The organism is Methylobacterium oryzihabitans (assembly GCF_004004555.2).
GTDB lineage: Bacteria > Pseudomonadota > Alphaproteobacteria > Rhizobiales > Beijerinckiaceae > Methylobacterium > Methylobacterium oryzihabitans.
Map to the genome: position 1 here is coordinate 112,183 of NZ_SACP01000016.1, position 47,276 is coordinate 159,458.

A 47,276-nucleotide genomic window follows, 5' to 3' on the forward strand; every position below is an offset into this window, starting at 1 on the left:
AACTGGTGCTCGCCCGGGGATGGCTCGCCGATCTCGTAGCGGATGCCGACGGCTGACGCCGCCGGCGCGGACTCAGCGGATCCGCCCGGGCCGGGTCGGCTCGAACACGATCTTGCGGTGGAAGGCGCACCAGCTCTTGCCGTCCGGAACCGGAGCGCCGCAGCAGACGGCGCGGTCGTTCGGCTCGCCGATGATGAACTTGCAGACGAAGGCCCCCGACTGCGCGAAGGGCACGCGAAGCTCCGGCGAGGGCTCCTCGACGGAATCGGCGGAGACGAGATGCGACATGCGCACGAGCTGGTTCATCAGGGGCTGACTCGTTGACCCGCGCGGAGGGCAGGCCGGTTCGGGGTTCCGACAAGGCCGCCGTCCTTGGAACCCAAGCCCGCGACGGCGGGTCCGCATGGGTCGCAGGGACGGCGTATCCGCTGCTATGTGGGGAGAGTAGGCCAAAACACAAGGGCCCGGAGCTTGATAGCCCCGTCCTTCACCCTGCACAATAGCCTGCTTCACCTTGAAGCGAGGTAAACGATCGTCGATCCGGGAGGGGTGGACCATCGTTCCCTTCGGGGGACGCCGCCTCCGTCGTCCGCTGCCCGGGATCGTCGAACGGGCCGCCGGCGGAGACGACCCGATTGTGCGTGATTCGCGCGCGGCTGCAAAGTCGATGACGCAGGGTTGTCCGGATTGCTTCGCAATGCGGGAACCGGTTTCGCTCAAGTGCCGCGCGAGCTGGTGATACGATTTTCGGAACTGATCGTCCGACTATCGTATCAGTCCGTGGTCGGATCGTAGGGCGGGCGCGGAATCGCCCGGTGGGCCGCCCGCAGGGCCGCCGACCAGCGCTCGCGCAGGTCGTGGAAATACGGTTCGCCGGCCTCGATCCGGTGCAGCACCTCGGTGCGGCAGGTGTTGCGCCGGATCACCGTGAGATCGATCGGCAGCCCGACGCCGAGGTTCGACCGCATGGTCGAATCCATCGAGATCAGCCCGACCTTCAGGGCGTCGTAGACGTCGGTCTTGAACGTCACGGCGCGGTCGAGGATCGGCTTGCCGTACTTGTGCTCGCCGATCTGCAGGAACGGCGCGTCCTGGCTGCAGGCGATGAAGTTGCCGGCCGAGTAGATCATGTAGAGCCGCATCGGCCCGTCGCCGATCTGGCCGCCGAACAGGAACGACACCTCGAAGCGCAGTTGCGCCGCCTCGAAGCCCTCGCGCTCGATCGCCCGCACGGTGCGGATCGCCCGGCCGATCAGTTGCGCGGCGCGGAACATCGTCGGCGCGTCGTAGATCGTCTCGGGCTTGCCAGTCTCCGGGTTCTCCACGCCCTCGGCGAGGAGGCTCAGCACCGACTGGGTCACCGAGAGGTTGCCGGCCGAGGCGAGCGCCAGCACGCGCTCGCCGGGCTTGGTGAACATATGCAACTTGCGATAGGTCGAGATGTCGTCGAGACCCGCATTGGTGCGGGTGTCGGCGATCATGACGAGGCCTTCCTCGACCAGGATCCCGACGCAATAGGTCATCGCTCGCCCCCTCGACTCCCGGCCGTGCCTGCCCCCGGGACAGGCGGCACCCTTGCGCAGACGCCGCCGGGGGTCCAGCCGAAACAGCGGGCACAGACGAGGGTGCCGGGGAAGCGTGGCGGGTAATCCACGCTTGCGCGGCGAATCAGGACTGGGATTGCGCCTGGGCCTGCCCGCGGGCGTCGTCCACCCGCACCCGCACGGTGAGCGTCTCGGTGCCGCCGCCGGTGCGGCTGCCGCGCACCGGGCCGGCATCGAGGTAGTCGAGGCCGACCGCGACCCGCAGATGCGCGCTGGTGGTCGAGATGCCGAAGCTCGGGTCGAACCCGACCCAGCCGAGATCCGGGACCAGCGCCTCGGCCCAGGCGTGGCCGGCGGCCTGATCGACGCCGTCGGGGCGGTAATGGTAGCCCGAGACGTAGCGGGCCGGGATCTCGAGGTGGCGAGCGGCGGCGACGAAGATATGGGCGAGGTCCTGCCCGACGCCCTCGCGCAGGGCGAAGGCTTCCGCCGCGGTGCTGCCGGAATCGGTCGGGCCGGGGGCGAAGCGGACTTCCTGGTGGACCGCGCCGACGAGGCGGTGCAGCAGGGCGAGCCGGTCGCCGCCGGCCACCGCCACGCCGTCGGCGAAGCCTCCGATCGCCGGGTCGGCGGAGGCGAAGCGCGATTCGCGCAGGTAGAACGGATCGGGCAGCCGCTCGACCGTGCCGCGGACGATTCCCGCGGTGTCGGCGGTCTCGACCTCGCCGGTGACGCGCACCGTCAGGGCATCCGAGGGTCCGTCGGCGCTGAAGACGTGGACGACGTTGCCGTAGCCGTCCTCTCGGCGGCTGAGCCGGCCGTCCACCGACGGCTCGATGCGCCAGGACCGGACGTGCTGCCCGTCATGGTCGCGCGGGGTGAGCCGCAGGATCTGGATCAGACCGCGGGCGAGGGATTCGTACTGGTAGACGGTCTCGTGGACGACGCGGATGCGCATGGTCGGACAACGCCCGGGGCCGTTCTGGAGAAGCGGCACAGTATGACGGAGACGGGGCGGTTCCGGGAAGGGCCGATGGGCCGCTCCCGGAGGAAAAGTCTGGATGGAGGTCATCGCCGGAAGATGGGGGCTGCCGATGCCCTGCCAATCCGGGGTGCGACCCCGCTACCCAGGAGGAACCCGCGCGGTCAGCAGAGATACTGCTCGATGATCGCGGCCCCGAGGCGGTTATTCTCGGCGATGAAGCCCTGGATGAACTCGTGCAGGCCGGTGGAGAAGATCTCCTCGATCGACTGCCCGTCGAGCTGGGCCAGCAGGTTGCTCGCCACCCGCTGGCTCGGGCCGCGCCGGCCGTAGGCGTCGGCGATGAGGTCGAGGTGGCGCACCAGCATCTCGTAGCAGTTGGCGAGCGAGCGCGGCATCTCGCGGTTCAGGATCAGCAGGTCGGCCACCAGCCAGGGCTTGACGCTCTCCCGGTAGACCCAGTGATAGGCGGTCAGCGCCGAGACCTCGCGCAGGATCGTGGTCCACTGGAAGTAGTCGAGGCTGCCGCCGACCCGCTCGGTCTCGGGCAGCAGGACGTGGTACTTCACGTCGAGGATGCGGGCGGTGTTGTCGGCGCGCTCGATCGCGACGCCGAGGCGGGTGAACCAGTAGGCGTCGTTGCGCAGCATCGTCCGGTAGGCCGAGCCGTCGAAGGCGAGCGACACCCCCTTCACCCAGTCGAGGAAGCGGGCGAATTCCTCGCGGCTGAGGTCGCGCCCCTCGTAGGAGCGCAGGTGCAGCCACGCCTCGTTGATCGCTTCCCACATCTCGACCGTGAGCGCGGTGCGGACGCTGCGCGCGTTCTCGCGGGCGGTCTGGATGCACGAGCGGATCGAGGACGGATTGTGCGGGCTGAACGCGAGGAAGTCGCGGACGGTGTGTTCGTTGACGCTGTCGTAGTGCTGGCGGAAGACCTCGCCGTCGGCGGCCGAGGCGAGGGCGGAGGCCCACTCGCTGGCCTCGCCGCCGGCGTAGTTCGCCGGGAGGGCCGAGAGCCGCAGGGCGGCGTCGAGAAGCCGGGCGACGAAGTCGGCGCGCTCGGTATAGCGCGAGAGCCAGTACAGGTTGTCGGCGGTGCGGGAGAGCATGGGAACTCGCGGCAGGTCGTCTCGGGGGCGGCCGGGGCTGTTGCATGGCTCCGGCGGGCGGGGCGTCGGCGTCAGCCGTCGAGCACCCAGGTGTCCTTGGTGCCGCCGCCCTGGCTGGAATTGACCACCAGGGAGCCTTCCTTCAGCGCCACCCGGGTCAGGCCGCCGGGGATGATGCGGATGTCGTCGGCGCCGGCGAGCACGAACGGGCGCAGGTCGACGTGGCGCGGCGCGACGCCCGAGGCGACGAAGGTCGGGCAGGTCGAGAGCGACAGGGTCGGCTGGGCGATGAAGCCGTCCGGCGCGTGGCGCAGCTTGCGGGCGAAATCCTCGATCTCGCGCTTGGTCGCGTGCGGGCCGACCAGCATGCCGTAGCCGCCCGAGCCGTTGACCTCCTTGACCACGAGGTCGCCGAGATTGGCCAGAACGTAGGCAAGCGCATCCTTCTCGCGGCAGCGCCAGGTCGGCACGTTGTGCAGGATCGGGTCCTCGCCGGTGAAGAACTTCACGATCTCCGGCATGTAGCTGTAGACCGCCTTGTCGTCGGCGATGCCGGTGCCGACCGCGTTGGCCAGGGTGACGCTGCCGCTCTGATAGGCGCTGATGAGGCCCGGCACGCCGAGCACCGAATCGGGCCGGAACACCAGCGGGTCGAGGAAGTCGTCGTCGATGCGCCGGTAGATCACGTCGACCCGCCGCGGCCCTTCCGTCGTCCGCATGTAGACGACGTCGTCCTTGGTGAAGAGGTCGGACGCCTCGACGAGCTCGACCCCGAGCTTGTCGGCGAGGAACGAGTGCTCGTAGAACGCGGAGTTGAAGCGGCCGGGGGTGAGCAGCACCACGGTCGGGTCCTGCGCCGCGGTCTTGGGCGCGAGGCTGCGCAGGGTGGCCAGCAGCGCGTCCGGGTAGGCCTCGACCGGCGAGACCCGGTGGCGCGAGAACAGCTCGGGGAACAGCCGCAGCATCACCTCTCGGTTCTCCAGCATGTAGGAGACGCCCGACGGGGTGCGGGCGTTGTCCTCCAGCACGAAGAACTCGTCCTCGCCGGTGCGGACGATGTCGATGCCGGCGATGTGGACGTACTTGTCGTGCGGGACCTGGAAGTCCCGCATCTCCAGCCGGTAATGCGGGTTGCGGTAGACGAGGTCGCCCGGGATGACTCCGGCCTTGATGCATTCCTGCGGTCCGTAGATGTCGGCCAGGAAGGCGTTGAGCGCGGTCACCCGCTGCTTGAGCCCGCGCTCCAGGAAGCCCCATTCCGGCTTGGTCAGCACCCGCGGGATGATGTCGAACGGGATCAGCCGCTCGGTCGACTCGCTGTCGCCGTAGACCGCGAAGGTGATTCCGATCCGCCGGAAGAAGAGTTCCGCCTGGCTGCGCCGGGTGTCGAAATGTTCCGGCGGCGTGGTGTCGAGCCAGTTCTTCAGTGCGGCGTAAGCCTCGCGCACCGCGGCCGCCTCGGTTCCGCTCCCCTTGAGTCCGTCCATCTCGTCGAACGCGCTGAGCGGCATGTGCGTCCCTCTCTATTTGCGCCGAAGCTAGACGCAAGACGGGGGCCAAGGCAAAGGAAATGCGGCGCCCGGCGGCGGCGTTCCACGGTCCATGCGTCAGATCAGCTTCAGGCCGCGCAGGCTGGCATGGCCGTCGCGCCCGACGATGATGTGGTCGTGCACGACGATGCCGAGGGGCGCGGCCGCGGCGACGATCTCGCGGGTGAGCTTGATGTCGGCCTGGGACGGCGCCGGGTCGCCGGACGGATGGTTGTGGACGAGGATCAGGGCGGTCGCCGAGAGTTCGAGCGCCCGCCGCAGCACCTCGCGGGTGTAAACCGGGGTGTGGTCGACGGTGCCGCGGCCCTGGACCTCGTCGGCGATGAGGCGGTTGCGCTTGTCGAGGAACAGCAGCCGGAACTCCTCGCGCGGGGCGAAGGCCATGGCGGCGCGGCAATACTCGATCACCGCGGACCAGGACGACAGCAGGGTCCGCTCGGCGACCGCGCCGCGGGCGAGGCGCTGGCCGGCGGCCTCGACGATCTTGAGGTCGGCCACCACCGCCGGGCCGATCCCCTCGACCTCGGCCAACCGCTCGGGCGCGGCGCCGAGCACCTCGGCGAAGCTGCCGAAGCGGCGCAGCAGCGCCTTGGCGAGGGGCTTCACGTCCCGCCGCGGGATCGAGCGGAACAGGATCAGTTCGAGGAACTCGTAGTCCGGCAGCGCCTCGCCGCGGGCGAAGCGGGCCCGCAGGCGGTCGCGGTGGCCGTGGTAGTGCGGCGCCTCGATCTCTCCGGCGAGGTCCGCCGCCTCGGCGAGGCCGCGCGGCGACCGGGGCGGAGCGCCGGCCATCGCGGTCAGGCGACGGAGAGCGGCTTGTGCAGGCCCTTGGGCGAGAGCGTGAAGATCTCGACCCCGGTCTCGGTGACCCCGATCGTGTGCTCGAACTGCGCCGAGAGCGAGCGGTCGCGGGTGACGGCGGTCCAGCCGTCGGCGAGCACCTTCACGTGCGGGCGGCCGAGGTTGATCATCGGCTCGACGGTGAAGAGCTGGCCGGGGCGCAGCGGCACGTCGTAGCTCGGCTCGACGTAGTGCAGGACGGTCGGAGCGTCGTGGTAGGTCCGGCCGAGGCCGTGGCCGCAGAAGTCGCGCACCACCGAGCAGCGCTCGGCCTCGGCGAAGGTCTGGATCGCCGCGCCGATGTCGTTGGTGCTGCCGCCGGGCCGGATCGCCGCGATGCCGCGCATCAGCGCCTCGTAGGTGATGTCGCACAGGCGCGCCGCCTTGCGCGACACCTCGCCGACATAGGCCATGCGGCTCGAATCGCCGTGCCAGCCGTCGACGATGAGGCAGATGTCGAGGTTGACGATGTCGCCCTCGCGCAGGGGCTTGTCGTTGGGGATGCCGTGGCACACGACATGGTTGATCGAGGTGCAGATCGACTTCGGGTAGCCGCGGTAGTGCAGCGAGGCCGGGTAGGCGCCGTGATCCATCGCGAAGGCGTAGGCGAGGCGGTCGAGCGCCTCGGTCGTCACGCCCGGGACGGTCGCCTCCATCAGCAGGTCGAGGGCCTCGGCCGTGAGGCGGCCGGCCCTCCGCATGGCCTCGAACGCCTCCGGTCCGTGGATCGGCGGTTCCTGCCGGCGGTCCTGGCCCGCCTTCTGCTCGTCACGACTCATTCACACCGGGTCCGCAAAGCCCGCCACGCCGCCGGGGATCCTCTGATGCACCGGATGTAGGCCGTTACCGGGATGAAGCCAAGGACGGATGGCAGGGATCCCAGGGCAATCGGATGAACCCGATTGCCCCGGCATGGCTCCCGCGCCCGCGCCTCCTCTAGGCTTCCGCCGGGCGAGCGGTTAGAGGAAGCCGCACGGCCCGAAAGCAGGATCACGCGATGGCAGACAAGGCGGTACCGCACTTCCACAACCAGGACGGGCTCCGGGTCATCCATGTCGGCTCGAAGGAGTTCATGTGCATCGGGGCGCTGCCCCCGTTCGATCACCCGCACGTGTTCCTCGACATGGGCGCCGACGACGAGATCATCTGCCAGTACTGCTCGACGCTCTACCGCTACCGCGGCGACCTGAAGGCCGGGACCGCGGATCCCGCCTCGTGCGTCTGGGACGACCGCGCCCGCCTCGCCGCCGAGTGAGCGCGCCCCCGGCCGGGCGGCGGGTGCCGGACCGGCCCGGCCTGCGGATCGTCGTCGTCGGCGCCGGCATCGGCGGGCTCACCGCCGCCCTGACCCTCGCCGCCGGCGGCCACGACGTCACCCTCGTCGAGCGCGCCACCGGCTTCAGCGCGCTCGGCGCCGGGCTCCAGCTCTCGCCGAACGCCAGCCGGATTCTGATCGATCTCGGCCTCGGCGCCTCCCTGCGCCGGGCGGCCGGCGAGCCAGAGCGGGTGCGCATCCGCAGCCTCGGCGGCCGCGAGATCGGCGGCGTCGCCCTCGGCGCGACCATGCGCGAGCGGTTCGGCGCGCCGTACTGGGTCATCCACCGCGCCGACCTGCAGACCGTCCTGCTCGACGCCGTGCGCGGCCGACCCGGCATCCGGCTGCTGGTGGGGCGCAACGCCACCGCGCTCGCCCAGACGGCGGAGGAGGCCAGCGTCACGGTCGAGACCGCGGGAGGGCGGGCCGAGGTGCTGACCGCCGACCTCGTCGTCTGCGCCGACGGGGTGCGCTCGGCCCTGCGCCCGCGCCTGGACCGGCGGCCGCTCAAGCCCCTCGGCGCCGCCGCGTGGCGGGCGACCCTGCCCCGCGCGCAGGCGCCGGACGGCTTCTCGGCCAACGAGACCGGGCTGTGGCTCGGCCGCGACCGGCACGTCGTGCACTACCCGATCCGCGGCGGCGAGCGGATCAACCTCGTGGCGGTGATGCCCCAGGCTCCCGGCGAGACCGACTGGTCGGCGCCCGGCGACCCGGAGCGGATCCGGGCGGCCTTCGCCGATGCGGCGGCACCGCTCCGCGCCCTGCTCGCCGCGCCGGAGGACTGGCTCGCCTGGACGCTCGCCGACCGCGCCGCCGCCCGCCCGATGGCGCGCGGCCGGATCGCGCTCCTCGGCGACGCCGCCCATCCGGTGCTGCCGTTCCTGGCGCAAGGGGCGGCCCTGGCGATCGAGGACGCCGCCGACCTCGCCGCCCGCCTCGCCGCCGATCCGATTCCGAAAGCGCTGGCGCGCTACGCCGCCGCCCGGGCCGCCCGGGCCGGCCGGGTCCAGTCGCACGCCCGCCGCAACGGCCGCCTCTACCATTCCGGCCCGCTGGTCGCCGCCGCCCGCGACGCGGTGATGGCCCGCCTCGGCCCCGAGGGCATGACCGCGCGCTACACCTGGCTCTACGGCTGGCGCCCCGAATCCCATTCTTGATTTCGCCGGTCCGTGCGGGCACACCCGGGACCGCACTCGACGCCGAGACGGGGCCGCTTGCCGAAATCGGTAGACGGAAGGCACTTAAAATGCCTCGGGCTTCGCCCGTGTGGGTTCGAGTCCCACAGCGGCCACCATCCCCGGACGTCGCGTGGCGAAACCGACTGACGGCGTGCCGGGGCTTTGCTAGACAGCGCCGGCTTTCCCCTCGTCAGGATTCCGTCATGTCGCACGCAGAACTCGCCCGGACCCTCGAAGCCGCCTGGGAGGAGCGCGCGACCATCGACGCCTCGACGCAGGGCGCGGTCCGCGAAGCGGTGGACACCGCGCTGGGCCTGCTCGATTCCGGCGAGGCCCGCGTCGCCGAGAAGGCCGGGTCCGAGTGGCAGGTCAACCAGTGGCTCAAGAAGGCGGTGCTGCTGTCGTTCCGCCTCAACGACATGGCGGCGATCCCCGGCGGGCCCGGCGGCGCGGCGTGGTGGGACAAGGTGCCGTCGAAGTTCGAGGGCTGGGACGCCGCGCGCTTCCGCGCCGCCGGCTTCCGCGCCGTGCCCGGCGCCATCGTGCGCCGCGGCGCCTACATCGCCCCCGGCGCGGTGCTGATGCCGTCCTTCGTCAATCTCGGCGCCTCGGTCGGCGAGGGCACGATGGTCGACACCTGGGCGACGATCGGGTCCTGCGCCCAGGTCGGCCGCCACTGCCACATCTCGGGCGGGGCCGGCATCGCCGGCGTGCTGGAGCCGCTCCAGGCCAACCCGGTCATCATCGAGGACAACTGCTTCGTCGGCGCCCGCGCCGAGGTCGCCGAGGGCGTGATCGTCGGCGAGGGCAGCGTGCTGTCGATGGGCGTCTACATCGGCGCCTCGACCAAGATCATCGACCGCGCCACCGGCGAGGTGAGCTACGGCCGGGTGCCGCCCTACTCGGTGGTGGTCTCGGGCACGCAACCCGGCAAGCCGCTGCCGGACGGCACCCCCGGCCCGTCGCTGTACTGCGCCGTGATCGTCAAGCGGGTCGATGCCGGCACCCGCGCCAAGACCGCCATCAACGACCTGCTGCGCGACTGAAGCCGGGGTTGGCGGGCGCCTTCCGGCGCCCGTCAGGTCGCCTCGTTGCCGGTCTCCAGCAGGGTGAACGGCTCGCGCTCGTTGACCCGCTGGCCGCGGGTGACCGCGTTGACGGTGAGGTGCTGAGGATTGCCGAGCACGTCCTCGTACCGGATGCGGCCGCGCAGATACAGGGCGAGCTCGCCGCCGACGATCCGCTCGGCGATGTTCGGGTGCGCGCTGAGGTCGAGGGCGTAGACGAGGCTGCGGCCCTGGCCGGCCGCGAGGGTGCCGGGGAAGATCTCGGCCGGCTCGGCGCGGCCGTCGTCGCTCGAGACATCCGGGAAGGTCCGCACCAGGATCTGCAGGTCGGGCACGAGGGCGCGGGCCGGCGTCGCGCCGTAGTTGCGGATCTCGACCTGCACGGCGATGCGCTTGCCGGGGGCGAATTGCTGGAAGGTGATGCCGGCGATGCCGAGATAGGCGCGGACGCGCTGGGCCTCGGCCTGCTTCGCGGACGCGGTCTCGGCGATCAGCGCCGACAGGAGCCGGTTGTTGGCCTCGACATGCCGGGCGACCAGCCGCCCGACCCGGCGGCCCGACGCGGCCGTCAGGAGGCTCACCAGCACGAAGGCCGCGAGGACCGCCAGCAGCACGACCTCCTGCGACCCGAGGGAGAACCGGCCGGGATCGAGGCTGCTGAGGGTCGACAACGACCGGTCCCTCAGTTCGAGGCCGAAGAGCTGCGCCTGCGACCACGCTTCGGCGAAGCCGGGATTGGTCGTGAGGTAGTAGAGCGAGATCGCGATGTAGCCGAGCGCCACCAGAACCAGGACGGATTTCAGGGCTCGCATGATCGGGCTTCCATCCGGGATCGAGGGGTGGACCGGCGATGCCGGTTCCGGCCGGCTTCGCTCCGTCCCCGGTTCGGATGGACGCGACGGCCGGCCGCGAGGGCGGCGGTTTCCGCCCGGCGGTGGTCGGGTCAATTCCTCCGGCGGTCCTGTCTTCCCCCGTCCGGGCCCGGCGTTCAACCGGATGGTCTTCGGGTTCTCGCCGCGATCCACTGTTTCGTCGCAGACGAGCCCGTGTCGAACTACCGAGAAACGCGGTTCACGCCGGGACGTTGTCGATCAGCCGCGTCGCGCCGAGATAGGCGGCGGCGAGCACCCGGGCCGGGCCGTCGACCCGGTCCAGCGGCGCGAGGGTCTCGGCGTCGTTCACCGACAGGTACTGGATCGGGCCGAACCCCGCCTGCTCCAGCCGCTCGCGCCCGGCGGCGAGGGCGGGGGCAGCCTCGGCGCCGCCCCGCACCGCGGCGGCGACCTCCCGGAGCACGGCGTGCATCACCGCAGCCTGCCGGCGCTCGGCATCGGACAGGTAGCGGTTGCGCGACGACATCGCGAGGCCGTCGGATTCGCGCACGGTCGGAACGCCCTCGATGGCGACCGGGATGTCGAGGTCGCGCACCATCCGGCGGATGACCTGGAGCTGCTGGAAATCCTTCTCGCCGAACAGGGCGAGGTCCGGCAGGGCCTGGAGCAGCAGCTTCGACACCACCGTCGCGACGCCGTCGAAGTGCCCCGGACGGATCGGCCCGCACAGCACCTCGGTGAGGCCCGCGACGTGGACCGTGGTGGCGAAGCCCGGGGCGTACATCGCGGCCACGTCGGGCAGGTAGGCGGCGTCGGCCCCGGCCTGGGCCAGGAGCGCGAGGTCGCGCTCGGCGTCGCGGGGATAGCGCGAAAAATCCTCGGCGGGGCCGAACTGGGTCGGGTTGACGAAGATGCTCACCACCACCCGGCGGCAGGCGGCGAGGCCGCGCTCGACCAGGGCGAGATGCCCGGCATGGAGTGCCCCCATGGTCGGCACGAGGGCGACCGTGTCGCCGGCGGCGCGCCACTCCCGCACCTGCGCCCGCAGGGCGGGCACGTCGGGCAGGCGGGTCACGGAGGGGGCGGGCATGGCGGGCTCCCGTTTGGTCGAGGGCCGGGCCCGGCGCGCGGGCGCAGTCGGGCCGGCGGGGCTGAAGGGGTTCAGGCGGCCGTGGCGCGGAAGCGGGCGTAGCCGGCGGCCCGCAGGGCGCAGGCCGGGCAGGCGCCGCAGCCATGGCCCCAGGGATGGGGCGCGCCGCGCTCGCCGAGGTAGCAGGTGTGGCTGTCCTCGACGATGAGGTCGACCAGCGCCTCGCCGCCGAGGGAACGGGCGAGCCGCCACGTCTCGGCCTTGTCGATCCACATCAGCGGCGTGTGCAGAACGAAGCGCCGCTCCATGCCGAGGTTGAGCGCGACCTGGAGCGCCTTGATGGTGTCGTCGCGGCAGTCCGGATAGCCGGAGAAGTCGGTCTCGCACATCCCGCCGACGATGTGGCGAAGGCCGCGCCGGTAGGCGAGGGAGGCCGCGAAGGTCAGGAAGACGAGGTTGCGCCCGGGCACGAAGGTGTTGGGCAGGCCGCCCGACTCGAACGAGATCTCGGTGTCGCGGGTCAGCGCGGTGTCGGAGACCTGCCCGAGCGCGTCGAGCGACAGGGTGTGGTCGTCGCCGAGCCGCTCGGCCCAGGCGGGGTTCAGCCCGGCGAGGCCCGTCCGCAGCCGGTCGCGGCAGTCGAGTTCGACGCGGTGGCGCTGGCCGTAATCGAAGCCGAGCGTCTCGACGCGGGCGAAGCGGTCGAGCGCCCAGGCGAGGCAGGTGGTCGAATCCTGTCCGCCCGAGAACAGCACCAGCGCCCCGTCGTTGCCGTGCATCACCGCGTCCATTCCGATTCGATCCCCGGCCCCCGGATCCCCGCTCGCCGCCCGCGACGGTGGGAGTGCCGGCTTGCCCCAGAGAGAACCGGCAGGCAAGCGCCCGGGCCCTGGGTTTGTTGCTTGGCCTCAAGCGCCGGCAGTCACATCCGTGACTTTGGCTTTCGCTCCGCTCTGCGTCCGAGAGGACATTCGTCCTCCCGGACCCGCTGCGCGGGGCGCTCTTCGCGCCCGCCGGACCGACAATCGGGTTTCACCCGATTGCCCTGCCCTGGTCAGTCGCCGAGATATTCCGCCCACGACATCGGCGTCTCGAACACCTTCACCGACGACAGGGCCGGCAGCGCCGGGCGGATCGCGTTCCAGATCCAGATCGCGATGTGCTCGGCGGTGGGGTTCTCGAGGCCCGGCACTTCGTTGAGGCAGTAATGGTCGAGCCGCGCCAGCACCGGCGCGAAGGCGCTCTCGACATCGAAGAAGTCCACCACCCAGCCGGTCGCCGGATCGACCGGGCCGTCGAGCTGCAACTCGACCCGGTAGGAATGCCCGTGCATGCGGTGGCAGCGATGGGTCGCGGGCACGTTCGGCAGCCGGTGGGCGGCCTCGAAGGTGAAGGCTTGGGTGATCTTCATAGCAAACGATTTCTGAGCGCAGGCCCGCGACCTACCACCGATCGCCGGGCGGGCGAAGCGGCGGTCATGGTATGCCGATGAGCTTGTGGGTCTGGAGGCTGAGCCGCCAGCGGGCGTCGCGCAGGCAATAGGCCACGGCGGCATCGGTGTTCGCGCGGCGGTCGGGCCCGTCCATCGGCTGGAGCCAGAAATGGCGGAAGGCGAGGCCGGCGAAGTCGGCCGGATCGAGGCCGGCCTGGGGAAAGACCAGCTTCAGCTCGTCGCCGGCATCGAGCGCCAGCGGCGCCCCGGCCTTCGGGCTCACGCAGATCCAGTCGAGGCCCTCGGGCGCCGCCTGGGTGCCGTTGGTCTCGACCGCGCAGGTGAAGCCCCGCGCCCGCACCGCGGCCAGCGCCGGCGCGTCGAGCTGGAGCAGCGGCTCGCCGCCGGTGAACACGACGTAGCGGCCCTCGCGCCCGCCGGTCCAGGCGGCTTCGACCGCCGCGGCCAGCGCCTCGGCATCGGCGAAGCGTCCGCCGCCCTCGCCGTCGAGGCCGACGAAGTCGGTGTCGCAGAAGCGGCAGACGGCTTCCGCCCGGTCGGCCTCGCGCCCGCTCCACAGGTTGCAGCCGGCGAACCGGCAGAACACGGCCGAGCGCCCGGCATGGGCGCCCTCGCCCTGGAGGGTGTGGAAGATTTCCTTGACGGCGTAACTCATGACGGTGCGACGGATCGGAACGGGGCGTCATCCGCGTGCCAGAACCGGCAGGCGTCCCGCAACCCCCTCCGGCGCCGGGCCGCACTGCGTGCCGGTGCGGCCTGTGGAGCGGGTGTGGATGCGCGGCGCCCCACTGCCGCCACGGATCGTGCGTTACAAGGGAGGATGCGCGGCGCGCTGTCCAAAGCGTGACCGTTGCCCTACAATCACGGTCGCCGCGCCCGACGGCCCGCGGATGCGGCGGGACGGGGCCGGCCCGACGGGAACACTGATCGATGCTGACACACGCCCCGCTCGCGCGGCTGTTCGGAGGACTCCTCGGGCTCGGCGGTCTCCTCGCGGCCGGCGCGGCCGCCGCCGTGACCCAGCCGATGCTCGTGGTCGACGTCGATTCCGGCAAGGTCCTGTACGGGCAGGCCGCCACCGACCCGTGGTTCCCCGCCTCGATCACGAAGCTGATGACGGCCTACGTCGCCCTCGACCTCGTGCGCCAGGGCCGGGCGTCGATGGACCAGCTCCTCACCATCTCGCCCGAGGCGGCGGCCGAGCCGCCCTCGAAGATGGGCTTCAGGCCCGGCACCCAGATCACCCTCGACAACGCCCTCAAGATCATCATGGTCAAGTCGGCCAACGACGTCGCCTGGGCGATCGGCGAGAATCTCGGCGGCTCGGTCGACGGCTTCGCCGGCCTGATGAACGAGACCGCGCAGCGCCTCGGCATGCGCGACAGCCGCTGGACCAACCCCAACGGCCTGCCCGACCCGCGGCAATGGACCTCGGCCCGCGACATGGCGATCCTCGGCCGGGCGATACTGCGCGACTTTCCCGGCAACCGCGACCTGTTCTCGATCTCGGCGATCCAGTTCGGCCGCTCCGTGATGCCCAACCACAACGGGCTGCTCGGCCGCTACGCCGGCGTCGACGGGATGAAGACCGGCTTCATCTGCTCGGGCGGCTTCAACGTGGTGGCGAGCGCAACCCGCAACGGCCGGCGCATCATCACGGTGGTGATGGGCCAGCCGAGCGCCCGCGAGCGCGACCTGAAGGCCGCCGACCTGTTCGATTACGGCTTCGGCCAGAGCGCCGGCTGGGGCGGCCAGACGCTGGCCGACCTGCCGGCCTCGCCGGTGGCGGCGCCGCCGGATCTGCGGCCCTACATCTGCGACAAGCGCCGGCCGATGCCGACCGATTCCGACTCGGCGGCCGCGACGGCGAGCGCCGAGGCCGCCCAGGGCAACGCCGACAACACCAGCGCGCAACTCATGGCCGCGAGCGCGCCGCCGTCGGCGGCGCTCGCCTTCGCCACGATGAACAGCGCCGCCCTGCGCAACCGTGCCCTGCCGCCGCGGGCGCCGCTGCAGCCGGTGCTGGTGTGGATCGGCCGCGACCCGGCGGAGAGCGCGATCGCCGCCAACGACGACGGTGCCGAGGCGAAGCCGGTGGCGGCAAAGCCCGTGCGCGCCGCGAGGACGAAGGTCGCGACCAGGCCGGCCGCGCCGGCGAAGCCCGCACCGAGCCGCAGCATCGCGGCGACCGGCGCCACCGTGCCGCAGCCGAAGCTCCTCGCCCGCCAGACCGGCAAGCCGCCGGCCGCCGCGACCGCCTACACGGCGTCCCACACGCCGGTGATCGCCGGTGCCGGGACCAAGACCAAGGCGCAGACCAAGCCGACCGAGACCAAGGCGAGCGACGCCAAGGCCACGCCGAAGCCGAAGGTCGCCGCCGCCAAGCCGGCGGCGAAGAAGACGAAGGACGATTGAGGGCGGCTGAGAGCATCGTGTCGCCATCGTGGCGACTCCGCTCGCGGTTTCTGATTCTCAGACATCGGGCGCGCCGTCTCGATCCTCCCCCCTCTGCGGGGGAGGGTGCCCCGCTGCGAGTGCGAAGCAATCGTGCGCGGGGCGGGAGAGGGGAGCCACGTTTCCGGAGAGGTTGCGACCAGTCTGACGGGCGCTTCATCCGGCCCCGTCGCGCTCCCCTCTCCCGGCTCGCTGCGCTCGCCACCCTCCCCCGCAGAGGGGGGAGGGTCAGGCGGTCGCGCCGTTGATCGCCGCGACCGGCGCAGGATCCGCACCATGACCTCCCAAACTCGCCCCGACCCGATTCCGCTCACCGTCCTTACCGGCTTCCTCGGCGCCGGCAAGACGACGCTGCTCAACCGGCTGCTGCGCGATCCGGCCCTCGCCGACACGGTGGTGATCGTCAACGAGTTCGGCGAGATCGGGCTCGACCACCTGCTGATCGAGACGGTGGACGAGGGGATGATCCTGCTCGGCGCCGGCTGCCTGTGCTGCACCGTGCGCGGCGACCTGATCGCCACCCTGGAGGACCTGCTGCGCCGGCGCGACAACGGCCGCATCCCGCCGTTCCGCCGGGTGGTGATCGAGACCACCGGCCTCGCCGACCCGGCGCCGATCCTGCACGCGCTGATCTACCACCCCTATCTGGTGATGCGCTACGCGCTCCAGAGCGTCGTCACGGTGGTGGATGCGGTCAATGGCGCCAGCACCCTCGACGCGCATCCCGAGGCCCTGCGGCAGGCGGCAGTCGCCGACCGCCTCGTGCTCACCAAGGCCGACCTGCCGGGCGCCGAGCCTGAAGCCCTGACCGCCCGCCTGTCGGCGCTGAACCCGGCCGCCGCCGTGCTGCCCGCCGACGCGCCGGCCGAGGCGGTGCTCGGCGGACTGTTCGGGTTCGACGGCAAGGCGGCCGACCTGCGCGACTGGCTCGGGGCCGAAGCGGTGGCACGGGCCGAGGCCCACGACCACGGCCATCATCACGGCCATTTCCACCACGGGCACCACCATCACGACGTCAACCGGCACGACGCGGCGATCCGGGCGTTCAGCCTGACCAGCGAGGCGCCGGTGCCGCGGGGCGCCTTCGAGATGTTCCTCGACCTGCTGCGCTCGGCCCACGGCCCGAAGCTCCTGCGCCTCAAGGGGCTGGTCGCCCTGGCGGACGATCCCGGCCGGCCGCTGGTGGTCCACGGGGTGCAACACGTCGTCCACGCCCCGGTCACCCTCGACGCGTGGCCGAGCGACGACCACCGGTCCCGGCTGGTGCTGATCGTGCGCGACCTCGACGCGGCGTTCGTGCGCCGGCTGTGGAACGCCTTCCTGGGCCTGCCCGGCATCGACCAGCCCGACGCGGCGGCGCTGGCCGGCAACCCGCTGGCGATCCCCGGCGGCTGACCGGCCGGCACGGGTCTTGTCCCGCCCGACCGACGCGGCCGGACCCTGTCCCGCCGCGGCACAGGGCCGGAGCAAGACGGGAGCCGCGATTGACCACGACCTTCTCGGTGATCCAGGGCGGGGCGGGCGCCGCCGCGCGCGGGGGCTGGCGGGCGGAACTGCGCCGGCCGCGAGACCTCGACGACGCGACCGTCGCGGCCTGGCGAGACCTGGTTCCCCGCTCCGTCGAGCCGAGCGCCTTCGCGGAACCGGATTTCGTGCTTACGATGGCGCAGCACCTCGGCGACGGGGCCGAGATCGCGATGCTGCTGGTGTGGCGCCCCGGCCGCGACGGCCCGGTCCTCGCCGGCGTGCTGCCGCTCCACCTCGCCGGCGCGTTGGGGCGGGTCGCCCGGCTGTGGCCGGTGCCGCTCGCCGATGGGGCGGCCCCGGTGCTCGACGCGGCCCACGCCGCCGCGGCCCTGCGCACGGCGCTCGATCATCTCGACGCCTCGCCGCTGCGCGTCGCCGGCCTCGCCGTTCCCGATCTCGAAACCGGCGGCGCCCTCGCGGCGGCTTTGGGCGAGGCGGCGGCGCAGGGCGGGCGACGCCTGTCGCTGCGACGACAGCACGCCGCAACGGTCGCCGCCGAGCCGAATCTTGCCCTGCCGCGCGGCCGGACCTCGCTCGAACGGGTCCGCGACCCGCATCGCATCCGCGACGCGGTCGAGCATTTCCTGGTCCTGGAGGCCCGCCGGCCGGCGGATTGCCTGCTCGACGCGCCGGACGCGATGACGGCGTTCCGGGTCGTCACCCGGCTGTTCGCGGCCCGGCGGCAATGCTGCGTCGATCTCGTGCGGCGCGACGGCGTGGTCGTGGCCGCCGCGGTGCATCTCGGCAGCGAGGGGCACGATCGGGTCTGGCGGCAGGCCGGCCTCGCCCTGGCGACGGCGGCCCCGGCGCGGCGGGAGACCGTCGAGGCGACGGTCGCGGTCGGGCGCGGATGGCGCCCGGCGGGCCCGGAGGCAGCGCGGCGCGAGCGTGCCTGACCCTACTCGTCCTCGCCGAAGCGGTTGGCGACCAGGGCGTCGATCGCGTCGAGGCAGGTGTCCTGGTCGGGGCCGAGCGCCGTGACCAGGATGCTGGTGCCCTTGGCGGCGCCGAGGGTGAGCAGGCCCATGATCGAGCGGCCGCCGACGGTCTCGCCGCTGCGGGTGACGGTGACTTCGGACTGGTAGCGCTCGACCATCTGGACGAACTTGGCGGAAGCGCGGGCGTGCAGGCCGCGGCGGTTGACGATCGGCAGGCGGCGGGCGATCGCGCCCTCGGGGATCTGGACCTCGCCGTCGTCGGTGTCGATGTCGTCCATCGGGAATCTGGCCTGCCCAAGGGACGGGCACGCGCGGTCGCGTCCGGTTCCCAGTCTGCGGAGGGGGAGGGGCCGGGTGCGGAGAACCGCGCCGGCGCGACGGATATAGAGGGCGGCTATTTCCCGGCCAGGACCCGGGAGGCGACGTTGATGTACTTGCGGCCTGCTTCCTGGGCGTGCAGCACGGCCTCGCCCAGGGTCTCCTCGTCACGGACGCTGGCGAGCTTGATCAGCATCGGCAGGTTGATGCCCGCCACGACCTCGACCGAGCCGCCGTTCATACACGAGAGCGCGAGGTTCGACGGGGTGCCGCCGAACATGTCGGTCAGCACCACGACCCCGTCACCGCTGTTGACCCGGCAGACCGCCGACATGATGTCCTTGCGCCGGACCTCCATGTCGTCCTCGGGGCCGATCGTGATCGTCTCCAGCTGATCCTGCGGGCCCACGACGTGCTCGAGCGCGGCCTTGAACTCCGTCGCGAGCAAACCGTGGGTGACGAGCACCATTCCTATCATCGACACGAGTTCCGACGCCCCTGAAACGAGCCGAGCCGCCATTTTGTGCACTGCGGGGGCCAGCGCAAGGGCAATGCGCTGATATCCGCATCATCCCACCGTCATCATGGCACGGAGGCGACGCCAGCGCCACACAACTGTTTCGGTCCGGGCCGGGTCGCGGGGCAGAATCATCCTCGGGAGAAGGACGCCGTGGAGACGAACGCTCTCCTCCTCCGGTCCGGCGAGACGCGCGGCGGTCTCGGCGAGGTCGACCACCAGCCCGACGATCGCCGAAGGCAGCGCCGCCTCAACGGGTTGCGGGCCGTGGCCGCGGATCTCCACCAGCCCGGCGAGGGCCGGATGCGGGCGGGCGACGACTCGGCCGTGCCGCAGGGTCAGGATCACCCGGTCGTCGCCGACCAGTGCCGCGAGAACGCGCAACATAGCGCCGCGGGCGAGAAGGTCGCGGGCCAGGGTCGTTTTGCCGCTGCCGGACGGACCCCGAATCAGGATCCCGACCTCGCCCAGCACGAGGCAGGTCGCGTGGACCGTCACCGGAACCGAGACCGGCACGGCGCCGGTCCTCAGCTCTTCAGGGCGGGGAAGCGCACGAGGAAGCGGGCGCCGAGCACCGTCGGCTCGTCGTCCTCGTCCGGCGCCCCGGCGCGGTTCTCGGCCCGGATCGTGCCGCGATGGGCCTGGACGATCTGGCGCGAGATCGACAGGCCGAGGCCGGAATTCTGGCCGAAGCCCTGCTCGGGCCGGTCGGTGTAGAAGCGCTCGAAGATCCGCTCGAGGGCGTGGGGCGGGATGCCGGGGCCGTCGTCCTCTACCGCGAGTTCGATCGCGGTGCGGCGCCGGCGCAGGGCCACCCGCACGCTGGCGCCCTTGGGCGAGAACGAGCGGGCGTTGTCGAGCAGGTTGTTGACCACCTGGCCGAGGCGGCTGTCGTGACCGAGGATCGCGAACGGATCCTCCAGCCCCGCCGCCGGCACCTCCACGGTCAGGTCGATGCGCGCGTCCCGCGGCCGGCGGCGTTCGTTGGCGACCGAGACGACGGTGGTGATGAGCTTCCTCAGGTCGACCCGGTCGGCCTCGGCCCGGGCCAGTTCGGCGTCGAGGCGGGAGGCGTCGGCGATGTCGCTGATGAGCCGGTCGAGGCGCTTCACGTCGTGCTGGATGATCTCCAGCAGGCGCCCGCGCGACTCCTCGGAGCGGGCGAGCGGCAGCGTCTCGACGGCGCTGCGCAGGGAGGTGAGAGGGTTCTTCAGCTCGTGCGAGACGTCGGCCGCGAAGCTCTCGATCGCGTCGAGACGGCGGTAGAGCGCCTGGGTCATGTCGCGCAGCGCCCCCGACAGGTGGCCGATCTCGTCGGTGCGCCGGGTGAAGTCGGGGATCTCCTGGCGCGACTTGATGCCGAGCCGCACCCGCTCGGCCGCCTCGGCGAGGCGCCCGACCGGGCCGACGATCTGCCCGGCGACGAACAGCGACAGCGCCCCCATCACCAGGGCGGCGATGAGGAAGACCTGGACGAGGGAGAACCGCTCGGAGGCGATGATCTTGTCGATGTCGCCTTCCTGGGTCGACAGCACCAGGGCGCCGCGGACCGAGCGGCCTCGCAGGATCGGCACCGCCACCGACACGATCGTCTCGCCGGGCGAGTTGCGCCGCACCAGCGTGCCGCGGGAGCCCTGGAGGGCGCGCTGCACCTCGGGCAGGCTGCGCCCGTCGGTCGGCGCCGGCTCCTCCGGCCGCGGGGCGCTCAAGCCCGGGACGTGGGCGCGCACCGCGTTCCACGCCTGCTCGATGAAGCTCGGCTTCTCCTTGCGCACCGGGGTCGCGTCGCCGCGGGCGAGATCGCCGCGGGCGTAGAGGCTGCGCGAATCGATCAGCAGGCCGCCGTCGCGGTCGTAGACCCGGGCGCGGGTGCCGGTCGGCGTGATGAGCCGGCGCAGGAGCGGGGTGACGCGCTCGGGATTGAGGGAGAATTCGAGGCTCGGCGCCGGCTCCTCGCCTCCCTCGCCGGCCTGGAGCTGCAGCAGGCGGTCGGGGTCGATGGTGATCGCGTCGGTGTCGACGGTGGCCGAGGCGGCGATCGCCCCCGCGATGATGTCGCCCTGGGTCAGCAGGCTCTGCACCCGGGCCTCGATCAGCCCCTGGCGGAACTGGTTGAGGTACAGGAACCCGACCAGCAGCGCGATCAGCCCGGCGAGGTTGAGGACGACGATGCGCCGGGTCAGGCTCGACGAGGCGCTCTGGGCGATCCAGCGGCCGATGCGCCGCAGGCCGAACGGCTCGCGCGGGGCGGCGTCGGCTTCGGAATCGCCCTCGCCGCCGGCTCCGGGCGCGGCCGCGGCGAGGAGGCGCCGGACGGCGCCGCGGGGTGGGACGGTCACGGGTCGCTCAGGCTTCCTTGAAGCGGTAGCCGACGCCGTAGAGCGTCTCGATCATGTCGAAGCTCTGGTCGGTGACCTTGAACTTCTTGCGCAGCCGCTTGATGTGGCTGTCGATGGTGCGGTCGTCGACGTAGACCTGATCGTCGTAGGCGGCGTCCATCAGGGCGTTGCGGCTCTTCACGACGCCGGGGCGCTGGGCGAGCGCCTGGAGGATCAGGAACTCGGTCACCGTGAGCGTGACCGGCTCGCCCTTCCAGGTGCAGGTGTGGCGTTCCGGGTCCATCATGAGCTGGCCGCGCTCCAGCGAGCGCGCCGCGGCGGCGTCGGCCTCGCGGGCGGCGGCGGCCTGGCCCGGCTCCTTGGGGGCGAAGCGGCGCAGTACCGCCTTGACCCGCTCGACCAGGAGGCGCTGCGAGAACGGCTTCCGGATGAAGTCGTCGGCGCCCATCTTGAGGCCGAACAGCTCGTCGATTTCCTCGTCCTTCGAGGTCAGGAAGATCACCGGGAGGTCGGATTTCTGGCGCAGGCGGCGCAGCAGCTCCATCCCGTCCATGCGCGGCATCTTGATGTCGAAGATCGCAAGGTCGGGCGGCGAGTGCTTCAGGCCGTCGAGGGCCGAGGCGCCGTCGGTGTAGGTCTGGATCCGGTAGCCCTCGGTCTCCAGTGCGATCGACACCGAGGTGAGGATGTTGCGGTCATCATCGACGAGGGCGATGGTCGGCATGGTCGTTCCCTGGAGGGCGAGGACGGCGTTCCCGGCAGGATCGCGAGGTCCCCCTGAACGCGGTCCGACGAAGCGGCCGGGCGGACCCGGCCACGGATTGGCGGCGATGCCTTCGCGAAACCGCTGGACAGTCGCCGCCAGGTCACGATTCGGTCACCCTTAAGGCCATCGCACCGAAAAAGCGAGCGGGGTTGCGCGGCGGCCACACCGGCCTTGGATCCCGGGCGCCGGACGGCCGTCGATGCCGCATCAACTTTCGCGCCCGGACATGGAACAGATCGGGCGCAGGGACAGGGGAGGGCACGATCATGGCGAACGGGACGGAACGGCCGGTGGCGCCGTTCGCGGCGGCGGACGCGCCCTTCGACGCGGTCGGCCTCGCCCGCACCCTGCTGCGCGCGACCCGGACCGGGGCGCTCGCCACGCTCGACCGCGGCGACGGCGCGCCCTTCGCCTCCCTCGTCACCGTGGCGACCGATCTCGACGGGGCGCCGCTGCTGCTGCTGTCGCGGCTCTCGGCCCACACCCTCAACCTCGAGGCCGACCCGCGCTGCTCGCTGCTGCTCAGCCCCGGCGGCAAGGGCGACCCGCTCGCCCATCCGCGCCTGACCGTCGCCGGCCGGGCCGGGCGCTCGGACGCGCCGGGCGCGCGCGCCCGCTTCCTCGCCCGCCACCCGAAGGCGGCGCTCTACGCCGACTTCCCGGATTTCGGGTTCTTCCGGCTGGAGCCCGCGGCGGGCCATCTCAACGGCGGATTCGCCCGCGCCGCGACCCTGACCGGGGCCGAACTGCTGGCCGACCTCGCCGGCCTCGACGGGCTCGCCGAGCGCGAGGCCGGCGCGGTCGCGCACATGAACGAGGACCATCGCGACGCGATCGCGCTCTACGCCACCGCGCTCGCCGGCGAGGCTCCAGGCCCGTGGCGGATGACCGGGCTCGACCCCCACGGCATCGACCTGATCGCCGGCGACCGTACCGCCCGGGTGACCTTCCCGGAGCCGCTGCGCAGCGCCGGCGACCTGCGGACGGCCCTCGTCGCCCTGGCCGGACAGGCCCGCGAGGCGGCCGAACGGGGGTCTGACACAAACGATGCCCTGTCACCGCCTGCGTAAACGAAGCCGATTGAACCGCGAAGGTCGCCCCTCTACTAAAGTGGGATCGGGGCTCACGCTGGCGTGAGGCCGGTGGTGGGGCGGAGCGCGGTGCCAACGCGACCGTCCGCCGGTGCAACGGATCGATCGGCCGCCGCGCCGGCATGGGGGTTCGGGCGATGGTCCGGCCCGCCGCCGCGTGCGTGCCAGGAGGGTGACTCGTGGACGATATCGGCGTTTTCAACGGGGCGTTCGGCGCCGACACTTTCGGCTTCCGCAACCTCAAGCGCGTCAACTGGAACCTCGAGGCGCCGAGCCTCTACGAGCACGCGCTCCAGCGCGGCGAGGCCCAGCTCGCCGCCGGCGGCGCCCTGGTGGCCGAGACCGGCATCCATACCGGCCGCTCGCCCAAGGACAAGTTCGTCGTCCGTAGCCCTGAGACCGAGAACGAGGTCTGGTGGGACAACAACGGCGCGATCTCCCAGGAGCAGTTCGACACCCTGTACGAGGACTTCCTCGCCCATGCCGAGGGCAAGGAACTGTTCGCCCAGGACCTCTACGGCGGCGCCGACTCGGCGCACCGCGTCCGCGCCCGGGTCTACACCGAGTACGCCTGGCACTCGCTGTTCATCCGCAACCTGCTGATCCGGCCCGACCGCGACGCGCTCGCCTCCTACGTGCCGGAACTGACCATCGTCGACCTGCCGAGCTTCAAGGCCGACCCGGCCCGCCACGGCGTGCGCTCCGAGACCGTCATCGCCTGCGACTTCACCCGCAAGATCGTGCTGATCGGCGGCACGTCCTATGCCGGCGAGATGAAGAAGTCGGTCTTCACATACCTCAATTATGTGCTCCCCCGAGCCGGCGTGATGCCGATGCACTGCTCGGCCAATGTCGGCGCCGAGGGTGACTCGGCCCTGTTCTTCGGCCTGTCGGGCACCGGCAAGACCACGCTGTCGAACGACCCGGCCCGGGTGCTGCTCGGCGACGACGAGCACGGCTGGAGCCCCGAGGGCATCTTCAACTTCGAGGGCGGCTGCTACGCCAAGACTATCCGCCTCTCGCGCGAGGCCGAGCCCGAGATCTTCGCCACGACCGAGCGCTTCGGCACCGTGATGGAGAACGTCGCCATCGACCCGGTGACCCGCAAGCCGGACTTCGACGACGCCTCGCGCACCGAGAACACCCGCTGCGCCTACCCGCTGCCCTACATCCCGAATTCGAGCCCGACCGGTCGCGCCGGGCACCCGAAGAACATCGTGATGCTGACCTGCGACGCCTTCGGGGTGCTGCCCCCGATCGCCAAGCTGACCGGCGCCGAGGCGATGTACCACTTCCTGTCGGGCTACACCGCCAAGGTGGCCGGCACCGAGAAGGGCCTGACCGGGCCGGAGGCGACGTTCTCGACCTGCTTCGGCGCGCCGTTCATGCCGCGGCACCCCTCGACTTACGGCAACCTGCTGCGCGACCTGATCTCGCGCCACCACGTCGATTGCTGGCTCGTCAACACCGGCTGGACCGGCGGCGGCGTCGGCACCGGCCGCCGCATGCCGATCCGGGTCACCCGCCGGCTGCTGACCGCGGCGCTCGACGGCTCTCTCGCCAAGGCCGATTTCCGCCGCGACCCGTATTTCGGTTTCTCGGTGCCGACCTCGGTGCCGGGCGTCGAGCCGCACATCCTGTACCCGGTCAAGACCTGGCAGGACAAGGCGGCCTTCGCCGAGACCGCCAAGCGGCTGGTCGGGATGTTCCAGACCAACTTCAAGCGCTTCGAGGCCCATGTCGACGCGGATGTCCGCGCCGCCGAGCCCACCGCCTCGATCGCGGCGTGAGCCGCCGCCCGGCGGCGCCGTCAAGGCGCCGCCGGCCTGTTCAGGAGGGCCGGCACGGGTTAGGACCGGCCGCATGATCTGTCTCGTCATCGGTGCCGGAATCGTCGGCCTCGCGGTTGGCCGGGCGCTCGCCCTGCGCGGCCACGAGGTGATCGTCGCGGAGGCCGCGGACGGCATCGGCACCGGCGTCTCGTCGCGCAATTCCGAAGTCATCCACGGCGGGATGTACTATCCCGCCGGCTCCCTGCGGGCGCGCCACTGCGTCGAGGGCCGGCGGCAGCTCTACGCCTACTGCGCCAGCCACGGCGTGCCGCACGCCCGCATCGGCAAGCTCATCGTGGCGACGACCGAACTGGAGCGCGAGGCGATCGAGGCGATCCACCGCCGCGGCGTCGCCAACGGGGTCGAGGGCCTGGAGCTGCTCGACGGCGGGCAGGCGCGGGCGCTGGAGCCGAACCTCGCCTGCGCCGCCGCCCTGCTGTCGCCCGAGACCGGCATCGTCGACAGCCACGCGCTGATGCTGGCGCTCCAGGGCGACATCGAGGATCGCGGCGGGGCGCTCGCCTTCGGCACGCCGGTCGAGGCCCTGCGCCGCGACGGCACCGGCTGGATCGCCCGCTTCGGCGGCGCGGCGGCGGACGAGGTCGCGGTCGACGCGGTGGTCAACGCGGCGAGCTTCGGCGCCCAGGCGCTCGCCCGGGCGACCGAGGGCTACCCGGAGGCGCGGGTGCCGCGCCTCGTGCTCGCCAAGGGCAATTATTTCGGCTGCACCGGCCGCCCGGCCTTCCGGCACCTGATCTACCCGGCGCCGGTGGAGGGCGGGCTCGGCATCCACCTCACCCTCGACCTTGCCGGGCGGATGCGCTTCGGCCCCGACGTCGAGTGGACCGAGATCGCCGATTACGAGGTCGACCCGGCCCGCGGCGCCCTGTTCACCGCCGCCATCCGCCGCTACTGGCCCGGCCTGCCGGAGGACGCGCTGTTCCCCGACTACGCCGGCATCCGGCCCAAGCTGTCCGGTCCCGGCGAGCCCGCCGCGGACTTCATGATCGACGGTCCGGCCGAGCACGGCCTGTCCGGCCTCGTCCACCTGTTCGGCATCGAGAGCCCGGGGCTGACGTCGAGCCTGTCGCTCGCCGGGGACGTGGCCGACCGGCTGGGTGCGTGAGAGCAGGGCCATCGCTTCAGCGATGGCCCTGCGGTCGCCCGCAGGGCGACGCTCCATGGCGGGCGCGAGGAGCGCCCCGCGGAGCGAGTTCGAGGGGACGAATGTCCCCTCGAACGCGTAAGCGGAGCGAGAGCCAAGTGAGCGGACGCGAACGCCGGCGCTTGAGGCCAAGCAACAAGCCAGGGCCATCGCTCTGAAGCGATGGGCTTGGCGTGAGAGCGCACCGGCTTGGCGCCGCACCGGCCCGCTGCTATCTCGGCGGGAAGTTCCCGAGACCCCGTGCGCCGTGCCCGACGTCGCGCCAGCGCGCCGGAGATTGCTGTTCCATGACCGCGTCCGCCATCGACAACATCCGCAACTTCTCGATCGTCGCGCATATCGACCACGGCAAGTCCACGCTCGCCGACCGGCTGATCCAGACCACCGGCACGGTCGCCCTGCGCGACATGAGCGAGCAGATGCTCGACTCGATGGACATCGAGCGCGAGCGCGGCATCACCATCAAGGCGCAGACCGTGCGCCTGGAATACAAGGCGGAGGACGGCAAGACCTACGTCCTCAACCTCATGGACACGCCCGGCCACGTCGACTTCGCCTACGAGGTGTCGCGCTCGCTGGCCGCCTGCGAAGGCTCGCTGCTCGTCGTCGATGCCAGCCAGGGCGTCGAGGCGCAGACCCTCGCCAACGTCTATCAGGCGCTCGACGCCAACCACGAGATCGTGCCGGTCCTCAACAAGATCGACCTGCCGGCGGCCGAGCCCGACCGGGTCAAGGACCAGATCGAGGAGGTGATCGGCATCGACGCCAAGGACGCGGTGCCGATCTCGGCCAAGACCGGCCTCAACATCGAGGCGGTGCTGGAGGCGATCGTCACCCGGCTGCCGCCGCCGAAGGGCGACCGCGCCGCGCCGCTCAAGGCGCTGCTGGTCGATTCCTGGTACGACGTCTATCTCGGCGTCGTCGTGCTGGTGCGCATCGTCGACGGCGTGCTCAAGAAGGGCATGACGATCCGCATGATGGGGGCGGACGCCGCCTACGGGGTCGACCGCATCGGCGTGTTCCGCCCCAAGATGCAGGACGTGACCGAACTCGGCCCCGGCGAGGTCGGCTTTCTCACCGGCTCGATCAAGGAGGTCGCCGACACCCGCGTCGGCGACACCATCACGGAGGACAAGCGCCAGACCTCCGGTCCGCTGCCGGGCTTCAAGCCGGTGCAGCCGGTGGTGTTCTGCGGCCTGTTCCCAGTCGACGCCGCCGAGTTCGAGAACCTGCGCGCCGCCATGGGCAAGCTGCGGCTTAACGACGCCTCGTTCTCCTACGAGATGGAGACCTCGGCGGCGCTCGGCTTCGGTTTCCGCTGCGGCTTCCTCGGCCTCCTCCACCTCGAGATCATCCAGGAGCGGCTGGAGCGCGAGTTCAACCTCGACCTGATCTCGACCGCGCCGAGCGTGGTCTACCACCTCAACATGTCGGACGGCTCGACCAAGGAGCTGCACAACCCCGCCGACATGCCCGACGTGATGAAGATCGCGTCGATCGAGGAGCCGTGGATCCGCGCCACGATCCTGACGCCCGACGAATATCTCGGCGGCGTGCTCAAGCTGTGCCAGGACCGCCGCGGCACCCAGGTCGACCTCAACTACGTCGGCAAGCGCGCCATGGTGGTGTACGACCTGCCGCTGAACGAGGTGGTGTTCGACTTCTACGACCGGCTGAAGTCGATCTCGAAGGGCTACGCCTCGTTCGACTACCACATCTCGGATTACCGCGAGGGCGACCTCGTGAAGATGTCGATCCTCGTCAACGCCGAGCCGGTCGACGCGCTGTCGATGCTGGTCCACCGCACCCGTGCCGACCATCGCGGCCGGGCGATGTGCGAGAAGCTGAAGGACCTGATCCCCCGCCACATGTTCCAGATCCCGGTCCAGGCGGCGATCGGCGGCAAGATCATCGCCCGCGAGACCATCCGGGCCCTGTCGAAGGACGTCACCGCCAAGTGCTACGGCGGCGACATCTCCCGCAAGCGCAAGCTCCTCGACAAGCAGAAGGAGGGCAAGAAGCGCATGCGCCAGTTCGGCAAGGTCGAGATCCCGCAGGAGGCGTTCATCGCCGCCCTGAAGATGGACAGCTAAATAGAAACTCGCTGCAAACGACTACTTTTGCAGTCAAAATTTTGAGCGCGGGATCCCCTCTCCCGAGTGGGAGAGGGGTAGGGGTGAGGGTGGAGACGGTGCCGGATCAGGCCACAACGGTCGAGGTGTGCAACTCGACGGTTCAGAATCATTGCGGAACCGGAGCCACCCTCACCCCTGTCCCCTCTCCCACTCGGGAGAGGGGGACCCGCGTTAGGACGAAGACCGCCTTCCACGGCTGCAACGGGAGCAGAAAACCGCCGCCCCGTTTCGTTCGCAAGGGACGGCGAAGCCGGTGTGCAACTGATACGGTTCTTGAACGATTCGTTCAGAAATCCGTATCACGAGCCCGCGCGGCGCATGAGCGAAGCCGGTTTCTGCATCGCGAAGCGATCCACCAGAGGCCGTGAGAGAGCGGCCGGGTCAGCCGGTCGCCGCCGACTTGACGAGGCGATCGACCAGCCCGTCGATCGCGACCTCCGCCGACACGATCTCCGGCATCGCGATCGGGCAGGTCTTGGGCTGGGCGAACTCGATCTGTCCCTCCTCGGGCCGCAGTTCGGGCGCGGTGGCGTCGCCGAGCGCGAGCCACCACAGCCCGTCGAGCTTCAGGCGGTCGAGCGCCTCGGCGTCGACCTGCCCGAGTTGCCCGCGAAACCCCGCGGCCTCCTCGCGCCACTGACGGCCGTGGCCCTCCTCCGAGGTCAGGGCGGCCTTCAGCAGGCTCGCCAGGAAGGCCCGGACCAGATCGGCCGGCTTCGCCGCATCCTCGGACGCCATCGGATTCTCTCTCCTTGCTTCGGATCGTGCCCCGCAAGCCGGATGCCAGAATCGTCGCGCGCCGATGCCGCAGGGGAGGGGGACGACGAGACCGGAGCGGCGTTAGGCCGGCGCTTGCCATAGATCGAGAACCCTGCGGATCCTCACAGGCCCGATCTGCGTTTCGTGCAGGGACCGTCTGCGTCATTCACGGGTCTGGCGCATCGTCGGCGTCGCTGGAGATCATCCATGTCGTGCCGCCATCACTCCGCTTCCGCCGCCCCGCTGCGGATCGATGCCGTTCCGTCGCACGACCGCAAGTGGCGCCGCTGGCCGAGCGGTCTGCCGCGGGCGGTCAACGACAACCACCGCCCGCTGACCGTCGGCACGGCGGGCGCGGTCTTGCGCAGCGTGACCCGCTCGGTGCTGGGCTTGAGCCTGCTCGCCCTCGGGCTGGTCCGCTGAGAGGCGGACTCAGCGCGCGTCGGCCAGGATCAGGTCGGCGGCCTTCTCGGCGATCATGAACACCGCCGCCTGAGTATTGCCCGAGACGATGTCCGGCATCACCGAGGCGTCGGCGACGCGCAGGCCGCGCAGGCCGCGCACCCGCAGGGACGGGTCGGTGACGGCGCCCGGATCGGTGCCCATCCGGGTGGTGCCGCAAATGTGGTAGATCGTCTGGCCGTCGCGGCGGGCGAAGTCGAGCCAGTCGGCATCGGTCCGGCAATCGGGACCCGGCGCCAGTTCGTGCGACCGGAAGCGGTCCATCGGCGCGCCCTCGACGATGCGCCGGGCGATCTTCATGCCCTCGACCATCGCCCGCCGGTCCTCCTCGGTGGCGAGGAAGTTCGGCCGGATCACCGGCTGGGCGAACGGGTCGGGCGAGGCGGCGTGGATGCTGCCGCGGGATTCCGGCCGCAACTGCGTCACGCCGACCGTCATCCCGGGTTCGCGGTCGAGCCGGCGCTCGGCGGCGTTGGCGTAGCTGGCGTGCATGAAGAAGTACTGCACGTCCGGCCCGGCGAGCCCCGGGCGGGTGCGCACGAAGCCGTGCGCGAGGCCGGTGCCGAGGGTCAGGATGCCTCGGCGCGTCGCCGCGTACTGCGCCACCGCGAGGGCGAGACGGTGGCCGCGGGTCGCCTCGTTGAGGGTCACCGGCAGCTTCACCCGCCAGTTCATCCGGGTGCAGTAATGGTCGATGTAATTGGCGCCGACCCCCGGCGAGGCGTGCAGGACCGGGACGCCGATCCGCGCCAGCACGTCAGGATCGCCGATGCCGGAGAGTTCGAGCAGTTGCGGCGTCTGGGCGGCGCCGGCGGCCAGGATCACCTCGGCGCGGGCGGAAAAGACCCGTTCCTCCCCGCCGATCCGCACCGCGACGCCGGTGGCGCGGCCGTCCTCGACGATCAGGCGCAGGACGTGGGCGTCGGTGCGCACCGACAGGTTCGTCCGGCGCCGGGCCGGGGCGAGGTAGGCGTCGGCGGCGCTGACCCGGCGCCCGCCGCGCTGGTTGACCTGATACCAGCCGAAGCCGTCCTGGCTCGCGGCGTTGTAGTCGGGGTTCTCTGGGAAGCCGGCCGCGACGCCGGCGGCGATGAACGCCTCGGCGATCGCCGGCCGCTCGGCCACGGTGACCAGGGGCAGCGGCCCGCCTCGGGCGCGCAGGGGATCGGGCGGTCCGGCGAAGTCTTCGAGCTTGCGGAAGTACGGCAGGACGTCGTCGAAGCCCCAGCCGGTGCATCCGCGCTGCGCCCAGGCATCGTAGTCCTGCGGCTGGCCGCGGACGTAGATCATGCCGTTGATGAGCGTCGAGCCGCCCAGCCCCTTGCCGCGCGGCACCGCGATCACCCGCCCGCCGGTCGCCTCCTCGGGCTCGGTCTGGAAGCGCCAGTTGTAGGCCGGGTTGGTGAGCAGCTTGCTGAACCCGGCGGGAATCGTCACCCAGGGGTGGCGGGCCTGCCGGCCGGCCTCCAGCAGCAGCACGGAGCGGGTGCCCGAGGCGGTGAGGCGGTTGGCCAGCACGCAGCCCGCGGTGCCGCCGCCGACGATGATGAAGTCGAAGGTCTCGGGGGAGGGGGTCGGCATCGCCTCAGAGGGCTCCCATGTGGCGGGCCATCAGGACGATCTGGCTCTCCAGCATCGGCCGGCCGCGCTGGATGCGGCAGCCGGCGGCCTCGGCGGCGACGAGGAGCGGCGTCATGTCGGGGTCCATGATCGCCTCGGCGACGAAGGGGCGCGCGGCCAGCAGCGCCGGATCGAACGGCAGCGGATCCTCCGGCCTCATGCCGAGCGAGGTGCCGTTGACCAGAATGTCGTGGCCGGCCGCCGGATCGGTGCCGAGGGACAGGCCGGGATGGGCGGCGCGCAGGCGGTCGAGCAGCGCCTGCGTACGCGCGGCGGTGCGGTTGACGATTGTGAGGTGCGACACCCCGGCGCCCGCGAGCGCGAAAGCGATCGCGCTCGCCGCGCCGCCGGCCCCGGCGAGGGCGACGCGCCTGCCGCGCGGCTCCTCGCCCGATGCCCGCAGCGCCTCGACGAGGCCGATCCCGTCGAGGATGGTGCCGACCATCCGGCCGTCGGGGTCGCGGCGCACGCAGTTCACCGCCCCGACCCCGTGGGCGTCGGGCGTCGCCTCGTCGCACAGACCGAGCATCGGGATCTTGTGCGGCACGGTGGCGATGAAGCCGCCGAAATTCTCGATCCGCCGCAGACCCTCGACCGCCGCCGCGAGCCCGTCCGGGGCGACGTGGAACGGCACCAGCACGCCGTCGACCCCGGCCTCGGCGAACAGGGCGTTCATCACCTGGGGCGTCTTCACGTGATAGATCGGGTCGGCGAGGATGCCGTACAGGCGAGTGGTGCCGGTGATCGCGCGCATGCGGGCCGTTTCTCGTAGGATTTGGCGCGAGTCCCCCTCTCCCGGGTGGGAGAGGGGACAGGGGTGAAGGTGGCTCGGCGACAGAAGAGATCGCTGACGGTTGAGCTGCGCAGCTCGACGCTCAGTGCATTATCCTGAGCCCAAGCCACCCTCACCCCTACCCCTCTCCCACCCGGGAGAGGGGATCCCGCGCTACCATCTTCGACCGAGCCTCTCGGCTCCCGAAAGCGTGCAAGTCACGTCATGTACAAACCGCCGGCCACGTCCACCGTCTGGCCGGTGACGAAGCTCGCCTCGGCGGAGGTGAGGTAGAGGGCGAGGTCGGCGACCTCCTCGGGGGCGCCGAGGCGGCCCATCGGGGTGAGGCGGGCCTGCTCCGCGTTGACCGCCTCGCCGACCGCCCGCACCATCGGGGTCTCGATCCGCCCCGGCGCGATGGCGTTGACCCGGATGCCGGACGGCCCGAGTTCCGCCGCGAGGTGCTTGGTGAACCCGATCAGGGCCGCCTTCGACGCCGCGTAGTGGCAGCCGACGATCGGCGAGTAGGTCTTGCCGGCGACCGAGGACAGGTTGATGATCCAGCCGCTTCCGGCCTCGCGCATCGCCGGGGCGAGCGCCCGCACGGTGTTGAAGGCGCCCGAAAGGTTGACGGCGACGACGCGGTTCCACTCGGCCGGATCCATCTCCCAGACCTTGTGGGCGGCGCCGTCGTGCTTGGGCGAGATGCCGGCATTGTTGACCACCGTGTCGAACGGGCCGCCGGCGACCAGAGCCGCCTCGGCGAGGCGGGTCTCGACCTCGGCGTAGTCGGCGACGTCGAGGAGGAGGGCCAGCGCCCGGCCCCCGGCCGCCTCGATCGCCGCCACCACCGCCTCGACGTCGTCGCGGTTGACGTCGGCGACGCCGACGACGGCGCCGCGGGCCCCGAACCCCTCGGCGATGGCCCGGCCGATGCCGCGGCCGGCGCCGGTCACCAGCACGCGCCGCCCGGCGTGGCTCGGCCGGCGGGCGATGGTCTCGGGATTCGTCTCTCGTGTCGCCATGTCAGATCCCCAGATAGGCCCGCCGGACGTGGTCGTTGGCGAGCAGCGCCTTGGCGGCGTCGCGCAGCACGATCTCGCCGTTCTCCAGCACGTAGCCGCGGTCGGCGACCTGGAGGGTGTGGAAGACGTTCTGCTCGACGATCAGCACCGTGACGCCGGTGCGCACGATGCGGTCGACCACCGCGAAGACCTGCGAGACGACGATCGGCGCGAGGCCGAGCGACGGCTCGTCGAACATCAGCAGCTTGGGCCGGGCCATCATGCCGCGCGCGATGGCGACCATCTGCTGCTCGCCGCCCGACAGCGAGCCGGCATTCTGGTCGAGCCGCTCGCGCACCCGGGGAAACAGGTCGAGCACCTCGTCCAGGGTCTCGCCCTGCCGGGCGCGGGCGGCGCGGCGATAGGCCCCCATCAAGAGGTTCTCGCGCACCGTCATCTCGGGGAAGAGCTGGCGCCCCTCCGGGATCAGGGTGACGCCGCGGTCGACCATCTCGTGGCCCGACAGCCGCGTGACGTCCTCGCCCTCGAAGGTGATGCGGCCGGAGGTCGGGGTCAGCAGGCCCGCGATGGTGCGCAGGGTCGTGGTCTTGCCGGCGCCGTTGGCGCCGACGATCGTCACCACCTCGCCGGCCGCCACCTCCATCGAAACGTCGTGCAGGATCGTGGTGGCGCCGTAGCCGGCGTGGATGCCCTCAAGCGTGAGCATGGGCGAACTCCTTGCCGAGATAGGCCTCGATGACGGTCGGGTCGCGCACCACGTCCTGCGGCCGGCCCTGCGCGATGATCCGCCCGGAATTGAGCACGATCACCCGGTCCGACAGGCTCATCACCGCCTGCATGACGTGCTCGATCGCGATGATGCTGACGCCGCTGTCGCGGATCGACAGCATGAGGTCGATCGCCCGGCGCACGTCGGTCTGGTTGATCCCGGCCATCACCTCGTCGAGGAGCAGCACCCGCGGCCGCATCGCCATGACGCGGGCGACCTCCAGCCGCTTGAACCCGCCGATGGTCAGGCCGCGCGCCTCGGCGTCGAGCCAGGGGCCGAGCCCCATGCGGATGCCGGTCTCGCGCGCCACCTCCCGGGCCTCGCGCGGGTCGGCGTGGCGGTGGAACGCGCCGACCATGATGTTCTCCTCGACTGTCATCGCCGCGAAGGGCTGGACGATCTGGAACGTGCGGCCGACGCCGAGCCCGGCGAAGTCCGCCGGGCTGACCGGCTGGCGCCAGGTGCCGTCCGGGCCGCGCACGCTCACCGTGCCGGAATCGGGCTTGAGGAAGCCCGAGACCATGTTGAACACCGTGGTCTTGCCGGCGCCGTTGGGGCCGATCAGGCCGAGGATCTCCCCCTCGCGCAGGGTGAAGCCGACGTCGTTGGTGACGTGCAGGCCGCCGAAATGCTTCTGCAGCCCCTCGACCCGCATGATCTCGTCGCCGATCGGCGGCCGTGCGGCGGCGGCGGGCGCCGCCGGCACCGCGGCGGCCTGGACGCCGCGGCCGGCCTTCGGGCGCACGAAGCGCGAGACCAGCCCCATCAGGCCGTTGGGCATGAACAGCACGACGAGCATCAGCACGAGGCCGTAGACGAGGCCGTGCAGGCCGAGCGCCTTGGCGCCGAGCCAGCCCCGGGCGAGTTCGGTCACCGGCACCAGCAGCACGGCGCCGAGCAGCGGGCCGAACACCGTGCCGATGCCGCCGATGAGCGCGAACATCGCGATCTGGATCGACAGGGTCAGCGAGAACATCGCCGCCGGCTCGATGAAGGTGAGGTACATGGCGTGGAAGGTGCCGACCATCGCGGTCAGCGCCCCCGACAGGGCGACGGCGATCAGCCGGACCCGCACGGTGTCGACGCCGGCCGCCTGCGCGGCGGAGGCGCGCTCGCGGGTCGCCACGAGGTAGTAGCCGAGCCGGCGCCAGCGTACCGCCCAGGCGACGAGGAGCGTGCACAGCAGCATCCCGAACGCGATCGCCAGCGGCGGCAGCTTCTCGCGAAAGACCATCCACTCGACGCCGATCTTGAGCGGGATCATCAGCCCGGTGGCGCCGCCGGTGAGATCGCGGAAGTGCAACGCGAGGACGCGAAAGACTTCGAGGAACGCGATGGTGGCGAGCGAGAAGAACGGGCCGCGCAGGCGGAAGCACGGGTAGCTGATCGCCACCGCGACGACGACCGCGACCCCGGCGCCGACGAACATCCCGAGCCACGGCGTGATCCCGAGCGAGGCCAGGATGACGCCGGCATAGGCGCCGATGCCGTAGAAGATGCCGTGGCCGAGCGAGAGCTGGCCGGTGAAGCCGCCGACGATGTTCCAGGCGGTCGACAGCGCCGCGAAGACGCAAATCGTGACGAAGACGTGGTAGACGAAGGCATTGTCGAGCAGCACCGGCACCGCCAGCAGGGCGGCGAGCAGCAGCGCCAGGGCGATCGTCTCGCGCCGGGGCCTGGCGGGCGCCGCGGCGGGCATGAGGGTCGTCGTCTTGATGGCGGTCGTCATGACGGTCCTCACGGCGAGACGTGGGCGAGCTGGAGCCGCGCCCCGAACAGGCCCGAGGGCCGCAGGATCAGGATCAGCAGGAAGACGCCGAACACCGCGACCTCGCGCATGTCGGAGCCGATGTAGAAGCCCGCGACGCTGTCGATGAGGCCGATGAGCAGGGCGCCCGCGAAGGCGCCGCCGATCGAGCCGAGGCCGCCGAGCACCACCACCACGAAGGCGGTGAGGACGAAGTAGGTGCCGCTGTTGGGCGAGGTCGGGTAGAGCGGCGCGATCAGCACCGAGGCGACGCCGACGCAGGCGGCGCCGATGCCGAAGGTCAGGGCGTAGATCTGCCGGACGTTGATGCCCATCAGCTCGGCCGCGGCGCGGTTCTGCGCCACCGCCCGGATCGCCCGTCCGGTCTGGGTCCGGCTCAGGAACAGGTGCAGCCCGACCACCAGCACCACCGCGGCGGCGAGGATCACCACTTGCCCGAGCAGCACCCGCACCGGCCCGATCTCGATCGGCATCCGCAGCCCGTTCGGCGGCGTGTTGGCGATGTCGGCGCCGAACACGAGCAGCGCGAGGTTGATGAGCGCCGTCGACAGGCCGACGGTGGCGAAGATCTGGATGTGGTCGTCGCCGCTCGCCATCAGCGGCTGGATCAGCAGGCGCTGGGTCAGGGCGCCCAGGATGAACAGCACCGGCACGACGACGATCACCGCGACGAACGGGTGCAGGCCGAGCGCCTTGGTGACGAGATAGGTCCCGTACATCCCGATCATCAGGAACTCGCCATGGGCGAAGTTCACGACCTTGACGATGCCGAAGATCAGCGTGAGGCCGACGCTGACGATGGCGAAGAGACCGCCGAGCATCAGCCCGTTGGCCAGCACCTGAAGAAGGATGTCCATGCGCGCCTCGTGGCTAGGGGACTGGGGGAGCCGGTGGTGCTTTCGAGTTCAGGCCATTTGAGGCGCGATGTCTCCATCGACGAACATTGCCATTACAGTCGCGGGATCCCCTCTCCCGAGTGGGAGAGGGGTAGGGGTGAGGGTGGAGACGGTGCCGGATCAGGCTCAGACGGTTGAGCTGCGCAGCTCGACGTTGAGCGTTTTATCCTGAACCCGAGCCACCCTCACCCCTGGCCCCTCTCCCACTCGGGAGAGGGGAATTGCGCTTCATCCTGAGTCCTTTGCGCCGGCTACTTCCCGATCTGCATCGGGGCAACCGCCGCGGCGTCCGGATAGACCGTGACGAGCTTGCCGTTCTGCCACTGCATGCCCATCATCGCGGCGCGCTCGTTCTGATTGTTGGTGCCGAACTTGAAGCCGTAGCCGACCGCGGTCGTGCCGGGTGTCACGTCGATCGCCTTCATCGCCTTGGTGATCGTGTCGGGCGCGAAGCCTTGCGCCTTGTTCAGCTCCTGCAGAATGATCTTCGCCCCGACGTAGTTGTTGAGCGAGTGACCGGAGCGCGGCCCGCTGTTGTACTTCTTCTTGTAGGTCTCGACAAAGCCGTCGATGCCGGGCGTGTACTGGGTGTTGACGAGGAACTGGGTGAAGTCGGTGTCGAGCACGCCCTCGATGACCTTGTGGCCGACGGCGTCGGCAGTGGGCTGCATCGAGTATCCGCCGCCGCCGCCGATGATCGCGCCCGGCTTGAACCCGGCCTCGTTGGCCTGCTGGAGGAACAGCACCGAGTCGTTCTGGTACGAGGTCTGGAGCACGATATCGACGCCGCGCCGCTTCAGGTCGAGCACGAGGGACGACATGTCCACCGTCGCGGCCGGGTAGCCCTGCATGCTGACGACGTTGAGCTTCGCCGCTGCGCCGAACTTCTTCTGGTGGTTGGCGACCGAGGTGCCGTAGCTCGAATCCTCGTAGATGATGCCGAGCTTGAGGTCCTCCGGCTTCTTGCCGAGGCCGGCCGCGACCTTGTTGACGATCATCTCGACCGCCAGCTTGGCCATGTCCTCGGCGGTCGGGTTGGTGCGGTACAGGAACTTGAGCCCGCGGCCGGTCACCTCGTCGGCGACGGCGCCGAGCTCGAAATACGGGATGCCGGACAGTTCGGCGACCTGGCTCGCCGCGATCGAGCGGGCCGAGGAATAGGTGCCGAAGATCGCCGACACCTTCTCCAGGGCGATGAGGCGGCGGGCCTCGCCGATCGCCTGGTTGTTGTCGACCGCATCGCCGCGCACCAGCACGACCTTCTCGCCCTGGACCCCGCCGGCGGCGTTGATTTCCTCGACCGCGATCTCGAGGCCGCGGGCGCTCTCCTCGCCGAGCAGCGCGAGCTGGCCGCTGAACGGGTAGAGCGCGCCGAACTTCACCTCCGCCTGCGCCGCGGTGGCGGCGAGACCGAGCAGGACGGCGAGCACGGACGTGACGGCGACGGCTGGCTTCATGGCTTCCTCCCTCGTTGGTTGCACGGGCTGTGACCGCCCGGTTCGGTTGTTCGATCGTCGGGCGGACACCGCCCGAACCCTCCCCCCTCTGCGGGGGAGGGTGCCCCGCGGATGCGGGGCGGGAGAGGGGACGCCGCTTCCGGAGAGGTCGCGCCCGAGATGACTGGCGCCACCTCCTGAGCCGTCGCGTTCCCCTCTCCCGGCTCACTCCGTTCGCCACCCTCCCCCGCAGAGGGTGGAGGGTCGGGCGCCGCGCCGGTCAGTAATCCAGCGCGTCCTTGCCCTGGAAACTGGTGATCGGCGGGTAGGCGCGCTGGTCGGTGACGACGTCGAGCACCGTCACGCCGTCCGCCGCCAGCGCCGCGCGCAGGGCCGGGCCGAGGTCGTCCGGGCGTTCGATGCGCTGGCCGGCGCAGCCGCACGCGCGGGCGATCGCCGCGTGATCGACGGCCTCGAAGTCGCAGACGTCGGTGAAGTTGCCGAACAGCGACAGCTCGGCGTGCTTCTGGTAGCCGAGGATCTGGTTGTTGAGCACTACCAGCACCACCGGCAGCTTCATCCGCCGGGCGGTCTCCAGTTCGGCCCAGACGTGGCCGAAGCCGCCGTCGCCGGTGACGCAGATCACCGAGGCGTCGGGCCGGGCCACCTTGGCACCGAGCGCGAAGGGCAGGCCCCAGCCGAGACCGGCGATGCCGCGGGGCGTCAGGAAGCGCTGACCGGCCCGGCGGGCGGTGAGGAAGTTGGCGATCCAGATCGAGGCGTAGCTCGCATCCGCCACCGCGATCGACTCGGGGGTCAAAACGGCGTCGATCTCGGCCATGATCCGCTCGGGCCGCAGCGGCGCCGCGTCCATGTCGACGAGGCTCGTCATGTCCTCCTGGTGGCGAGTGCGCGCCGCGGCGATGCCGGATTCCAGGGCCGGGCGGCCGCCCTGCGAACCCGGCAGGCCGGTGCGGCGCAGTTCCTCGGTCAGCGCCGCGAGCGTCAGCTTGGCGTCGCCGGCGAGGCGCAGCGCCTCGTAGTTGCGGCCGATCTCGCCGCCGTCGACGTCGAGATGGATGTAGCGGGCTTCGCGCGGGTAGAGCGACCAGCTGTCGGTGCCGTTCTGGTTGGTGCGGTTGCCGACCAGCAGCACGACGTCGGCGCCGGTGACGACCTCGCGCAGGTGGGACGAGCGGCCGCGCGGCGCCATGAAGTAGCCGACGACCCCGAGCGACAGCGGGTGGGTCTCGTCGACCGTGCCCTTGCCCATCACGGTGGTGCCGACCGGCAGGCCGAGCGCCTGGAGCGCGGCGAGTTCGGCGCAGGCACCGGAGGAGTGGACGCCGCCGCCGGCGATCACCACCGGGCGCTTGGCGCCGGCGAGCAGGGCGGCGGCCTCGGCCACCCGGGCGGGGTCGGCGACCGTGCGGTCGAGCGGGTAGGTGCCGAGATGGGCGGCGCGGCGGGGCGCCACGGCGTCGATCTCGGTGCGCTCGTCGAGGATGTCGAGGGGCACGAGCAGCACCGCCGGGCCGGGCCGGCCGGTGCTCGCCGCCGCGAAGGCCATGTCGACGTAGTCGTCGATGCGGCTCGGGTCGCCGATCCGGCGCACCCACTTGGCAACGCCGGAGAACAGGGCGGCGTGGTCGAGTTCCTGGAAGGCGTTCTTGTCGGTGAAGCGGCGGTTGACGTCCTGCACGATGGCGACGACCGGGATCGACGCCTTCAGCGCCTCGGCGAGGCCGGGCACCAGCAGGGTCGCGGCCGGGCCGTTCTGGGCCGCCACCACCCCGACCTTGCCGGAGACGCGGGCGAAGGCGTCGGCCATCGCGGCCCCGGCATTCTCGGTGCGGTAGCCGATCTGGCGGATGCCGTAGGACGGGGCGGCGAGGAACAGGGCCGAGGGGATGCTCTGCCCGAACACCTCCCGCACGCCGTGGCGCTGGAGCGCCGCCGCGAGGGCGTCGGCGCCGGTCATGTTGCCGCCCGCGGCCGGGGCGGGTTTACGCACCGCGATGGTCATGCTCGTGTCTCCCGTCGATGGGTGTCGCCGTCCCCAGGCTCCGGCAGCAGCATCACCTTGACGGCGGCCCGGCTGCGGGCGAGGTCGAACGCCTCGACCGCCGCAGCGAGGGGGCGCCGGTGGGTGATGAGTTCCGCCAGGGTGCCGGCATGGGCGGCCAGCAGCCGGATCGCCTCGTCGAGGGCGCGCGGCGTGGTGTCGTGGGCGGCGCGCAACTGCTTCTTGCCGCGCACGAAGCCGGTGAGGTCGAGGGTCAGGGGCGCGGAGTGGATGCCGGCTGCGACCATCACGCCGCCGGCCCGCAGCACCGCGAGCCCGTCGCTGACCGAGCGGGCGACGCCCGTCGCCTCGATCACCCGGTCGGCCGCATCGCCGAACACCCGCCGCACCGCCGCGTCCAGGCTCTCGTCGCGCAGGTCGACGCAGTCCGTCAGGCCGAGGCGGCGCGCCGTCGCGAGGCGCTGGGCGTCGTCGAGACCGGCGAGCAGCACCCGGGCGCCGCGCCCCTGCGCGACCCAGGCGATGCCGAGGCCGATCGGGCCGGGGCCGAGGACGACGACCCGGTCACCAGGCGAGACCTCGGCCACGTCGACGGCGTTGACGGCGATCGACAGCGGCTCGGTCAGCGCCGCGACGTCGAGGGGCAGCCCGGTCGGAAGCCGGCGCAGGTTGCGGGCCGGCACCGTCACCTCGGCGGCGAAGCCGCCGTCGCGGTGGAGGCCGACGATCGCGCGGTCGCGGCATTCCTGTGGCCGGCCGGCCTCGCAGGCCGGGCAGGCGCCGCAGGCCACGGTCGGCCAGCAGGTCACGGCGTCGCCGGGCGTCAACCCGGTGACGCCGTCCCCGACCGCCCGCACCGTGCCGGCGAATTCGTGGCCCATGGTCACCGGCATCGCGGCGGCCATGAACTCGTAGCCTGGGGTCCACTCGTAGGCGTGGATGTCGCTGCCGCAGATGCCGGCCGCCGCCACCGCGACGGTGGCGTGGCCCGCCGGCGGCGGGGACGGGGCCGCGACTTCGACGAGGTCGAGGCCGAACGCGGCGGCGGTCTTTCGCAGCGCGAGCATGATCCTCCCGGGGGCTGTCGGCGGTGGCGAACCGCTTCGTGCCTTGCGTTGAGGCACAGCCTGTAATTTGTTATAACACTCTTCGACCGAGACGGGGCCGCATGTCAAGCCATTCCGCGCCGCCCAAGGCGCGCGACACCGAACCGACCGACTGGGTGCGCCCGCTGGTGCGCGAGAATCTCGGCGAACGCGCTTATGCCGACCTGCGGGCGGCGCTGATGCGCGGCCAGCTCCGTCCGCGGGAGCGCCTGCGGCTGCGGCCGATGTCGGTGCGGTTCGGGATCAGCGCGACGCCGATGCGCGAGGCGCTGCTGCGGCTGGTCTCCGAGAAGGCGCTGGCGATCGACGCCCGCGGCAGCGTCGTGGTGCCGACGCTGACCCTCGCCGAACTGCTGGAGATCCGGGCGATCCGCATCGACCTGGAGGGCCGCGCGGCGGCGACGGCGGCGGTGGTGGCCTCCGCCGCCGAGATCGACGGGCTCGCGGCGATCCACGAGGCGATCTCCGAGTGCCACCGCACCCGCGACTTCGAGCGGGCGGTGAACCTCAACACCGAGTTCCACCTCGGCCTGTGCCGCCTCGCCCGGCTGCCGGTGCTGTGCGACATCGTCGAGACGCTGTGGGTGCGCTGCGGCCCGATCCTGTCGCACCTCTACGACGGCGGCCTGCCGGACTGGGAGCCGCACCCGCACCGGCGGATGCTCGGCGCCCTGCGCCGCCGCGACCCCGACGAGGCCCGCGACGCCGCGCGCGAGGACATCGAGCGCGGCGGCCAGGGCCTGCTGGTCTACGTCCAGGCGACCGCAAGCCCGTGAGGCGACCGGGATCGACTCCGCCCGAGCGGCGCAGAGCAAAGCCCTGCGCACACCTGAGCGAAGTCGGTCTCCGCATCGCGAACGCCACGATCCCGCAGGGATCGCCGAGCGACCGGTCGGAAACCGCATGCCACGCTCCGGGCGCATGGGCCGGGCCGCCGGCGAAGCTTGCCCCTCGGGTGGGTCGCGATTAAGCATCGGCCGCTGCCATGACGTCGCGCCCGCGGCGACCATGACGCATGACCCAGGTTCCGGCCGGACGCGCCCCCCGCGACGCCGGAAGCCTCGCCACCGGCCCCCACACGAAGAGACAGGGGACCGCCCCAGCCATCCCGAACCGCCGGAGCCGACCCATGGGCTTTCTCGCCGACGCCCTTTCTCGCGTGAAGCCGTCCGCGACGATCATGATGACCCAGAAGGCGCGGGACCTGAAAGCCCAGGGCCGCGACGTCATCAGCCTCTCGGTCGGCGAGCCGGACTTCGACACCCCCGCCCACATCAAGCAGGCGGCGGTGGAGGCGATCCAGCGCGGCGAGACCAAGTATCCGCCGGTCTCCGGCATCGTGCCGCTGCGCGAGGCGATCGCGAAGAAGTTCAAGCGCGAGAACGGCCTCGACTACAAGCCGTCGCAGACCATCGTCGGCACCGGCGGCAAGCAGGTGATCTACAACGCGCTCCTCGCAACCCTGAACCCGGGCGACGAGGTGGTGATCCCGCGCCCCTACTGGGTGTCCTACCCGGAGATGGTCGGGCTGTGCGGCGGCACCGCCGTCTTCGCCGACACCACGATGGAGCAGAACTTCAAGCTCCAGGCCGAGGAACTCGAGCGCGCCATCACCCCGAAGACGAAGTGGGTGATCCTGAACTCGCCCTCGAACCCGACCGGCGGTGCCTACAGCCGCGCCGAGATGAAGACGCTCACCGACGTGCTGGTGCGCCACCCGCACGTCTGGGTGCTCACCGACGACATGTACGAGCACCTCGTCTACGGCGATTTCGAGTTCGTGACCCCCGCCCAGGTCGAACCGGCGCTTTACGACCGGACCCTGACGATGAACGGCGTCTCGAAGTCCTACGCCATGACCGGCTGGCGCATCGGCTACGCCGCCGGTCCCGAGCCTCTCATCAAGGCGATGGACTTCGTCCAGGGCCAGCAGACCTCGGGCGCCGCGACGATCTCGCAATGGGCCGCCGTCGCCGCCCTCGACGGGCCGCAGGACCACCTCGCCGAGTTCCGCTCGGCGTTCCAGGTCCGGCGCGACCTCGTGGTCTCGATGCTCAACCAGACCAAGGGGCTCAAGTGCCCGACGCCCGAGGGCGCGTTCTACGTCTACCCGTCCTGCGCCGATCTGATCGGTCGCCGGACGCCGGAGGGCAAGGTGATCGAGACCGACGAGGACTTCGTCCTCGGCCTGCTCGAAGCCGAGGGCGTGGCGGCGGTGCACGGCTCGGCCTTCGGGCTCGGCCCCAACCTGCGCATCTCCTACGCCACCTCGAACAAGGCGCTCGAGGAGGCGTGCACCCGCATCCAGCGGTTCTGCGGCTCGCTTCGCTGACGTCGATGGCTGCGTCCGGATCGGTCCGGACGCAGTCCCGCGGCGGCGTCGCACGGCTTCCGGACGACGGATTCCGGACATCGCATCATCCTGACGACGCCCGAGATGCCGACGCATCGCCTCGATCTCGGGCAGGCCGGAGATCGACGGGGCGGTTGACGCATCTCGCATTGTCGATGCCAAGCCAACACGTTCGGGACCGAGACGTTCGGGGCGTTGGGCTCGGCAAAAGTTCGAGAGCGGAACCGAAGGTCGGACTCAACGACACCCGGTATGCGGCGCGGAGTTCCGCGGTGCGATCAGGCTGCCGCGGCGGCCCGGGGCGAGGGGGACGCCTCCGGCAGCCCCCCGGGTCGGATTACGCCGCCTCGCGCGACAGCTTGATCGTCTCGCGCTGGATCAGGTCGCGGTAGAACCCGTCGAGATGGGTCAGCCGCTCCGGCGAGCCGTCCTGGAGCACCGAACCGCCGTCCAGGACGACGATCCGGTCGAAGTCCTTGAGGGTCGAGAGACGGTGGGCGATGGCGATGACCGTGCGGCCCTTCATCAGGTTGCCCAGCGCCTCGCGGATCGCTTCCTCCGATTCGGTGTCGAGGGCCGAGGTCGCCTCGTCGAGGAGCAGGATCGGCGAGTCCTTCAGGATGGCGCGGGCCACCGCGATGCGCTGGCGCTGGCCGCCCGAGAGCTTCACGCCGCGGTCGCCCACGATGGTGTCGAAGCCGCCCGGCAGGTCGTTGATGAAGTCGGTGCAGCGCGCCGCGTCGGCGGCGGCCCACACCTCCTCGTCGGTGGCGTCGGGCCGGCCGTAGCGGATGTTCTCGCGCAGGGAGCGGTGGAACAGCGAGATGTCCTGCGGCACCACGGTGATCGCGTCGCGCAGCGATTCCTGGGTGACGCGGCCGATGTTCTGGCCGTCGATGAGGATCTGGCCGCTCTGCGGGTCGTAGTAGCGCTGGAGCAGGGTGAACAGGGTCGACTTGCCGCCGCCCGAGCGGCCGACGAGGCCGACGCGCTGCCCGGCCGGAATCTCGAGGTTGAAGTCCCTGAACACCTCGCGGCCGTCCGGGTAGTTGAACGCCACGTGCTCGAAGGTGATCTGGGCGCCCTCGCCGACCAGCGGCTTGGCCTCCGGATGGTCGCGCAGGTCGTGGGGCTGGAGCAGGGTGCGCAGGGCTTCCGACAGGCGGGCGGTGTGCTGGGTCACGTCGACGAGCGCGACGGCGAGGTCGCGGGTCGCCGCCAGGATCGTGATGCCGAGGGTGCAGACCAGCACGACCTGACCGGCGGTCGCGGCGCCGACCTCCCACATCCGGATCGCCCAGTAGAGCAGCCCGAGCACCGCCGCGACCGTGATGACGGCGTGCATCACCCGCAGCTTCTCGAGGTAGAGCAGCGAGCGGCGGCGCGCGCCCATCTCGGTGCCGATGGTGACGTCGAAGCGGGCGTATTCGCGCTTGAAGGCGCCGAAGGCCCGCACCAGCGGCATGTTGCTGACGAGGTCGACCATCTCGCCGTCGACGCCCGCGGCCTTCTCGGCGAAGTCGTGGTGCAGCGGCTTGCCGGCGGCGGCGATGCGGAACATCAGCACGACCACGCCGCCGCAGATCACGATGAGGCCGAGAGCCATCGGCACGCTGACGGTCGACACGTACAGGATCGAGCCGAACGCCGCCGCACAGGGCGGCATCACGTTCCACACGAACATGTTCTCGGCGGTGAAGATCGCGTTCGAGGTCGCGGTGATGCGGCTCGCCAGTGTCCCGGGCTGCCGGTCGGCGAAGTAGGACGGCGAATGGCCGGTGAGATGGCGGAACAGGTCGCGGCGGATGTCGCCGGTCACCGCCACGAAGGTGAAGGCGCCGATGAGGCTCGCCACCCGCCACAGCATGTTGTCGGCGGCGATGAACACGATCAGGACCGTCAGCGCCGGCCAGATCAGGCCGCTCTCGGGCCCCTTGCCGAGGGCGTCGACCACGCCCTTGATCCCGTACTGCGTGCTGACCGAGCAGGCGACGGCCCCCAGCACGGCGACCAGGATCGCCGCGTGAGGCACCACGCGGCGTCGGAGATAGCGAGACACGAAGGCCCAAGGCCTGTCGGCGTACGCGCAGAGGTCATCCATCGTGACGATCGATCCCGGTTCTGACACGCCCGTGGCGGATGATCGGACGGTGGATGAGAACCCACCTGATCCGCAACGCACAAGCGTCACCTTATGTTGCAGGCGAAAAATGATGCAGGCGTGCCTCGTCCGCGCTCCCTTAATCCCGCTCACCTGAACGAGAGTTGACCGTCGCTGCCGCGCACCCTCGGATGCTGCGATGCAGCGCGACCGTGCCGCCCGTCAACGGTCGCGCCGCGTCTCCGGCATCACCAGGGCGGCGATGCCGAGGGCCGCGAGGGCGACCGCCGAGAGGCACAGGAATGCAGAATGGGTGCCGAAATGGTCGGCGACGAAGCCCGACAGGGTGGTGCTCATGGCGGCACCGAGCCCCATCATCGTGCCGACCGCGCCGAGGGCGAGGTTGAAGCGCCCGGTGCCGCGGGTGGTGTCGGCGACGACGAGCGGGACCATCACGCCGAGCACCGCGGCCGAGATCCCGTCGAAGATCTGGATCAGCACCAGCAGCTCGGGCACGTCGGTATAGGCGAAGAACAGGCCGCGGATCGGCAGGGCGGCGAAGCCGAGGATCAGCAGCGGCCGGCGGCCGTAGGCCTGCGCCGCCCGACCGACCGCCGGCGCGATCAGCGCCATCACGATCTGGGGCGCCATGATGCAGGCGGCGATCAGCACCGTGGCGGTGTGGCTGGTGCGCACGGTGAGCACGCTGCCGACGAGGGGCAGCATCGCCGCGTTGGCGACGAAGAACAGGGTGATGCAGGCCCCGAACCACAGCAGCGCCCGGTTGGTGAGGAGCAGCTTCAGGCTCGCCCAGCCGCCGCCCTCCGAGGCGGGACCCTGCGGACGCACCACGTCGATCTCCGAGGCGCGGACGAACCACAAGGCCGCCAGCGTCGGGATCGCCAGGGCGGCGGTGACGTAGAACACCGCCTCGTTGGAGAGGTAGTAGCCGCAGGCCCCCATCATCGCCGCGGCGAGCGCGTTGCCGATCGAGGAGAAGCGGGCGTTGCGGCCGAGCCGCTCGCCGAGGCCGCGATGCCCGACGAGGCCGAGGCTGATCGCGGCGATCGACGGGGTGAGGGTGCAGCTCGCCAGCGAATGCGCGATCATCGCCAGCGCGACGATGAGGAAGGTCGGGAACAGGGCGAGCCCCGCCGCGCTCGCGCCGATGATCGCCACCGACAGGGCGGCGACGAACCGCTTCGAGCGGACCCAGTCGACGAAGGCGCCGCCCGGCACCTGCCCGAACAGGCTGAACAGGCTGCCGATGGTCAGGACGAGGCCGATGTCGGACTGGGTCCAGGACTGGGCGGTGAAGTAGACCGCGATGAACGGCCCGAAGCCGGTCTGCAGGTTGGCGACGAAGAACGTGAACGCGTCGAGGCCGCGGCTGCTCTGGAGCGAGGGCGCCGGCTTCTCGCGCCGTCGCGCCGCCCCGGCCCGGTCGCGCGAGTCCCCGTCCCGGACCTCCTGGCCGCGGGAGTCGTGACCGCGGGGCTCGGGGCGCGGGTCGGGTCGCATCTCGTGGCGCGGAACCTCGCGGTCGAGGGGGAGGGGGCGGCGCCGGGCCGGTCTGGCTCGCGTCATTTGTCCTGGGGCGTCGCTTGTCCCGGGGGATTTCCTGGGGGAGTGCGCGCCGTCGCCTGATCGGCGTCGGGAGCCGGACCGGCCGGCCCCAGCACCACGATCGGGTCGCCGGGCTTATATTCGGGGGAAACCCGCACTTGGTTGCGGTTCAGCCGCAGCACGCCGCGGCCGGGCTTGTTGTCGGCCGAGAATTGCAGCGCCCGCCAGTCGACCGCGATCTTGCGCGAGCCGACGCCGAGGAAGCCGCCGAAATCGATGATCGCGGCGCGCGGGCGGCCCTCCTTGTCGACGATGATGTCGATGATGCGGCCCATGTCCTCGCCCGCGGCGCTGCGCACCGGCTTGCCGAGGACGCCGTCGTAATCCTGGGTGTCGAGCACGGTGGCGGGCGTGCCCTGCGGCACGGCCGGAGGCGGCGCCGGCGGGGCCACGGCGGCCGGCGCGGTGGCGGGGGGCGTCGCAGGAACGGGCGCCGGGGTCGGAGCGGCCGGCGGCGCGGCGGCGCGAGGGAGCGCCGGCTGGGCCGGCTCCTCGGCGGGCTTGGCGGGCGCCG

General features: G+C 71.4%; 44 protein-coding genes and 1 tRNA gene (1 of these 45 running past the window's edge). 15 read left to right on the forward strand and 30 right to left on the reverse strand.

Annotated elements, in window-relative coordinates; translation table 11 throughout:
• On the forward strand, positions 1–56 hold the final stretch of the coding sequence (locus EOE48_RS17075; protein ID WP_127731294.1) for a hypothetical protein. Its footprint begins 244 nt before the window's first position; only the last 56 of its 300 coding nucleotides appear in the window; the start codon falls outside the window, past its left edge; its stop codon occupies positions 54–56.
• Between the two features lie 16 nt (positions 57–72).
• Here EOE48_RS17075 and EOE48_RS17080 read toward each other — a convergent pair whose 3' ends face one another.
• The 7 genes from EOE48_RS17080 to map all read right to left on the reverse strand — a co-directional run bounded on the left by EOE48_RS17080 (position 73) and on the right by map (position 6,804).
• Positions 73–306, reverse strand: coding sequence for a hypothetical protein (locus EOE48_RS17080; RefSeq protein ID WP_127731296.1), 234 nt, complete (start codon positions 304–306; stop codon positions 73–75).
• Between the two features lie 467 nt (positions 307–773).
• A complete protein-coding gene (locus EOE48_RS17085; RefSeq protein WP_127731298.1) occupies positions 774–1,523 on the reverse strand; it encodes a proteasome-type protease in 750 nt (249 codons plus the stop codon).
• A 145-nt stretch (positions 1,524–1,668) separates the two neighbouring features.
• A complete protein-coding gene (locus EOE48_RS17090) occupies positions 1,669–2,502 on the reverse strand; it encodes a transglutaminase family protein (protein ID WP_127731300.1) in 834 nt (277 codons plus the stop codon).
• A gap of 188 nt (positions 2,503–2,690) precedes the next feature.
• The gene (locus EOE48_RS17095; RefSeq protein ID WP_127731302.1) at positions 2,691–3,635 is read right to left on the reverse strand and encodes an alpha-E domain-containing protein; all 945 of its coding nucleotides are present in this window, start codon (positions 3,633–3,635) and stop codon (positions 2,691–2,693) included.
• A 71-nt stretch (positions 3,636–3,706) separates the two neighbouring features.
• Complete coding sequence (locus EOE48_RS17100; protein WP_127731304.1) at positions 3,707–5,146, reverse strand: circularly permuted type 2 ATP-grasp protein; 1,440 nt, start codon at positions 5,144–5,146, stop codon at positions 3,707–3,709.
• Between the two features lie 96 nt (positions 5,147–5,242).
• Positions 5,243–5,977 carry a RadC family protein gene (radC, locus tag EOE48_RS17105; protein WP_127731306.1) on the reverse strand — a complete coding sequence of 245 codons (735 nt, stop codon included), beginning with the start codon at positions 5,975–5,977 and terminating at the stop codon, positions 5,243–5,245.
• 5 nt (positions 5,978–5,982) lie between these two features.
• Entirely contained in the window at positions 5,983–6,804 is an 822-nt protein-coding gene (map, locus tag EOE48_RS17110) for a type I methionyl aminopeptidase (protein ID WP_127731308.1), read from the reverse strand.
• 218 nt (positions 6,805–7,022) lie between these two features.
• Here map and EOE48_RS17115 point away from each other — a divergent pair, with 218 nt between their 5' ends.
• The 4 genes from EOE48_RS17115 (at position 7,023) to dapD (ending at position 9,564) form a co-directional block, all read left to right on the forward strand.
• The gene (locus EOE48_RS17115) at positions 7,023–7,280 is read left to right on the forward strand and encodes a zinc-finger domain-containing protein (protein WP_127731310.1); all 258 of its coding nucleotides are present in this window, start codon (positions 7,023–7,025) and stop codon (positions 7,278–7,280) included.
• Complete coding sequence (locus EOE48_RS17120; protein ID WP_246154546.1) at positions 7,277–8,497, forward strand: FAD-dependent monooxygenase; 1,221 nt, start codon at positions 7,277–7,279, stop codon at positions 8,495–8,497. Before EOE48_RS17115 ends, EOE48_RS17120 begins: the two co-directional genes overlap by 4 nt.
• A 51-nt stretch (positions 8,498–8,548) precedes the next feature.
• Positions 8,549–8,634: transfer RNA gene (locus EOE48_RS17125), tRNA-Leu, on the forward strand.
• 87 nt (positions 8,635–8,721) lie between these two features.
• The gene (gene dapD, locus EOE48_RS17130; RefSeq protein ID WP_127731312.1) at positions 8,722–9,564 is read left to right on the forward strand and encodes a 2,3,4,5-tetrahydropyridine-2,6-dicarboxylate N-succinyltransferase; all 843 of its coding nucleotides are present in this window, start codon (positions 8,722–8,724) and stop codon (positions 9,562–9,564) included.
• A gap of 32 nt (positions 9,565–9,596) precedes the next feature.
• Here dapD and EOE48_RS17135 read toward each other — a convergent pair whose 3' ends face one another.
• From EOE48_RS17135 to queE, 5 genes are all read right to left on the reverse strand, one after another.
• Complete coding sequence (locus EOE48_RS17135) at positions 9,597–10,397, reverse strand: hypothetical protein (protein ID WP_127731314.1); 801 nt, start codon at positions 10,395–10,397, stop codon at positions 9,597–9,599.
• A 259-nt stretch (positions 10,398–10,656) separates the two neighbouring features.
• On the reverse strand, positions 10,657–11,508 hold the full coding sequence (gene panC, locus EOE48_RS17140) for a pantoate--beta-alanine ligase (protein WP_127731316.1): 852 nt from the start codon (positions 11,506–11,508) through the stop codon (positions 10,657–10,659).
• A 71-nt stretch (positions 11,509–11,579) separates the two neighbouring features.
• The gene (gene queC / locus EOE48_RS17145) at positions 11,580–12,287 is read right to left on the reverse strand and encodes a 7-cyano-7-deazaguanine synthase QueC (protein WP_127731386.1); all 708 of its coding nucleotides are present in this window, start codon (positions 12,285–12,287) and stop codon (positions 11,580–11,582) included.
• Between the two features lie 275 nt (positions 12,288–12,562).
• Positions 12,563–12,919, reverse strand: a complete 357-nt coding sequence (gene queD / locus EOE48_RS17150; RefSeq protein WP_127731318.1) for a 6-carboxytetrahydropterin synthase QueD — start codon at positions 12,917–12,919, stop codon at positions 12,563–12,565.
• A 64-nt stretch (positions 12,920–12,983) separates the two neighbouring features.
• Positions 12,984–13,616 (reverse strand): 7-carboxy-7-deazaguanine synthase, encoded by a 633-nt coding sequence (gene queE / locus EOE48_RS17155; RefSeq protein WP_127731320.1) that lies wholly within the window; start codon positions 13,614–13,616, stop codon positions 12,984–12,986.
• A 275-nt stretch (positions 13,617–13,891) separates the two neighbouring features.
• Between queE and EOE48_RS17160 the strand changes: the two genes are divergently transcribed.
• From EOE48_RS17160 to EOE48_RS17170, 3 genes are all read left to right on the forward strand, one after another.
• Positions 13,892–15,376 (forward strand): D-alanyl-D-alanine carboxypeptidase family protein, encoded by a 1,485-nt coding sequence (locus EOE48_RS17160; protein ID WP_127731322.1) that lies wholly within the window; start codon positions 13,892–13,894, stop codon positions 15,374–15,376.
• Between the two features lie 315 nt (positions 15,377–15,691).
• Positions 15,692–16,810: a CobW family GTP-binding protein gene (locus EOE48_RS17165; protein ID WP_127731324.1), complete on the forward strand. Its 1,119-nt coding sequence runs from the start codon at positions 15,692–15,694 to the stop codon at positions 16,808–16,810.
• Positions 16,811–16,899: 89 nt separating this feature from the next.
• Positions 16,900–17,838, forward strand: a complete 939-nt coding sequence (locus EOE48_RS17170; RefSeq protein ID WP_127731326.1) for a GNAT family N-acetyltransferase — start codon at positions 16,900–16,902, stop codon at positions 17,836–17,838.
• Positions 17,839–17,840: 2 nt separating this feature from the next.
• Here the strand turns inward: EOE48_RS17170 and EOE48_RS17175 are convergent, their stop codons facing one another.
• The 5 genes from EOE48_RS17175 to EOE48_RS17195 form a co-directional block, all read right to left on the reverse strand.
• Complete coding sequence (locus tag EOE48_RS17175; RefSeq protein WP_127731328.1) at positions 17,841–18,158, reverse strand: HPr family phosphocarrier protein; 318 nt, start codon at positions 18,156–18,158, stop codon at positions 17,841–17,843.
• A 116-nt stretch (positions 18,159–18,274) separates the two neighbouring features.
• Complete coding sequence (locus tag EOE48_RS17180; RefSeq protein WP_127731330.1) at positions 18,275–18,676, reverse strand: PTS sugar transporter subunit IIA; 402 nt, start codon at positions 18,674–18,676, stop codon at positions 18,275–18,277.
• Positions 18,677–18,766: 90 nt separating this feature from the next.
• Positions 18,767–19,213 (reverse strand): HPr kinase/phosphorylase, encoded by a 447-nt coding sequence (locus tag EOE48_RS17185; RefSeq protein ID WP_127731332.1) that lies wholly within the window; start codon positions 19,211–19,213, stop codon positions 18,767–18,769.
• 29 nt (positions 19,214–19,242) lie between these two features.
• Positions 19,243–20,943, reverse strand: a complete 1,701-nt coding sequence (locus EOE48_RS17190; protein WP_246154554.1) for a sensor histidine kinase — start codon at positions 20,941–20,943, stop codon at positions 19,243–19,245.
• A gap of 118 nt (positions 20,944–21,061) precedes the next feature.
• On the reverse strand, positions 21,062–21,778 hold the full coding sequence (locus EOE48_RS17195) for a response regulator transcription factor (protein WP_127731336.1): 717 nt from the start codon (positions 21,776–21,778) through the stop codon (positions 21,062–21,064).
• A 308-nt stretch (positions 21,779–22,086) separates the two neighbouring features.
• On the opposite strand from EOE48_RS17195, the gene EOE48_RS17200 reads away from it, so the two are divergent.
• The 4 genes from EOE48_RS17200 to lepA all read left to right on the forward strand — a co-directional run bounded on the left by EOE48_RS17200 (position 22,087) and on the right by lepA (position 28,001).
• On the forward strand, positions 22,087–22,890 hold the full coding sequence (locus EOE48_RS17200; RefSeq protein WP_127731338.1) for a HugZ family pyridoxamine 5'-phosphate oxidase: 804 nt from the start codon (positions 22,087–22,089) through the stop codon (positions 22,888–22,890).
• 200 nt (positions 22,891–23,090) lie between these two features.
• Complete coding sequence (locus EOE48_RS17205; RefSeq protein ID WP_127731340.1) at positions 23,091–24,701, forward strand: phosphoenolpyruvate carboxykinase; 1,611 nt, start codon at positions 23,091–23,093, stop codon at positions 24,699–24,701.
• Positions 24,702–24,774: 73 nt separating this feature from the next.
• Entirely contained in the window at positions 24,775–25,869 is a 1,095-nt protein-coding gene (locus EOE48_RS17210) for an NAD(P)/FAD-dependent oxidoreductase (protein ID WP_127731342.1), read from the forward strand.
• Positions 25,870–26,195: 326 nt separating this feature from the next.
• On the forward strand, positions 26,196–28,001 hold the full coding sequence (gene lepA / locus EOE48_RS17215; RefSeq protein ID WP_127731344.1) for a translation elongation factor 4: 1,806 nt from the start codon (positions 26,196–26,198) through the stop codon (positions 27,999–28,001).
• A gap of 423 nt (positions 28,002–28,424) precedes the next feature.
• On the opposite strand, the gene EOE48_RS17220 is transcribed toward lepA, so the two are convergent.
• Positions 28,425–28,781: a hypothetical protein gene (locus EOE48_RS17220; RefSeq protein ID WP_127731346.1), complete on the reverse strand. Its 357-nt coding sequence runs from the start codon at positions 28,779–28,781 to the stop codon at positions 28,425–28,427.
• A 228-nt stretch (positions 28,782–29,009) separates the two neighbouring features.
• On the opposite strand from EOE48_RS17220, the gene EOE48_RS17225 reads away from it, so the two are divergent.
• Positions 29,010–29,225 carry a hypothetical protein gene (locus tag EOE48_RS17225; RefSeq protein ID WP_127731348.1) on the forward strand — a complete coding sequence of 72 codons (216 nt, stop codon included), beginning with the start codon at positions 29,010–29,012 and terminating at the stop codon, positions 29,223–29,225.
• A 9-nt stretch (positions 29,226–29,234) separates the two neighbouring features.
• Here the strand turns inward: EOE48_RS17225 and EOE48_RS17230 are convergent, their stop codons facing one another.
• The 9 genes from EOE48_RS17230 to EOE48_RS17270 all read right to left on the reverse strand — a co-directional run bounded on the left by EOE48_RS17230 (position 29,235) and on the right by EOE48_RS17270 (position 40,643).
• The gene (locus EOE48_RS17230) at positions 29,235–30,845 is read right to left on the reverse strand and encodes a GMC family oxidoreductase (protein WP_127731350.1); all 1,611 of its coding nucleotides are present in this window, start codon (positions 30,843–30,845) and stop codon (positions 29,235–29,237) included.
• 4 nt (positions 30,846–30,849) lie between these two features.
• Entirely contained in the window at positions 30,850–31,638 is a 789-nt protein-coding gene (locus tag EOE48_RS17235; protein WP_127731352.1) for a shikimate dehydrogenase family protein, read from the reverse strand.
• 236 nt (positions 31,639–31,874) lie between these two features.
• Positions 31,875–32,681 (reverse strand): 3-oxoacyl-ACP reductase FabG, encoded by an 807-nt coding sequence (gene fabG, locus EOE48_RS17240; RefSeq protein ID WP_127731354.1) that lies wholly within the window; start codon positions 32,679–32,681, stop codon positions 31,875–31,877.
• A 1-nt stretch (position 32,682) separates the two neighbouring features.
• Complete coding sequence (locus EOE48_RS17245) at positions 32,683–33,387, reverse strand: ABC transporter ATP-binding protein (RefSeq protein WP_127731356.1); 705 nt, start codon at positions 33,385–33,387, stop codon at positions 32,683–32,685.
• On the reverse strand, positions 33,374–35,149 hold the full coding sequence (locus tag EOE48_RS17250) for a branched-chain amino acid ABC transporter ATP-binding protein/permease (RefSeq protein WP_127731388.1): 1,776 nt from the start codon (positions 35,147–35,149) through the stop codon (positions 33,374–33,376). The genes EOE48_RS17245 and EOE48_RS17250 overlap by 14 nt, the downstream gene beginning before the upstream one ends.
• A 38-nt stretch (positions 35,150–35,187) precedes the next feature.
• A complete protein-coding gene (locus EOE48_RS17255) occupies positions 35,188–36,075 on the reverse strand; it encodes a branched-chain amino acid ABC transporter permease (RefSeq protein WP_127731358.1) in 888 nt (295 codons plus the stop codon).
• A 290-nt stretch (positions 36,076–36,365) separates the two neighbouring features.
• The gene (locus EOE48_RS17260; protein ID WP_127731360.1) at positions 36,366–37,571 is read right to left on the reverse strand and encodes an ABC transporter substrate-binding protein; all 1,206 of its coding nucleotides are present in this window, start codon (positions 37,569–37,571) and stop codon (positions 36,366–36,368) included.
• A 259-nt stretch (positions 37,572–37,830) separates the two neighbouring features.
• Positions 37,831–39,576, reverse strand: a complete 1,746-nt coding sequence (locus tag EOE48_RS17265; RefSeq protein ID WP_127731362.1) for an acetolactate synthase catalytic subunit — start codon at positions 39,574–39,576, stop codon at positions 37,831–37,833.
• Entirely contained in the window at positions 39,573–40,643 is a 1,071-nt protein-coding gene (locus tag EOE48_RS17270) for a zinc-dependent alcohol dehydrogenase (RefSeq protein WP_127731364.1), read from the reverse strand. The genes EOE48_RS17265 and EOE48_RS17270 overlap by 4 nt, the downstream gene beginning before the upstream one ends.
• A 101-nt stretch (positions 40,644–40,744) precedes the next feature.
• On the opposite strand from EOE48_RS17270, the gene EOE48_RS17275 reads away from it, so the two are divergent.
• Entirely contained in the window at positions 40,745–41,458 is a 714-nt protein-coding gene (locus EOE48_RS17275; protein WP_127731366.1) for a GntR family transcriptional regulator, read from the forward strand.
• Between the two features lie 353 nt (positions 41,459–41,811).
• Positions 41,812–43,014 (forward strand): pyridoxal phosphate-dependent aminotransferase, encoded by a 1,203-nt coding sequence (locus EOE48_RS17280; protein WP_127731368.1) that lies wholly within the window; start codon positions 41,812–41,814, stop codon positions 43,012–43,014.
• Positions 43,015–43,372: 358 nt separating this feature from the next.
• Here EOE48_RS17280 and EOE48_RS17285 read toward each other — a convergent pair whose 3' ends face one another.
• The 3 genes from EOE48_RS17285 to EOE48_RS17295 form a co-directional block, all read right to left on the reverse strand.
• On the reverse strand, positions 43,373–45,136 hold the full coding sequence (locus EOE48_RS17285; RefSeq protein ID WP_127731370.1) for an ABC transporter ATP-binding protein: 1,764 nt from the start codon (positions 45,134–45,136) through the stop codon (positions 43,373–43,375).
• A 222-nt stretch (positions 45,137–45,358) separates the two neighbouring features.
• Positions 45,359–46,657, reverse strand: a complete 1,299-nt coding sequence (locus EOE48_RS17290) for an MFS transporter (RefSeq protein ID WP_425463671.1) — start codon at positions 46,655–46,657, stop codon at positions 45,359–45,361.
• A gap of 62 nt (positions 46,658–46,719) precedes the next feature.
• A partial coding sequence (locus EOE48_RS17295) for a PRC-barrel domain-containing protein (RefSeq protein ID WP_246154547.1) occupies positions 46,720–47,276 on the reverse strand: 557 nt, incomplete at its 5' end.

Bases quoted from the DNA above. Each gene is read 5' to 3' on its own strand.
- EOE48_RS17265 (WP_127731362.1), bottom strand. From the start codon at position 39,576: ATGACCATCGCGGTGCGTAAACCCGCCCCGGCCGCGGGCGGCAACATG.
- EOE48_RS17290 (WP_425463671.1), bottom strand. From the start codon at position 46,657: ATGCGACCCGACCCGCGCCCCGAGCCCCGCGGTCACGACTCCCGCGGC.
- EOE48_RS17275 (WP_127731366.1), top strand. From the start codon at position 40,745: ATGTCAAGCCATTCCGCGCCGCCCAAGGCGCGCGACACCGAACCGACC.
- lepA (WP_127731344.1), top strand. From the start codon at position 26,196: ATGACCGCGTCCGCCATCGACAACATCCGCAACTTCTCGATCGTCGCG.
- EOE48_RS17260 (WP_127731360.1), bottom strand. From the start codon at position 37,571: ATGAAGCCAGCCGTCGCCGTCACGTCCGTGCTCGCCGTCCTGCTCGGT.
- EOE48_RS17160 (WP_127731322.1), top strand. From the start codon at position 13,892: ATGCTGACACACGCCCCGCTCGCGCGGCTGTTCGGAGGACTCCTCGGG.
- EOE48_RS17180 (WP_127731330.1), bottom strand. From the start codon at position 18,676: ATGATAGGAATGGTGCTCGTCACCCACGGTTTGCTCGCGACGGAGTTC.
- EOE48_RS17165 (WP_127731324.1), top strand. From the start codon at position 15,692: ATGACCTCCCAAACTCGCCCCGACCCGATTCCGCTCACCGTCCTTACC.
- EOE48_RS17115 (WP_127731310.1), top strand. From the start codon at position 7,023: ATGGCAGACAAGGCGGTACCGCACTTCCACAACCAGGACGGGCTCCGG.
- map (WP_127731308.1), bottom strand. From the start codon at position 6,804: ATGAGTCGTGACGAGCAGAAGGCGGGCCAGGACCGCCGGCAGGAACCG.
- EOE48_RS17135 (WP_127731314.1), bottom strand. From the start codon at position 10,397: ATGCGAGCCCTGAAATCCGTCCTGGTTCTGGTGGCGCTCGGCTACATC.
- EOE48_RS17285 (WP_127731370.1), bottom strand. From the start codon at position 45,136: ATGGATGACCTCTGCGCGTACGCCGACAGGCCTTGGGCCTTCGTGTCT.
- EOE48_RS17225 (WP_127731348.1), top strand. From the start codon at position 29,010: ATGTCGTGCCGCCATCACTCCGCTTCCGCCGCCCCGCTGCGGATCGAT.
- EOE48_RS17250 (WP_127731388.1), bottom strand. From the start codon at position 35,149: ATGCCCGCCGCGGCGCCCGCCAGGCCCCGGCGCGAGACGATCGCCCTG.
- EOE48_RS17245 (WP_127731356.1), bottom strand. From the start codon at position 33,387: ATGCTCACGCTTGAGGGCATCCACGCCGGCTACGGCGCCACCACGATC.
- EOE48_RS17090 (WP_127731300.1), bottom strand. From the start codon at position 2,502: ATGCGCATCCGCGTCGTCCACGAGACCGTCTACCAGTACGAATCCCTC.
- EOE48_RS17100 (WP_127731304.1), bottom strand. From the start codon at position 5,146: ATGCCGCTCAGCGCGTTCGACGAGATGGACGGACTCAAGGGGAGCGGA.
- panC (WP_127731316.1), bottom strand. From the start codon at position 11,508: ATGCCCGCCCCCTCCGTGACCCGCCTGCCCGACGTGCCCGCCCTGCGG.
- EOE48_RS17220 (WP_127731346.1), bottom strand. From the start codon at position 28,781: ATGGCGTCCGAGGATGCGGCGAAGCCGGCCGATCTGGTCCGGGCCTTC.
- queC (WP_127731386.1), bottom strand. From the start codon at position 12,287: ATGCACGGCAACGACGGGGCGCTGGTGCTGTTCTCGGGCGGACAGGAT.
- EOE48_RS17195 (WP_127731336.1), bottom strand. From the start codon at position 21,778: ATGCCGACCATCGCCCTCGTCGATGATGACCGCAACATCCTCACCTCG.
- EOE48_RS17235 (WP_127731352.1), bottom strand. From the start codon at position 31,638: ATGCGCGCGATCACCGGCACCACTCGCCTGTACGGCATCCTCGCCGAC.
- EOE48_RS17085 (WP_127731298.1), bottom strand. From the start codon at position 1,523: ATGACCTATTGCGTCGGGATCCTGGTCGAGGAAGGCCTCGTCATGATC.
- dapD (WP_127731312.1), top strand. From the start codon at position 8,722: ATGTCGCACGCAGAACTCGCCCGGACCCTCGAAGCCGCCTGGGAGGAG.
- EOE48_RS17210 (WP_127731342.1), top strand. From the start codon at position 24,775: ATGATCTGTCTCGTCATCGGTGCCGGAATCGTCGGCCTCGCGGTTGGC.
- EOE48_RS17270 (WP_127731364.1), bottom strand. From the start codon at position 40,643: ATGCTCGCGCTGCGAAAGACCGCCGCCGCGTTCGGCCTCGACCTCGTC.
- EOE48_RS17230 (WP_127731350.1), bottom strand. From the start codon at position 30,845: ATGCCGACCCCCTCCCCCGAGACCTTCGACTTCATCATCGTCGGCGGC.
- EOE48_RS17095 (WP_127731302.1), bottom strand. From the start codon at position 3,635: ATGCTCTCCCGCACCGCCGACAACCTGTACTGGCTCTCGCGCTATACC.
- EOE48_RS17175 (WP_127731328.1), bottom strand. From the start codon at position 18,158: ATGGACGACATCGACACCGACGACGGCGAGGTCCAGATCCCCGAGGGC.
- queE (WP_127731320.1), bottom strand. From the start codon at position 13,616: ATGAGTTACGCCGTCAAGGAAATCTTCCACACCCTCCAGGGCGAGGGC.
- EOE48_RS17200 (WP_127731338.1), top strand. From the start codon at position 22,087: ATGGCGAACGGGACGGAACGGCCGGTGGCGCCGTTCGCGGCGGCGGAC.
- EOE48_RS17255 (WP_127731358.1), bottom strand. From the start codon at position 36,075: ATGGACATCCTTCTTCAGGTGCTGGCCAACGGGCTGATGCTCGGCGGT.
- fabG (WP_127731354.1), bottom strand. From the start codon at position 32,681: ATGGCGACACGAGAGACGAATCCCGAGACCATCGCCCGCCGGCCGAGC.
- EOE48_RS17080 (WP_127731296.1), bottom strand. From the start codon at position 306: ATGAACCAGCTCGTGCGCATGTCGCATCTCGTCTCCGCCGATTCCGTC.
- EOE48_RS17280 (WP_127731368.1), top strand. From the start codon at position 41,812: ATGGGCTTTCTCGCCGACGCCCTTTCTCGCGTGAAGCCGTCCGCGACG.
- queD (WP_127731318.1), bottom strand. From the start codon at position 12,919: ATGAAGATCACCCAAGCCTTCACCTTCGAGGCCGCCCACCGGCTGCCG.
- radC (WP_127731306.1), bottom strand. From the start codon at position 5,977: ATGGCCGGCGCTCCGCCCCGGTCGCCGCGCGGCCTCGCCGAGGCGGCG.